At 64.5% G+C, this 49,138-nt stretch carries 53 protein-coding genes (1 of these 53 only partly in view); 30 read left to right on the forward strand and 23 right to left on the reverse strand.

Annotation, left to right across the window (positions count from 1 at the left end; genetic code table 11):
- Together fdhF and FQ664_RS11070 are read left to right on the forward strand one after the other, a co-directional pair.
- Positions 1 to 864: the end of a formate dehydrogenase subunit alpha gene (fdhF, locus tag FQ664_RS11065; protein ID WP_144171949.1), read on the forward strand. The gene continues 2,019 nt to the left of window position 1, outside the view; 864 of the gene's 2,883 nt are visible here — the last part of the coding sequence; the start codon falls outside the window, past its left edge; its stop codon occupies positions 862 to 864.
- The gene (locus FQ664_RS11070) at positions 861 to 1,064 is read left to right on the forward strand and encodes a formate dehydrogenase subunit delta (RefSeq protein ID WP_144171950.1); all 204 of its coding nucleotides are present in this window, start codon (positions 861 to 863) and stop codon (positions 1,062 to 1,064) included. Before fdhF ends, FQ664_RS11070 begins: the two co-directional genes overlap by 4 nt.
- Positions 1,065 to 1,197: 133 nt before the next feature.
- Here FQ664_RS11070 and FQ664_RS11075 read toward each other — a convergent pair whose 3' ends face one another.
- The gene (locus FQ664_RS11075; protein WP_144171951.1) at positions 1,198 to 2,061 is read right to left on the reverse strand and encodes a universal stress protein; all 864 of its coding nucleotides are present in this window, start codon (positions 2,059 to 2,061) and stop codon (positions 1,198 to 1,200) included.
- A 154-nt stretch (positions 2,062 to 2,215) separates the two neighbouring features.
- Here FQ664_RS11075 and FQ664_RS11080 point away from each other — a divergent pair, with 154 nt between their 5' ends.
- On the forward strand, positions 2,216 to 2,833 hold the full coding sequence (locus tag FQ664_RS11080; RefSeq protein WP_144171952.1) for a MiaE family protein: 618 nt from the start codon (positions 2,216 to 2,218) through the stop codon (positions 2,831 to 2,833).
- Positions 2,834 to 2,855: 22 nt separating this feature from the next.
- Here the strand turns inward: FQ664_RS11080 and FQ664_RS11085 are convergent, their stop codons facing one another.
- Entirely contained in the window at positions 2,856 to 3,176 is a 321-nt protein-coding gene (locus FQ664_RS11085; RefSeq protein ID WP_144171953.1) for an ElaB/YgaM/YqjD family protein, read from the reverse strand.
- Positions 3,177 to 3,305: 129 nt separating this feature from the next.
- On the opposite strand from FQ664_RS11085, the gene FQ664_RS11090 reads away from it, so the two are divergent.
- Positions 3,306 to 3,569, forward strand: coding sequence for a hypothetical protein (locus FQ664_RS11090; protein WP_144171954.1), 264 nt, complete (start codon positions 3,306 to 3,308; stop codon positions 3,567 to 3,569).
- Between the two features lie 18 nt (positions 3,570 to 3,587).
- Here the strand turns inward: FQ664_RS11090 and FQ664_RS11095 are convergent, their stop codons facing one another.
- Positions 3,588 to 4,070: an LEA/WHy family protein gene (locus FQ664_RS11095; protein ID WP_144171955.1), complete on the reverse strand. Its 483-nt coding sequence runs from the start codon at positions 4,068 to 4,070 to the stop codon at positions 3,588 to 3,590.
- Between the two features lie 135 nt (positions 4,071 to 4,205).
- Here FQ664_RS11095 and FQ664_RS11100 point away from each other — a divergent pair, with 135 nt between their 5' ends.
- Both FQ664_RS11100 and FQ664_RS11105 read left to right on the forward strand, forming a co-directional pair.
- Positions 4,206 to 5,327, forward strand: coding sequence for a sigma-70 family RNA polymerase sigma factor (locus FQ664_RS11100; protein ID WP_144171956.1), 1,122 nt, complete (start codon positions 4,206 to 4,208; stop codon positions 5,325 to 5,327).
- 226 nt (positions 5,328 to 5,553) lie between these two features.
- Positions 5,554 to 7,980: a TonB-dependent receptor gene (locus FQ664_RS11105; RefSeq protein ID WP_144172000.1), complete on the forward strand. Its 2,427-nt coding sequence runs from the start codon at positions 5,554 to 5,556 to the stop codon at positions 7,978 to 7,980.
- 79 nt (positions 7,981 to 8,059) lie between these two features.
- On the opposite strand, the gene FQ664_RS11110 is transcribed toward FQ664_RS11105, so the two are convergent.
- Positions 8,060 to 8,950, reverse strand: coding sequence for a LysR family transcriptional regulator (locus tag FQ664_RS11110; RefSeq protein ID WP_144171957.1), 891 nt, complete (start codon positions 8,948 to 8,950; stop codon positions 8,060 to 8,062).
- Between the two features lie 102 nt (positions 8,951 to 9,052).
- Between FQ664_RS11110 and FQ664_RS11115 the strand changes: the two genes are divergently transcribed.
- The 6 genes from FQ664_RS11115 (at position 9,053) to FQ664_RS11140 (ending at position 14,665) form a co-directional block, all read left to right on the forward strand.
- The gene (locus tag FQ664_RS11115; RefSeq protein ID WP_144171958.1) at positions 9,053 to 10,132 is read left to right on the forward strand and encodes an extracellular solute-binding protein; all 1,080 of its coding nucleotides are present in this window, start codon (positions 9,053 to 9,055) and stop codon (positions 10,130 to 10,132) included.
- A gap of 25 nt (positions 10,133 to 10,157) precedes the next feature.
- Positions 10,158 to 11,135, forward strand: coding sequence for an agmatinase (gene speB / locus FQ664_RS11120; RefSeq protein WP_144171959.1), 978 nt, complete (start codon positions 10,158 to 10,160; stop codon positions 11,133 to 11,135).
- A gap of 184 nt (positions 11,136 to 11,319) precedes the next feature.
- Positions 11,320 to 11,637, forward strand: a complete 318-nt coding sequence (locus FQ664_RS11125) for a hypothetical protein (protein WP_144171960.1) — start codon at positions 11,320 to 11,322, stop codon at positions 11,635 to 11,637.
- Positions 11,638 to 11,659: 22 nt separating this feature from the next.
- A complete protein-coding gene (locus FQ664_RS11130; RefSeq protein ID WP_144171961.1) occupies positions 11,660 to 12,811 on the forward strand; it encodes a PQQ-dependent sugar dehydrogenase in 1,152 nt (383 codons plus the stop codon).
- A gap of 151 nt (positions 12,812 to 12,962) precedes the next feature.
- On the forward strand, positions 12,963 to 14,069 hold the full coding sequence (gene zapE, locus FQ664_RS11135; RefSeq protein WP_144171962.1) for a cell division protein ZapE: 1,107 nt from the start codon (positions 12,963 to 12,965) through the stop codon (positions 14,067 to 14,069).
- 14 nt (positions 14,070 to 14,083) lie between these two features.
- A complete protein-coding gene (locus FQ664_RS11140; protein ID WP_144171963.1) occupies positions 14,084 to 14,665 on the forward strand; it encodes a DinB family protein in 582 nt (193 codons plus the stop codon).
- 152 nt (positions 14,666 to 14,817) lie between these two features.
- Here FQ664_RS11140 and FQ664_RS11145 read toward each other — a convergent pair whose 3' ends face one another.
- From FQ664_RS11145 to trhP, 3 genes are all read right to left on the reverse strand, one after another.
- A complete protein-coding gene (locus tag FQ664_RS11145; RefSeq protein WP_013971818.1) occupies positions 14,818 to 15,255 on the reverse strand; it encodes a YqaA family protein in 438 nt (145 codons plus the stop codon).
- Positions 15,255 to 15,683 carry a DUF411 domain-containing protein gene (locus FQ664_RS11150; RefSeq protein ID WP_144171964.1) on the reverse strand — a complete coding sequence of 143 codons (429 nt, stop codon included), beginning with the start codon at positions 15,681 to 15,683 and terminating at the stop codon, positions 15,255 to 15,257. The genes FQ664_RS11145 and FQ664_RS11150 overlap by 1 nt, the downstream gene beginning before the upstream one ends.
- 106 nt (positions 15,684 to 15,789) lie before the next feature.
- A complete protein-coding gene (trhP, locus tag FQ664_RS11155; protein WP_144171965.1) occupies positions 15,790 to 17,124 on the reverse strand; it encodes a prephenate-dependent tRNA uridine(34) hydroxylase TrhP in 1,335 nt (444 codons plus the stop codon).
- A 133-nt stretch (positions 17,125 to 17,257) separates the two neighbouring features.
- Here trhP and FQ664_RS11160 point away from each other — a divergent pair, with 133 nt between their 5' ends.
- Complete coding sequence (locus FQ664_RS11160) at positions 17,258 to 18,322, forward strand: AI-2E family transporter (protein ID WP_144171966.1); 1,065 nt, start codon at positions 17,258 to 17,260, stop codon at positions 18,320 to 18,322.
- Between the two features lie 81 nt (positions 18,323 to 18,403).
- Positions 18,404 to 19,810 carry an aminotransferase-like domain-containing protein gene (locus FQ664_RS11165; protein ID WP_144171967.1) on the forward strand — a complete coding sequence of 469 codons (1,407 nt, stop codon included), beginning with the start codon at positions 18,404 to 18,406 and terminating at the stop codon, positions 19,808 to 19,810.
- Here the strand turns inward: FQ664_RS11165 and panB are convergent.
- The 3 genes from panB to FQ664_RS11180 all read right to left on the reverse strand — a co-directional run bounded on the left by panB (position 19,798) and on the right by FQ664_RS11180 (position 22,706).
- Positions 19,798 to 20,613 carry a 3-methyl-2-oxobutanoate hydroxymethyltransferase gene (panB, locus tag FQ664_RS11170; protein ID WP_144171968.1) on the reverse strand — a complete coding sequence of 272 codons (816 nt, stop codon included), beginning with the start codon at positions 20,611 to 20,613 and terminating at the stop codon, positions 19,798 to 19,800. The two genes, FQ664_RS11165 and panB, sit on opposite strands and share 13 nt — an antisense overlap.
- 124 nt (positions 20,614 to 20,737) lie before the next feature.
- Positions 20,738 to 21,565 carry a phosphonoacetaldehyde hydrolase gene (gene phnX / locus FQ664_RS11175; RefSeq protein WP_144171969.1) on the reverse strand — a complete coding sequence of 276 codons (828 nt, stop codon included), beginning with the start codon at positions 21,563 to 21,565 and terminating at the stop codon, positions 20,738 to 20,740.
- Positions 21,566 to 21,599: 34 nt separating this feature from the next.
- The gene (locus FQ664_RS11180; protein ID WP_144171970.1) at positions 21,600 to 22,706 is read right to left on the reverse strand and encodes a 2-aminoethylphosphonate--pyruvate transaminase; all 1,107 of its coding nucleotides are present in this window, start codon (positions 22,704 to 22,706) and stop codon (positions 21,600 to 21,602) included.
- 112 nt (positions 22,707 to 22,818) lie between these two features.
- Here FQ664_RS11180 and FQ664_RS11185 point away from each other — a divergent pair, with 112 nt between their 5' ends.
- From FQ664_RS11185 to FQ664_RS11245, 12 genes are all read left to right on the forward strand, one after another.
- On the forward strand, positions 22,819 to 23,682 hold the full coding sequence (locus FQ664_RS11185; RefSeq protein ID WP_144171971.1) for a LysR substrate-binding domain-containing protein: 864 nt from the start codon (positions 22,819 to 22,821) through the stop codon (positions 23,680 to 23,682).
- A 57-nt stretch (positions 23,683 to 23,739) separates the two neighbouring features.
- The gene (locus tag FQ664_RS11190) at positions 23,740 to 24,762 is read left to right on the forward strand and encodes an AraC family transcriptional regulator (protein ID WP_144171972.1); all 1,023 of its coding nucleotides are present in this window, start codon (positions 23,740 to 23,742) and stop codon (positions 24,760 to 24,762) included.
- A gap of 149 nt (positions 24,763 to 24,911) precedes the next feature.
- Complete coding sequence (locus FQ664_RS11195; RefSeq protein ID WP_144171973.1) at positions 24,912 to 26,558, forward strand: acyl-CoA synthetase; 1,647 nt, start codon at positions 24,912 to 24,914, stop codon at positions 26,556 to 26,558.
- Positions 26,559 to 26,571: 13 nt separating this feature from the next.
- Positions 26,572 to 27,339, forward strand: coding sequence for an SDR family NAD(P)-dependent oxidoreductase (locus FQ664_RS11200; protein ID WP_144171974.1), 768 nt, complete (start codon positions 26,572 to 26,574; stop codon positions 27,337 to 27,339).
- Between the two features lie 11 nt (positions 27,340 to 27,350).
- Complete coding sequence (locus FQ664_RS11205; protein ID WP_144171975.1) at positions 27,351 to 28,544, forward strand: acetyl-CoA C-acyltransferase; 1,194 nt, start codon at positions 27,351 to 27,353, stop codon at positions 28,542 to 28,544.
- 8 nt (positions 28,545 to 28,552) lie between these two features.
- Complete coding sequence (locus FQ664_RS11210; protein WP_144171976.1) at positions 28,553 to 29,680, forward strand: acyl-CoA dehydrogenase; 1,128 nt, start codon at positions 28,553 to 28,555, stop codon at positions 29,678 to 29,680.
- Between the two features lie 13 nt (positions 29,681 to 29,693).
- On the forward strand, positions 29,694 to 30,467 hold the full coding sequence (locus FQ664_RS11215) for an enoyl-CoA hydratase (RefSeq protein WP_050704987.1): 774 nt from the start codon (positions 29,694 to 29,696) through the stop codon (positions 30,465 to 30,467).
- Between the two features lie 660 nt (positions 30,468 to 31,127).
- On the forward strand, positions 31,128 to 31,559 hold the full coding sequence (locus tag FQ664_RS27220; RefSeq protein WP_178090979.1) for a hypothetical protein: 432 nt from the start codon (positions 31,128 to 31,130) through the stop codon (positions 31,557 to 31,559).
- A gap of 8 nt (positions 31,560 to 31,567) precedes the next feature.
- Positions 31,568 to 31,972, forward strand: coding sequence for a TraR/DksA family transcriptional regulator (locus tag FQ664_RS11230; protein WP_003259022.1), 405 nt, complete (start codon positions 31,568 to 31,570; stop codon positions 31,970 to 31,972).
- A 178-nt stretch (positions 31,973 to 32,150) separates the two neighbouring features.
- Positions 32,151 to 32,342 (forward strand): hypothetical protein, encoded by a 192-nt coding sequence (locus FQ664_RS11235; protein WP_144171977.1) that lies wholly within the window; start codon positions 32,151 to 32,153, stop codon positions 32,340 to 32,342.
- A 409-nt stretch (positions 32,343 to 32,751) separates the two neighbouring features.
- Complete coding sequence (locus FQ664_RS11240) at positions 32,752 to 33,222, forward strand: hypothetical protein (RefSeq protein ID WP_063913966.1); 471 nt, start codon at positions 32,752 to 32,754, stop codon at positions 33,220 to 33,222.
- Complete coding sequence (locus tag FQ664_RS11245) at positions 33,219 to 33,431, forward strand: hypothetical protein (RefSeq protein WP_144171978.1); 213 nt, start codon at positions 33,219 to 33,221, stop codon at positions 33,429 to 33,431. Before FQ664_RS11240 ends, FQ664_RS11245 begins: the two co-directional genes overlap by 4 nt.
- Before the next feature lie 11 nt (positions 33,432 to 33,442).
- Here FQ664_RS11245 and FQ664_RS11250 read toward each other — a convergent pair whose 3' ends face one another.
- The 7 genes from FQ664_RS11250 to FQ664_RS11280 all read right to left on the reverse strand — a co-directional run bounded on the left by FQ664_RS11250 (position 33,443) and on the right by FQ664_RS11280 (position 40,601).
- The gene (locus FQ664_RS11250) at positions 33,443 to 33,808 is read right to left on the reverse strand and encodes a Na+/H+ antiporter subunit G (RefSeq protein ID WP_144171979.1); all 366 of its coding nucleotides are present in this window, start codon (positions 33,806 to 33,808) and stop codon (positions 33,443 to 33,445) included.
- Entirely contained in the window at positions 33,805 to 34,083 is a 279-nt protein-coding gene (locus tag FQ664_RS11255) for a K+/H+ antiporter subunit F (protein WP_144171980.1), read from the reverse strand. The genes FQ664_RS11250 and FQ664_RS11255 overlap by 4 nt, the downstream gene beginning before the upstream one ends.
- Positions 34,080 to 34,568: a Na+/H+ antiporter subunit E gene (locus tag FQ664_RS11260; RefSeq protein WP_144171981.1), complete on the reverse strand. Its 489-nt coding sequence runs from the start codon at positions 34,566 to 34,568 to the stop codon at positions 34,080 to 34,082. The genes FQ664_RS11255 and FQ664_RS11260 overlap by 4 nt, the downstream gene beginning before the upstream one ends.
- Entirely contained in the window at positions 34,565 to 36,244 is a 1,680-nt protein-coding gene (locus FQ664_RS11265; RefSeq protein ID WP_144171982.1) for a monovalent cation/H+ antiporter subunit D, read from the reverse strand. The genes FQ664_RS11260 and FQ664_RS11265 overlap by 4 nt, the downstream gene beginning before the upstream one ends.
- A complete protein-coding gene (locus FQ664_RS11270; protein WP_144171983.1) occupies positions 36,241 to 36,585 on the reverse strand; it encodes a Na+/H+ antiporter subunit C in 345 nt (114 codons plus the stop codon). Before FQ664_RS11270 ends, FQ664_RS11265 begins: the two co-directional genes overlap by 4 nt.
- Positions 36,585 to 39,500 (reverse strand): monovalent cation/H+ antiporter subunit A, encoded by a 2,916-nt coding sequence (locus tag FQ664_RS11275; RefSeq protein WP_144171984.1) that lies wholly within the window; start codon positions 39,498 to 39,500, stop codon positions 36,585 to 36,587. The genes FQ664_RS11270 and FQ664_RS11275 overlap by 1 nt, the downstream gene beginning before the upstream one ends.
- A 150-nt stretch (positions 39,501 to 39,650) precedes the next feature.
- A complete protein-coding gene (locus FQ664_RS11280; RefSeq protein WP_144171985.1) occupies positions 39,651 to 40,601 on the reverse strand; it encodes a DMT family transporter in 951 nt (316 codons plus the stop codon).
- Positions 40,602 to 40,684: 83 nt separating this feature from the next.
- Here FQ664_RS11280 and FQ664_RS11285 point away from each other — a divergent pair, with 83 nt between their 5' ends.
- The gene (locus tag FQ664_RS11285) at positions 40,685 to 41,248 is read left to right on the forward strand and encodes a helix-turn-helix domain-containing protein (RefSeq protein ID WP_144171986.1); all 564 of its coding nucleotides are present in this window, start codon (positions 40,685 to 40,687) and stop codon (positions 41,246 to 41,248) included.
- Positions 41,249 to 41,303: 55 nt separating this feature from the next.
- Here the strand turns inward: FQ664_RS11285 and FQ664_RS11290 are convergent, their stop codons facing one another.
- Positions 41,304 to 41,852 carry a cysteine hydrolase family protein gene (locus tag FQ664_RS11290; protein ID WP_144171987.1) on the reverse strand — a complete coding sequence of 183 codons (549 nt, stop codon included), beginning with the start codon at positions 41,850 to 41,852 and terminating at the stop codon, positions 41,304 to 41,306.
- Between the two features lie 82 nt (positions 41,853 to 41,934).
- Between FQ664_RS11290 and FQ664_RS11295 the strand changes: the two genes are divergently transcribed.
- Positions 41,935 to 42,918, forward strand: a complete 984-nt coding sequence (locus FQ664_RS11295; RefSeq protein ID WP_144171988.1) for a GlxA family transcriptional regulator — start codon at positions 41,935 to 41,937, stop codon at positions 42,916 to 42,918.
- 107 nt (positions 42,919 to 43,025) lie between these two features.
- Positions 43,026 to 43,406 carry an antibiotic biosynthesis monooxygenase gene (locus FQ664_RS11300; protein ID WP_144171989.1) on the forward strand — a complete coding sequence of 127 codons (381 nt, stop codon included), beginning with the start codon at positions 43,026 to 43,028 and terminating at the stop codon, positions 43,404 to 43,406.
- Here FQ664_RS11300 and FQ664_RS11305 read toward each other — a convergent pair.
- Together FQ664_RS11305 and FQ664_RS11310 are read right to left on the reverse strand one after the other, a co-directional pair.
- A complete protein-coding gene (locus FQ664_RS11305) occupies positions 43,385 to 44,155 on the reverse strand; it encodes an alpha/beta hydrolase family protein (RefSeq protein WP_144171990.1) in 771 nt (256 codons plus the stop codon). The two genes, FQ664_RS11300 and FQ664_RS11305, sit on opposite strands and share 22 nt — an antisense overlap.
- The gene (locus tag FQ664_RS11310) at positions 44,139 to 45,257 is read right to left on the reverse strand and encodes a DUF3182 family protein (protein ID WP_144171991.1); all 1,119 of its coding nucleotides are present in this window, start codon (positions 45,255 to 45,257) and stop codon (positions 44,139 to 44,141) included. Before FQ664_RS11310 ends, FQ664_RS11305 begins: the two co-directional genes overlap by 17 nt.
- Positions 45,258 to 45,477: 220 nt before the next feature.
- Here FQ664_RS11310 and FQ664_RS11315 point away from each other — a divergent pair, with 220 nt between their 5' ends.
- Positions 45,478 to 47,286 (forward strand): aminopeptidase P family protein, encoded by a 1,809-nt coding sequence (locus tag FQ664_RS11315; protein ID WP_144171992.1) that lies wholly within the window; start codon positions 45,478 to 45,480, stop codon positions 47,284 to 47,286.
- Between the two features lie 38 nt (positions 47,287 to 47,324).
- Here FQ664_RS11315 and FQ664_RS11320 read toward each other — a convergent pair whose 3' ends face one another.
- The 3 genes from FQ664_RS11320 to FQ664_RS27500 form a co-directional block, all read right to left on the reverse strand.
- The gene (locus FQ664_RS11320) at positions 47,325 to 47,606 is read right to left on the reverse strand and encodes a hypothetical protein (RefSeq protein ID WP_025338390.1); all 282 of its coding nucleotides are present in this window, start codon (positions 47,604 to 47,606) and stop codon (positions 47,325 to 47,327) included.
- Positions 47,607 to 47,796: 190 nt separating this feature from the next.
- Positions 47,797 to 48,684, reverse strand: coding sequence for a threonine/homoserine exporter RhtA (gene rhtA / locus FQ664_RS11325; protein WP_144171993.1), 888 nt, complete (start codon positions 48,682 to 48,684; stop codon positions 47,797 to 47,799).
- 253 nt (positions 48,685 to 48,937) lie between these two features.
- A partial coding sequence (locus tag FQ664_RS27500; RefSeq protein WP_218570404.1) for a hypothetical protein occupies positions 48,938 to 49,138 on the reverse strand: 201 nt, incomplete at its 5' end.

Raw genomic sequence — 49,138 nt, forward strand, 5'->3', positions numbered from 1 at the left:
GACATCTTCCTCAATGAAACGGCCAAGTTCGCCCATGTGTTCCTGCCGGGCAGCTCGTTCCTGGAGAAGGATGGCACCTTCACCAATGCCGAGCGGCGGATTTCGCGGGTGCGCAAAGTCATGGAGCCACTGGCCGGCAAGGCCGACTGGGAAGCGACCGTAGCCCTGGCCAATGCCTTGGGCTACCCGATGAACTACCGTCACCCGTCCGAGATCATGGACGAGATCGCCCGCCTGACGCCCACCTTCCACCGCGTCAGCTACGCCGAGATCGACCGCCACGGCAGCCTGCAGTGGCCGTGCAACGACGCCGCGCCGGATGGCACGCCGACCATGCACATCGACCAGTTCGTGCGTGGCAAGGGGCGCTTCATGCTCACCGGCTACGTGCCCACTGACGAGAAGGTCAACAACCGCTACCCGCTGCTGCTGACCACCGGGCGTATCCTCAGCCAGTACAACGTCGGTGCCCAGACCCGGCGCACCGGCAACGTCGCCTGGCATGACGCCGACCGCCTGGAAATTCACCCGACCGATGCCGAAAGCCGTGGCATCCAGGACGGTGACTGGGTCGGCATCGGCAGCCGAGCCGGGCAGACCGTGCTGCGTGCCAAGGTCGGTACGCGGGTGGCGCCGGGGGTGGTGTACACCACGTTCCACTTCCCCGAATCGGGGGCCAACGTGATTACCACCGACAACTCCGACTGGGCCACCAACTGCCCTGAGTACAAGGTGACGGCGGTGGAGGTGGTGAAGGTGTTCCAGCCTTCGCAGTGGCAGAAGCGCTACCAGGACTTCAGTGACGAGCAGCGACGCTTGCTGAAGGAGCGCCGTATCGCCGAGAAAACCGAGGTGCGCCGATGAGCACTGAGAACCTGGTCAAGATGGCCAACCAGATTGCCCATTACTTCGACAGCGAGCCAGACCGGGCGCTGGCGGTGCAAGGGGTACGGCAGCATCTGCAAAGCTACTGGACGCCGGCGATGCGCCGGCAGTTGGCGGAGTGGATCGAGGCCAATGCAGGGGAGGGGCTGGACCCGAAGGTGCGCGAGGCATTGGCCTAGCTTTTGTGTTGCATGGGGCTGCTGCGCAGCCCATCGCCGGCAAGCCAGCTGCCACAGTACTGCACATGACTTGAGGTCAATGCGGTCGATGTGGGAGCTGGCTTGCCGGCGATAGGGCCCTGACAGGTTGAACTCAGCCGCGGGCCAGCTCAGCCTGGTGGGCAATTGCTTCCTCGCTCTTTAGCACCAGCACATCCCCCTCCAGCGTATCCAGCACCACCTCCGAGGTATTACCAATCAACGCCCCGGAAATCCCCGTGCGGCACACCGTGCCAATCACTGTCACCACGGCATCAAGCATCTTCTCGGTATGCGGGATCAGCACATCCGCCGGCCCTTCGGCCACATGCAAGCGGTCTTCGCCGATGTCGTACTCGGCCTGGAATGCCTTGCACGCCTCGCGGTAACGCTTCTCGATAGTTTCGGTCAACTGGTACACCGGGTCCGAAGCCGACAGCATCGGCGACGGATGGGCGCTGATGACATGCAGTTCGCCCTTGGCCAGTTTGGCAATCTCGAAACCATGGTCGATGATGCTGGCATGCAGGCGGCGGTGGTCCTCGTCCTGGTTGCCCACATCCACCGCGGCCAGGATCTTGCCGCCGGTCCACGGCCGCTCGCTCTTCACCATCAGCACGGCACACGGGCACTGGCGCAGCAGCTTCCAGTCGGCGGGGGTGAGCAGGGCCTTTTTCAGCGGGTTGTCCGGGCGGTGCTCCTTGATCACCAGCTCGCAGCCTTCGGCCTGCTGCACGTAGATGATGGTGTCGTGCAGGTTGTCGCGCCAGGCTTCTTCATGGGTGACATTGTCGTACCCGTCATCATGCAACTGGCTACTCAGCAGGCTCAGCAGCGCGCTGTGGTCATGCCTTTTGTCGCACATCAGCAGGTGCAGGCGCGCGCCGGTGAGGCCGGCGATCAGCTTGGCCCGGGTCAGCGCCCGGCTGTGGGCATGTTCGGGGTCGAGAACGACAAGGATGCTGCGGACGGCTTGCATGGGCGTTAACTCCCTTCAAAGGTGGCGACCAATGCCTGACTATAGTCGGCGCTTCCCCCGCTGGCGCTTGATGTACATCAAGCATAGTCACTGGCGCCGCCCGCCGCCGCCGGTATAATCGCCGGCCCTGCCTGTTCTGTGTGGTTGTACGCTTATGTCGCTGATCCCCGAAATCGACGCCTTTCTTGGTTGCCCGACCCCAGACGCCTGGATCGAAGCGGCGCTCGCCGACCAGGAAACCCTGCTGATCGACCACAAGAATTGCGAGTTCAAGGCTGCCAGCACCGCCCTGAGCCTGATCGCCAAGTACAACACCCACCTCGACCTGATCAACATGATGTCGCGCCTGGCCCGCGAGGAGCTGGTGCACCACGAGCAGGTGCTACGCCTGATGAAGCGCCGCGGCGTGCCGCTGCGCCCGGTGTCGGCGGGGCGTTATGCGTCGGGGCTGCGGCGCCTGGTGCGTGCCCACGAGCCGGTCAAGCTGGTGGATACGCTGGTGGTGGGGGCGTTTATCGAGGCGCGCAGCTGCGAGCGCTTTGCTGCGTTGGTACCGCACCTGGATGAGGAACTGGGCCGCTTCTACCACGGCCTGCTGAAGAGCGAAGCGCGCCACTACCAGGGTTACCTGAAACTGGCGCACAACTACGGCGATGAGGCCGACATCGCCCGCCGCGTAGAACTGGTGCGCGCAGCGGAGGTCGAGCTGATCCAGTCACCGGACCAGGAGCTGCGCTTCCATAGCGGTATCCCGCTGGCGCAGGTCGCCTGATTCGCACCAGGCGGCCCGGATGTCAGTGACGGCGGCCCAGCAGCAGGCCGACCACCAGGCCGAGGCCCGCGGAAATGGCCACGGTCTGCCACGGGTGGCCGCCGATGTAGTCCTGGGTAGCCTCCACCACCGGCTGCGCCTTGCTGCGCACCTTGTTGGCGGCATGGCGCGCCTGGCGTAGCTTGAGGCTTACCTGCGCGCGCAGGGTTTCGGCCTCGTCGCCCACCAGGGCGGCGCTGTCGTTCAGCAGCTTTTCCGATTCTTCGATCAGCGCCTGCAGTTCGCTGAATACCTGGTCCTTGATCTGATCGCTGTCGGCCAGCGCGGTGTTTTTCCGGGCCATGAACTCGTCCTCGTCGATGCTGTGGTTCGAACAATGGATGCCGGCGCGTCGGGAAAGTTGCGGCGGCTTTGGGCTGTTGCAGTACCTGGGTGTAAGATAGCGGCCATTTTCAAACCTGCAGGTACCTTCATGAGTTTCAATCTGGCCAACATGAGCTTCGAGGAACGGGCGCAGATCGAGGCAGAGAAGGCCCGGCTGTTCGAGCTGTGGCAGAACAACCTGGGCAAGGCCAAGGGCGAAGCGGCGCGGCTGATCGCCGAAAAACCCCGGCGCAAAGGCAAATGGGCCGAGTGGGTGCGCACCGAACTGGATGGCATGTCGCCGCCCGAATACGCCAGCATGGTGCGCAGCGAAGTCAACAAGCTGATGGCCGCGGCCAGCGCCAACCGCTGATCACACCCCTCCAGGCGCTTACCAGTAGGCGCTTTTGGGCAGGTCCAGCTTGCCCTCGTCGGTAAAGCGCACGGTCCCCAGCAGCCCGCCGGCCAGCTTGCCGCGCAGTACATAGGGCAGGCCCTGCAGCGAACCCACCTGGCCCAGCCCATAGGCCTGGCGTAGGAAGGAAAACGCCGTGATGCTCACTGGCACCACGATCACCGCTTCGCCATAACGGCCAATGTGCCCCTGCTGGTCGCTGACCCCGGCCGCCAGCGGCTGGCCGTTCACTTCCAGGTTCAGGGCGATGCCGTTGTAGTCGATTGGCGCCTCGTTGGGGTTTTGCACCCGCATCTTCACCGCCATGCGCAGTTCCAGCTCCTGCCCGGGTAGCGGCTCGATACCGATCACGCTGATATTGACCGGGTCGCGTCCTTGGAACAGCGCACAGGCCCCCAGGCCGTAGGCCATCAGCAGGACCAGGAACAGGCGGGCGTAGCGGTGCAGACGGGTAGCCATGGAGTGCGACCTTGCCAGAGTGGGCGAATGGGCAGTGTGGCAAATGCGCGTCGGCGTTGAAAGTCTCCCGTCAGATGAAAGATACTGTTTCTCATTAACGCCCGATAAACTTTCCTACTGGCCATTCCCAAACCCATGCTGACCTCACCCGTGTCGGGCCTGCTGGCGAGTTTCCAGGAGCACTACGACGACCTGCTGCAGTTCCTGACCCGGCGCATGAGCGACCGCCAGCGCGCTGCCGACGTCGCGCAGGAAACCTACCTGAAGCTGGTGAACATCGACCAGCAGGCGGTGCCGGTGCTGCACGCGCGCAGTTTCATCTTCCGCGTGGCCGGCAACCTGGCGATCGATGCCTTGCGCCGCGAGCAGCGCATTGCCGCCAGCCACGACGACAGTGCGCTGGCAGGTGAAGTGGCCTGCCCGGCGCCGGCACCCGAGGCGGCGTTGCTGGCCCGGGAGCGCCTGCAGATCCTTGACCAGGCGCTGCTGCAGCTGTCCGACAATGCCCGCCAGGCGCTGTTGCTCAACCGTGTCGAAGGCCTGACCCAGGCACAGATCGCACGACGGTTGGGTGTTTCCGAAAGCATGGTGGCGAAATACATTGGCCAGGCCCTGCGCCATTGCCGCAACTGGCTCAAACAGGCGGGTGTGGCTGCTGCACTGGTGTTGACCGCTGGTGTGGCTGGTTGGCAGCAGGCGCCGGTGCTGTTGGCGGATTACCGCACCGGGATGGGTGAGCGGCAAGTGGTGACCCTGGCCGATGGCACGCGGGTGACGTTGAACAGCGCCAGTGCCCTGAGCGTGGTGTTCAGCGACCGTGAGCGGCGGGTGGTGCTGGAGTCTGGTGAGGCCTTGTTCGAGACCACGGATGATTCACGGCCGTTTGTGGTCGAGACGGACGGTGAGCGGGTGCAGGGGAGCGCGGCCACCTTCAGCGTGCGTCGCGATGGCCGCGTGGTGTTGGCACATGGCGAAGCCAAGGTTGGCGAGCATGCACTGGCAATAGCGGCCGATGCCGGCACGCAGATGGCCTGGCAGCGCGGCAAGCTGATCTTCAACGGCAAGCCGCTGGGGCAGGTGCTGGCGGAGCTTGAGCGTTACCGGCATGGGCGCATCGTGCTGTCGGACAGCAAGCTCGCGGCGATGGAGGTGAGCGGGGTGTTTGACCTCGATGAGCCGGAGGCCCTGTTGCGGACCCTCGAGCAGCGCTATGGGCTGAAGGTGACCTACCTGCCGTGGTTGGCCGTGGTGCATTGACTCGCCTGTGCCGGCCTCTTCGCGGCTAAAGCCGCTCCCACAGGTACTGCACAGGTCTGGAAGGCTGTGGAGATTCCTGTGGGAGCGGCTTTAGCCGCGAAGAGGCCGGCACAGGAAAAATTTTTCATCTTGCACTGCAAGTTCCTGGCAGCCAGATCGTCGTAGTGGGACTGATCAGCAACTCATTCTCATTTACGACTTGTCAGGAAGCTCATTCGTGCCTCTGATGCTCAAGCCCTTGCTTCGCCGCCGCGTTCCTCTTCACCATGCTCTGATGTCCTGCAGTGCCCTGGCCCTGCTGTTTGGCCCGCTGCAGGCGTCGGCCTCGACCGCCACCGAACAGGCCCAGACTCACGCTCGCCAGGTCCAGCTCGACCTGCCGGCCCAGCCTTTGGACCAGGCCCTGACCACGTTCGCCGACCAGGCAGGCCTGCACCTGCTGTACACCACCAGCGATGTCGCCGGCCAGCCCAGCCCGGCCTTGCAGGGCAGCTACAACATTGAGCAGGCCCTGCAGCAGTTGCTGGCCGGCAGCGGCATGAGCTGGCACTTCAGCGATGCCCGCACGGTGACCCTGCGCAAGGCCGAGGCCGCGCCGCAGGCGGTCAACCTCAAACCGATCGAAGTCAGCGTGGCCTCGCGCACCCGCACCGCGATCAGCGAAATCCCCGGCACCGTGTGGGTGGTCGACCAGCAGCAACTGCGCGAGCAGATCGACAGCGGCGTCAGCCTCAAGGAAGCCATCGGCAAGCTGGTGCCAGGCCTCGACCTGGCGCCGGAAGGGCGCACCAACTACGGCCAGAACATGCGTGGGCGCAACGTGCTGGTGATGATCGACGGGGTCAGCCAGAACAGCTCGCGCGGCCTGTCGCGCCAGTTCGACAGCATTTCGCCGTTCAACGTCGAGCGTGTCGAAGTGCTGTCCGGCGCCAGCGCCATCTACGGCGGCGGCGCCACCGGCGGCATCATCAACATCGTGACCAAGAAGGGCGAACCTGGCCCGGTGCGTTTCGAGACCCAGCTCGGTGCCAGCAGCGGCTTCAACAACAGCGACGACCTGGCCACCCGCTTCGCCCAGTCGATCAGTGGCGGCAACGAGCGGTTCAACGCCCGGCTGGGGGTTTCCGGCGAGCAGAACGAAGCCTTCTACGACGGCGCCGGCGACCAGATCTTCATCGACAACACCCAGACCGACCTGCAGTACAACCGCACCATCGACGTACTCGGCACCTTGGGGATGCAGCTGAACGACCAGCAGAGCCTCGACCTGCTGGCCCAGTACTATGATTCGGGCAACCACGGCAGTACCGGCATCTACTTCCCCAACCTGAACTACAACGCCCCATCCGACCTGGAAGATGCCGAACTGCGCGGTGGCTACTCGTCGGACCTGGAGCCACGCACCCGGCGCCTGCTGCTGAATGCCAACTACCACCACACCGATGTGTTGGGCCAGGACTTCTACCTGCAGGCCTCGTACCGCAAGGAAGACAACAACTTCTACCCGTTCCCCTACTACAATCGCGCCACGCCCACCGGCTCGCGCGGCGTGTACTTCGCCGCCTCGCAGCAGAACTTCGAGGTCACCAGCCTCAAGGCCTTGTTCGCCAAGCAGTGGGACACGCTGAAGCTGACCTACGGCGTCGACCTGGACCGCGAGCGCTTCAACGCCGAGCAGACCACGTTCAACGCCCGGACGTCGTCCGAGTCGGGTGGCCTGGAGCTGGAAAAGGACAGCAAGGCCGCACGCTACCCCAGCTACCGGGTCGATGGCGTGTCGGTGTACACCCAGCTGGACTGGCATGCCACCGATAACCTGACCTTGTCCGGCGGCGCCCGGCGCCAGCAGATGGACGTGGACGTCAGCGACTTCAAAGGTGTGCCGGGCGGCAGCAACGATTACCAGGTCAACCTGTTCAACGTCGGTGCCATCTACGACTTCAAGAATGGCCACCAGGTATGGAGCAACTACGGCGAAGGCTTCGACCTGCCCGACCCGGCCAAGTATTACGGCAAGCCCGGCCTGAGCGTGGCCGACAACCCGCTGGCGGGCATCAAGAGCCGCCAGGTGGAGCTGGGCTGGCGCTATGCCGACCTGGAGTGGGATGCCCAGGCGGCGCTGTACTACATCTGGTCGGACAAGATCATCAACGTCGATTCGCAGACGCTGACCATTGATGTGGAAGCGCAGAAAAGCCGTGACTTCGGTTTTGAAGGCGCGCTGACCCGGCACTTCCAGACTGGCTGGGAAGCCGGTGGCAGCGTGCACCTGACCCGCTCCGAGGAAGAAGATGCCGATGGCGGCTGGATCAAGCGTGATGCCCGCTATGCCTCGTTGTCCAAGGCGACCGCGTTCGTCGGCTGGAAGGGCGATGGCCGCAGTGCGCGGCTGCAGGCCAACCATGCCTTCAGCCTGAAGGACGATGCCGACCACGAGATCGACGGCTACACCACCTTCGACCTGCTGGGTAGCCAGGATACCGGCTTCGGCACCCTCAGCGCCGGCATCCAGAACCTGCTGGACAAGCAATACAGTACGGTCTGGGGGCAGCGTGCGACGCTGTTCTACTCGCCGACCTACGGGCCGGCGTACCTGTATGACTACCAGGGGCGTGGGCGCACCTACACCCTGAGCTGGAGCATGGCTTACTGACTGTCGTTGCCTGGACTGGCCTCTTCGCGGGTAAACCCGCTCCCACAGGAGGCGGCGCCTTACCCGCGAAGAGGCCAGTTCAGGCAAACGCTGCCAGCAAATCCTGCGCAAACGCCTGCTGGGCCTCGCCAACCGCCTGCGCCCGGTGCCTGGCCAGGGTAAACGGCACCACAAAGTCCAGCCCCGGGTCCAGCGCCCATAGCAGCCCCTCAGCCTCCCACGTTTGCGCGCAATGGCACGGCAGATAGCCAATATGCCGCCCCGACAGAATCAATGTCAGCACACTCTCGATCTGCTCCGCCACCGCCATGCTGCGCTGGCTCTGGAACGGCTCGCCGCCCTTGAGAAACCGGTACGGATGGCGTACCTGATCCATCGCCAGCAACCGCTCCCGCCCAACGCCAGCCTCCCCGAACAGCACATGCCCCTTGCCGCAATACAGCCGTTGCCGCTCCTCGAACAGCGGCTGGTAATCGAAGGCTGCCTGGTTGCCGGAAAAGTAGCTGATGGCGTAATCCAGCCGCTGCTCCAGCAACAACCGCTCCAGCTCTGCCGGCGGCGCACTGATCAGCTCCAGTTGCACCGCCTCCTCGCGCCTGCGAAACGCCGCAATGGCCGCCGCCAGCTTCAGGCTCACCGCCTTGTCCTGGTTCTCCGCCATGCCTATGCGCACGGTCCCCAGCAGTCGCCCGGCAACGCCATTGGCTTGCTGGCGAAACTGCTCGATGTTCAGCAGCAACCCACGGGCTGCGTCGAGCAATAACGCACCTTTTTCCGTCAGCTGAAAACCACCCTTGCCCCGGCTGCACAGGCGGTAGCCCAGCCGCGCTTCCAGCTGCGCCATGCGCTGGCTGATGGTGGGCTGGCTCAGGCCCAGCACGCCTTGCGCGGCGCTGAAGCCACCGGCCTCGACTACAGTGACGAACAGCCGCAGCAGGTGCAGGTCAGGGTCGTGCACTTGTCCGAGCATTACATTGCTCCTGCTCAATGTCAGCTTTGCAAACTTGCCATTCCTGCAATGTAACCCGGCTGGCATGCTCGCGGCATCCACCCATTTGCCGAGGTGTTCGTCATGCGTCGATCGTTGTGCCTGCTGTCCCTGGTCCTGGCCTTGCCGCTGCAGGCTGAAGAAAAGGTCGTCAACCTTTACAGCTGGGCCGACTACGTCGCCCCGCAAACCCTCCAGCGCTTCGAGCAGGAAACTGGCTACAAGGTGCGCTACGACACCTTCGACACCACCGAGGTACTGGAAACCAAGCTGCTGACCGGTGGTAGCGGCTATGACGTGGTGGTGCCGTCATCGGCGGTGCTGGCCCGGGCGCTCAAGGCCAACGCCCTGCAGCCGCTCGACCCCCAGGCCATGCCCGGCTATGCCAACCTCGACAAGGACCTGCTGGCCAAGCTCGCCGAGGCCGACCCCGGCAACCGCCATGCGGTGCCCTACACCTGGGGCACCCTGGGCCTGGGGGTGAATGTGGAGGCAGTGCGCCAGCGCCTGGGGGATGTGCCGCTGGACAGCCTCGACCTGCTATTCAAGCCCGAGTACGCCAGCCGGCTGAAGGACTGCGGCATCGCCATGCCCGACTCGCCGCAGGAGGTGATCGGCGTGGCCCTGAACTACCTGGGCAAGGACCCTTACAGCCAGAACAAGGACGACCTGGCCGCCGCGCAGAACCTGCTGAGCCAGCTGCAGCCATCTATCAGCTACGTCGCCAATGGCCGGCAGATCAGCGACCTGGCCAACGGTAGCGTGTGCCTGGCACTGACCTACAACGGTGATGCGGCGATGGCCGCCGACCAGGCGCGCCGCGCCGGCAAACCGTTCGAGCTGATCTACCGCATCCCCCGCGAAGGCACGCTGGTGTGGCAGGACAACCTGGTCATCCCCAAGGACGCCCCGCACCCCGAGGCCGCGCGGGCGTTCATCGCCTTCATGCTCAAGCCCGAGTCGGTGGCCGCGCTGACCAACACGCTGTTCTTCGCCAATGCCAACCAGGCGGCCACGCCGCTGGTGGACGAAGCGGTGCGCAACGACCCGGATATCTACCCACCGGCCGCGGTGCGCCAGCGCCTGTATGCCGACCGCAGCATGGCGCTGGCCGACCTGCGCCAGCGCAACCGCCTGTGGGCCGCGTTCCGCAGCCGCCAGTAACCCATAACGATAAAGGAGTCCGACCGTGGAGCAAGCCGCAAACAACGACCAGGCGATGACCCGCGACAGCCTGTATGGCACCGCCGCGGAAAGTACTTATGCCGGCATTGCCAGTTTCTCCCGCCGCCGCTACAGCCGTGACCTGCGTGGTGTCGATGTGGTGGTCAGCGGTGTGCCGTTCGATACTGCCACCAGTAACCGCCCCGGTGCACGCTTCGGCCCACGGGCGATCCGCGCCGCCTCGGTGCAGCAGGCCTGGGCCCGGCACTGGCCGTGGGCGTTCGACCCGTTCGACCATCTGGCGGTGATCGACTATGGCGATTGTGCCTTCGACAGCGGTACCCCACAGTCGGTACCGGACAGCATCGAGGCCCATGCCACGCATATTCTGGAAGCGGGCTGCGCCATGCTCACCCTGGGCGGCGACCACTTCATCAGCTACCCGCTGCTCAAGGCCCATGCCCGCCGCCATGGCCCGCTGGCGCTGATCCACTTCGATGCGCACAGCGACACCTGGCCGGACGAAGACTGTGGGTCAGTGTGCAAGCGCATCGATCACGGCACCATGTTCTGGCATGCCGCCCGCGAAGGCCTGGTGGACCCGGCCAGCTCGGTGCAAATCGGCCTGCGCACCACCAATGACGACAGCCAGGGCTTTGCCATCCTCGACGCCCGCCAGGTGCACCGGCAGGGCACCGAGGCGGTGATCGCGGCGATTCGCCAGCGGGTGGGCGAGCGGCCGGTGTACCTGACTTTCGATATCGACTGCCTCGATCCGGCCTATGCGCCCGGCACCGGTACACCGGTGTGCGGCGGGCTGAGCACGGTGCAGGCGCTGGAGATCCTCGGCGGGCTGCGCGGCATCAACCTGGTGGGCATGGACCTGGTGGAGGTGGCGCCAGCCTATGACCATGCCGACATCACCGCGCTGGCGGGGGCGACCCTGGCGATGGAGATGCTGTGCCTGTATGCGGCGCGGCACAAGGTGGACAAGGACCAGTAATTCGGCGTCCGCAGGATCTTGTGGGAGCGGCCTTGTGTCGCGAAAGGGCTGCCCAGCAGCCCCCAAGGCCCATACTGAAACATCAGGAATCATCTCCACCCGCATTCACACTTTTGCCGCGAACCCCTCGCGCCTTAGGCTATCAAACCCACCAGGCGCGGCATTTTCGTTCAGGAGGTGAAGCATGACCCCGACATTGCCCATGCTGACCCTCGGCCTGGTGCTGTGCCTGCCCGCGCAAGCGGCCTCCGAGGCGCCCTTGCAGCTCGCCGCCGGCAACAACAACCCCTACAACAGCCCGATCCAGCGCGCCAACCCCAACAGCCGCCAGGGCAGCATCCCGGCCACGCCGCCGGTGCGCGGCCCGTCCACTGACCCGTACCAGCGCCCGCCCACGCTGGACAACCGCGGCATCGGCAACGGCGACAACCTGCGCCGCCAGCAGCAAACCCCGAACCTGGAACCCACCCGGCCACCGCGCGGCAACCCGCGTGCGCCGTGACCCCTGACGAAAGGAATCCTGCATGCTTCGAGCACCCTGGCTTGTCACCCTGACCGCCGCCGCACTGCTGCCCTTGCTGGCGCAGGCGGCGGCCGAACAGCAGTTTCGCAGTGAAGAAGGCACCGTGACTGTCAGCACTGTGGCCGACGGCCTGCGCAACCCTTGGGCCCTGGCGTTCCTGCCGGGCGGCAAGGACATGCTGGTCACCGAACGTGCCGGTAACCTGCGGGTGGTTAACGCCGAAGGCAAGGTCGGCCCGCCGATCAGCGGCGTGCCCAAGGTCTGGGCCGAGGGCCAGGGCGGCCTGCTGGATGTGGTGCTGTCGCCAGAATTCGCCAAGGACCGCACGGTCTACCTGTCCTACGCCGAGGAGGGCAGTGATGGCAAGGCCGGCACGGCGGTCGGCCGTGGCCAGCTGTCCCAGGACCGCGCCCGGCTGGAAAACTTCAGCGTGATCTTTCGCCAGCAGCCCAAGCTGTCGGACGGCAACCACTTCGGCTCGCGCCTGGTGTTCGACCGCGACGGCTACCTGTTCATAGCCCTTGGCGAGAACAACCAGCGCCCGACTGCTCAGGACCTGGACAAGCTGCAAGGCAAGATCGTGCGGATTTTGCCGGACGGCGAGGTGCCCAAGGACAACCCCTTCGTCGGCAAGGACAACGTGCGGCCGGAAATCTGGTCGTTCGGCCATCGCAACCAGCAAGGTGCCGCGCTCAACCCCTGGACCGGCAAACTGTGGACCCACGAGCACGGCCCGCGCGGCGGCGACGAGATCAACATTCCCGAGCCCGGCAAGAACTATGGATGGCCGATTGCTACCCACGGCATCAACTACTCGCTTCTGCCCATCCCCGAGGCCAAGGGCAAGCATGTGCAGGGCATGGTCGACCCGCACCATGTATGGGAGAAGTCGCCGGGTATCAGCGGCATGGCGTTTTACGACAGCCCCACCTTCAAGGCCTGGGACCATAACCTGTTCATTGGCGCGCTGACCACCCAGGAGCTGATCCGCCTGCAGCTGGATGGCGACAAGGTGGTGCATGAAGAGCGTTTGCTGGGTGAGCTGAAGGCGCGTATCCGCGATGTACGGGTGGGGCCGGACGGGTACTTGTATGTGCTGACCGACGACAAGGACGGCGCACTGCTGAAAGTCGGATTGGGAGATGGCACCTGACGCAATACAGGACTTGTGGGAGCGGCCTTGTGTCGCGAAAGGGCCGCGCAGCGGCCCCAGCAATATTCGCCGTGACGCGAAAATCCTGGGGCCGCTCTGCGGCCCTTTCGCGACACAAGGCCGCTCCCACAAGGTATGTGTAGAATGCCGCATGGCTATCGATCCCCGTTCCCTCTACCAGCAGGCCCTGACCACCCAGGGCTATGTCGCCGACCCGGCACAGGCCCGCGCCGTCGAGGCCTTGCAGACCTGTTTCCAGGCCGTCGAACAAGGCCGCCCCACCCGGGGTATTTACCTCTGGGGCCCGGTCGGTCGTGGCAAGACCTGGCTGATGGACCAGTTCCACCGCTGCCTGCGGGTACCCAGCCGGCGTCAGCACTTCCACCACTTCATGGCCTGGGTCCACCAGCGCCTGTTCCAGCTCAACGGCACCGCCGACCCGCTGCTGGCGCTGGCTGGGGAACTGGCCGGGCAGATTCGCGTGCTGTGCTTCGACGAGCTGTTCGTCAGCGACATCGGTGACGCGATCATCCTCGGCCGCCTGTTCCAGGTACTGTTCGACCAAGGCGTGGTGATCGTCGCCACCTCCAACCAGCCGCCCGAGCAGCTCTACCGCGACGGCTTCAACCGCGAGCGTTTCCTGCCGGCCATCGCCGCCATCCAGCGGCACATGCAGGTACTGCCGGTCGTCGGCGAGCAGGATCACCGCCTGCACCCCGGCGCCGAGCGCCAGCGTTACTGGGTGGCGCAAGCGGGGCAGGCCAGCCAGCTGGGCGAGGTGTTCCGCCAGCTCAGCCCGAGCGATGCGGGCCACGATCAGCCCTTGGCCATCGGCCCCCGGCAGGTGCAGGTGGTGCGGCGCAGCGCGCAGGCCATCTGGTGCCGCTTCACCGACCTGTGCGAACAGCCGCTGGCGGCCATGGAGTTCATGGCCCTGTGCGACCGTTTCCCGGCCATCCTGGTATCGGGCATCCCGGCGTTGGGTGGTGAACAGCGAGCCGGGCGCATTGCTCGCGGCACCGAGGATGCTGCGGCGCGGGTGGTGGCGGGCGACCGCGAACTGCCGGCGCTGTCGCCCAAGGACGACGCGGTGCGCCGCTTCATTGCCCTGGTCGACGAATGCTATGACCGCCGCGTGGCGTTGTACCTGGAGGCACAGGTGCCGCTGGATGCCCTCTACACTCAAGGGTATCTGGCGTTCCCGTATCAACGGACCCTGAGCCGGTTACGGGAGATGCAACTGCAACGCTTCGCCTGAAAAGGAGCCTGACCATGGAGCCGTTGTCGCATCATCTGCTGACCCAGGCCTACAACAATGGCTGGGCCAATCACCGCCTGTACAAGGCCTGCCTGCAACTCACCCAGGATGAATTCGTCGCCCCGCGCTGCAGCTTTTTCCCGTCGATCAAGGCCACCCTCAACCACCTGCTGACGGTGGACTGGTTCTACCTGCACATGCTCGAGTGCGAGCAGCGCGGCGAGCTGCCCGACGCCGACGGCGAGCGCTTCTTCGAGCCGGAGCAGCCGTTTGCCACCTGCACCGACCTGCATGCCGAGCAGGCTCAGGCCGATCACCGGCTGATCGCCTATTGCCGTGGGCTGCGCGATGGTGAACTGGGGCGCTATGTGAGCATCGTGCGCCCCGAGCGGGTGCAGCGCGAGCAACGGCTGCGCCTGCTGGCGCACTTGTTCGAGCACCAGGTGCATCACCGCGGGCAGGTGCATGCGATGCTCAGTGATACGGCGGTGAGGCCACCGCAGCTGGATGAGTTTTTCTGCGAGGAGGAGGCGGGTCTACGGGCGGCGGACTTTGCCGAGCTGGGCTGGACCGAGGAGCTGCTCTGGAAAGTGTAGGAGCCCCCTGTGGGAGCGGGTTCACCCGCGAACACCGGCGCTTGGCCGGTGCCATACACCGCGTCGCATTCTTCGCGGGTAAACCCGCTCCCACAGGGGCCAATTACTGGATCACTTACCCAGCCAGTGGACCACGCGGAACGTGAAAGGTGTTACCAGGCGTGAAACCAGCCCAGGGTAATCATCGCCAGTACCCCATAGCGGCCGGCCTTGGCCAGGGTCACCAGCAGCAGGAAGCGCCAGAACGGCTCACGCATGATGCCGGCTATCAGCGTCAGCGGGTCGCCGATCACCGGCATCCAGCTGAGCAGCAGCGACCATTGCCCCCAGCGCTGGTAGCGCTGTTGCGCACGCTCCAGCTGGGCAGGGCTGAACGGGAACCAGCGCTTGTCACGCAGGTGTTCGATGGCCCGCCCCAGCACCCAGTTGACCACCGAGCCCAGCACATTGCCCAGGGTAGCCACCAGCAGCAGGGTGGCCCAGGCCTCGGGCTGGCGCAGCAAAAGGCCGACCAGAACGGCCTCCGATTGCAGCGGTAGCAGGGTGGCGGCGCCGAAGGCGCTGAGGAACAGCGCCCACAGGCTGAGCATCAGTAGTTGGCGACCACGGTGTCCTTGCCGTCCTGGGTCACGCCGATGACCTGGTAGGCATCCTTGTGGTCACCCATTTCCATGCCGGGCGAGCCCATCGGCATGCCCGGCACGGCCAGGCCTTTGAGGTCGTTGCGCTTGGCCAGCAGGCGCACCTGCTCGGCCGGCACGTGGCCTTCGACGAACTTGCCGTCGATCACCCCGGTATGGCATGACGCCAGGCGTGGTGCCACGCCCAGGCGTTGCTTGACCGCGCTCATGTTCGGTTCGACATGGTCGTTGACGGTGAAGCCGTTGTCGCGCAGGTGGCTGATCCAGGCCTTGCAGCAGCCGCAGTTGGGGTCGCGGTAGACGTCGATGGTCTCGGCGGCCTGGACCAGGCCGGTGACGGCCAGCAGGCCCAGGGTCAACAAGTGTTTGCGCAGCATGGTGAAGCACTCCTTACAGCGGTAGGTCAGCAGCATAGCGTAAGCGGCTTGCATGATGTTCGCCGCTGGCACCTGTCAGGTAGCTGAGGCGCACGTTACAGGATTGTCAGCTGGCCGCCTCGTCGGCGCTGAGGTCGCGCATCAGCAGGGCGTAGTCGAGCGCGACCTGTTCCGGGATCGGCAGGTACACCACGTGGCCGTCACCCGGCGCCACCTCGATGGCCTGCTGCTGGCGGTCGTGCAGGCGGTGCAGGTCGAAGTGGTAGTTGCCGCGCGGGGTCATCAGCTCCAGATGGTCACCCACGGCAAAGCGGTTTTTCACTTTGACTTCGGCCAGGCCGTCGATACGCACTCCGGTCAGTTCGCCGACGAACTGTTGGCGCTCGGAGACCGAGTTGCCACGCTGGTAGTTCTGGTATTCGTCGTGCACATGGCGGCGCAGGAAACCTTCGGTGTAGCCGCGTTGGGCCAGGGATTCGAGGTTGTCCATCAGCGTGCGGTCGAACGGCCGCCCGGCCACCGAGTCGTCGATCGCCTGTCGGTACGACTGCACTGCGCGGGCGCAGTAGAAGTGCGACTTGGTGCGCCCTTCGATCTTCAGCGAGTGCACGCCCATCCCGGCCAGGCGCCCGACGTGCTGGATGGCGCGCAGGTCCTTGGCGTTCATGATGTAGGTGCCGTGTTCGTCCTCGAACGCCGGCATTTCGGTGCCGGGGCGGTTGCTCTCCTGCAGCAGGAACACCTGCTCGGTCGGCGCACCCAGACCCAGGGTCGGCTGCACTTCGCGCACGATGTCGCCGCTGGCGTTCTCGGTGGCTGGGGTGGCGTCGTACTTCCAGCGGCAGGCGTTGGTGCAGGTGCCCTGGTTGGCATCGCGCTTGTTGAGGTAGCCCGACAGCAGGCAACGGCCGGAGTAGGCCATGCACAGGGCGCCGTGGACGAACACCTCCAGTTCCATGTCCGGCACCTGCTGGCGGATTTCCTCGATTTCTTCGAGCGACAGCTCGCGCGACAGGATCACCCGGCTCAGGCCCAGTTGCTGCCAGAACTGCACACTGGCCCAGTTGACCGTGTTGGCCTGCACCGACAGGTGCACCGGCATCTGCGGGAAGTGCTGGCGTACCAGCATGATCAGGCCGGGGTCGGACATGATCAGCGCATCCGGTGCCATCTCTATCACCGGCGCCAGGTCCTTGAGGAAGGTCTTGAGCTTGGCATTGTGCGGGGCAATGTTGACCACCACGTAGAAGCGCTTGCCCAGGGCATGCGCCTCCTGGATACCCAGGGCCAGGTTGGCATGGTCGAACTCGTTGTTGCGTACCCGCAAGCTGTAGCGCGGCTGGCCGGCGTAGACCGCGTCGGCGCCATAGGCAAAGGCGTAGCGCATGGTCTTGAGGGTGCCGGCGGGGGCCAGCAGTTCGGGCTTGGCGGTAGGGTTCATGTGCGCACCGGGGCAAAAGGCGCGGATGCTAGGGCTGACAGACACGGCGCGTATTGATTTGCATCAAGGGAATAGCGGCACTTTTGCCCAGGCGCGGCGCACTAATAACGCATAAGCCATGCGAGGACCCGCGATGAACCAGACCGCCCTGCAGAACAAAGCCCTGGCAGTACTGCTGGCGCTGGTGACCATCGCCTTCATCTGGATTCTGCTGCCGTACTACGGTGCGATCTTCTGGGCGGTGATACTTGGCATCCTGTTCGCCCCGCTGCAGCGCCACCTGTTGCTGCGTTTCGGCCGCCGGCGCAACCTGGCCGCGGCGACCACCTTGCTGGTGTGCCTGCTGGTGGCGATCCTGCCGGTGATCATCACCAGCGCGCTGCTGGTGCAGGAGGGCGCCGCCCTGTACCAGCGTATCGAGCACGGGGAGCTGGATATTGCCGGTTATGTCGAGCGCGGCAAGGACATGCTCCCGGCGTTCGCCCGGCAGGGCCTGGACAGCATGGGCATGGGCAACCTCGACGGGCTGCGCGACAAGATCAGCAAGTGGGCCACCCAGGGGAGCCAGGTACTGGCCAGCCAGGCATTCAACTTTGGGCAGGACACATTCCAGTTCATGCTCAGCTTCTTCATCATGCTGTACCTGTTGTTTTTCTTCCTGCGCGAAGGCGCGGAGGTCGCCCGGCAGGTGCGTCTGGCGGTGCCGCTGCCCGAGCAGCAGAAGCGCCGCTTGCAGCTGAAGTTCAACCGTGTGGTGCGGGCGACGGTGAAAGGCAATGTGCTGGTGGCCATTACCCAAGGGGCGCTGGGCGGTTTCATCTTCTGGGTGCTGGATATCCCGAGTGCGCTGGTGTGGGCGGTGCTGATGGCGTTTCTGTCGCTGTTGCCGGCGGTAGGGGCGGGGATCGTGTGGGCACCGGTGGCGGCGTATTTCCTGCTGACCGGGGCGATATTGCCGGGGGTGATCCTGACCGCGTTCGGCGTGCTGGTGATCGGCCTGGTGGACAACCTGCTGCGGCCGATCCTGGTGGGTAAGGACACGCGCATGCCGGACTACCTGATCCTGGTGTCGACCTTGGGTGGGTTGGCGGTGTTCGGGCTCAACGGCTTCGTCATCGGGCCGTTGATCGCGGCGTTGTTCGTGTCGAGCTGGGCGATCTTTGCGGCGACCAAGCCGCAGGTGCAGTTGCCACAATAGGGCTTTACCGGCGAACTTGTCGGGTTCAGTGTAGGCGCGACACAAGGACGCTCCTACAAAAAGCCGTGCATGGATCAGGTTATGGAAAACAGGCCGAACAACAACCCCGAATACACCTACCAAGCGGTTTACCGCTACCTGCTCGAGCGGATCGAGGCAGCCCCATGCGACGTGGAACAACGCCTACCGTCGCTGCGCGAGCTGGCCCAGCGCCTGAGCGTTTCGGTGTCCAGCACCAAGTACGCCTATGCGCTGCTCGAAGATGAAGGGCGGGTGTATGCACGACCCAAGCTGGGCTACTTCACCCGCACTCGCCCATCTGCGTTGCGCGGACATTCCCCGGGCCTGCTTGACACGGTATTCGCCAGCGCCCGTCAGCCGGGTATGCTCGCCTTGGGCAGTGATGCGCCAGCCATGCTGCTGTCGCTGGAGCAGCCACTGCTGATGATCGAGCGCGAACTGGCGCGCCAGTACCCCCGTGCACAGACCCCCCTGTACCAACCGTTCGGTGAGCCGGAGCTGCGCAGCGTGCTGGCCGACCGCTACACCCATTCGGCGCAGCACTACTGGCAGGCCAACCAGGTGTTCATCGGTGCAGACCTGCGCAGCGTCCTTGAGTTGGCATTGCGCGCCCTCGGCCTCGAGGGCCAGGTGGCGCTGGTGGAGTCGCCTTGCAACTGGGCGGTATTGCGGCAGTTGCAGGCGGCAGGCATGACCATCATTGAAGTGCCATTGGGTGAAGACGGGCGTTTCGACCTGCAGCACTTCCACCAACTGCTGTGCGATCAACCGGTTCGCCTGGCCGTGCTGTCGTCGGCGGCCAACGTGCCACAAGGTGGGCTGATGCCGGCAGCAGACAAGCAGCAGATCTGCCACTGGCTGGCCGAGTGCAATGTGTGGCTTTTCGAAAACGATGCTTACGGCGAGTTGTGTTTCCATCCGGCAGCGCCACGCTACCGCGACTTCGCCGACCCCGACCGGCTGCTTGTGTTTTCTACCTTCGACAAGCTGATTGGTGCGGAGGCGCCCTTTGGCTATCTGCTATGCCGGCATCATGTCGAACGCTTGCAGCAGCTCTTTCTCGAGCGCGCCTTCCGCCTTTCACCCATTCGCCAGCGAGCGATCGCCAGGCTGTTCACCTCGCGCCGGCTTGAGCAGCATCTACAGCGGCTGCGGCCCATGTTGCAGGAGCGCCTGCAACAGATGGCGGCGCTATTGCAGAACCACGGCCAGGGTCGCCTGTATATCGCCGAGCCGCAGGGCGGGGCCAGCCTGTGGTTGCAGGCGACCTGCCCGGTGGACATGCGCCGGGTCTTCGCCCGGTTGCTGGCACAGCGCATCGTCATTGCCCCAGGCGAAATCTTCAGCCAGTGCGGCCTTTGGCGCAGCCACCTGCGGCTGTGTTGCAGCGTGGACTGGAGCAAGGATATTGCCCTGGCCCTGCAATGCCTGGTCAAGGCCATCGAGGATGAAGCTCATACGCCGTAGCAGTGTTGCAAGGTTGGAAACATGCCGTTGCGTACTTCCTGCGCATAGCGGCCACAGGCTTCGCGGATTACCTGGCTTACGTCGGCGTACTGCTTGACGAAGCGCGGTACATGAGCGCTGCCCAGACCTAGCAGGTCTTCGGTCACCAGCACCTGGCCATCGCAGGTGGGTGAGGCGCCAATACCAATGGTCGGTTTGGTGCTGGCTTCGGTGATGGCGCGGGCCACCGGCTCGGCCACGCCTTCGAGCAACAGGCTGAAAGCGCCGGCGCGCAGGTTGGCCTGCGCGTCGGCCCGTAGCGTAGCAGCACTGTCCTCGCTCAGCCCCTGGGCCTTGTAACCACCCATGGCATTGACGAACTGCGGCATCAGGCCGATGTGCGCCATTACCGGGATGCCACGGGCGACAAGGAACTCGATGGTGCTCGCCAACGCCTGGTTGGCCTCCAGCTTGACGGCATCGCAGCCGCTGCTGGCCAGTACCTTGGCGCAGTTGCGAAACGCCTGTTCATGGGACTCCTGGTAGCTGCCGAACGGCATGTCGGCGATCACGCAGGCCAGGCGGGTGCTGTCGACCACGGCGCGGGTATGGGCGATGGTCTCGTCCAGGCGCATGCCGAGGGTGGACGGTCGACCGTAGCCGACCATGGCCGTGGAGTCGCCAACCAGGATGAAGTCGACCAGCGGGTCGATCACTTGAGCGATGGTGCTGGAGTAGGCGGTCAGCGAGACGATCTTCTGCTGACCTTTCATGGCCACCAGTTGCGGGATTGTCAGGCGGCGGGTGCGGGTGTGTGTGCTCATTGGGGCTGGGCATCTCAGGACAGGGAGGGCCCATGTTTTGGCAATTTCAGCGGCAACTCAATGTACAGATTCGGGCCAGATCGCAACCCAGAACAAGGGGCCGCAAAGCGACCCCAATGCCGGCTCAGGAGGCTTGCGGCATCTCGCCCTTGGCCAGGCGCCGGTTGATGTCGGCGATCACTTCGGGCAGTTCGTTGATGGTGTCGATCAGGTAGTGCGGGCGGGAACCGGCGAACAGGGCGTGGATGCGCTGGCGCTCGCTTTCCAGCTTCTCGGTGCTCAGCGCACGGTAGCCTTCCCAGGTCAGCCCCAAGGCATTGCCCGAGCACACCAGGGCCACGGTCCACATGCCGGCGCGGCGGCCTTCGAGAATGCCCGGCACGGTGTCGTCGACCTTCACGCACGCCGCCACATCGTCGATACCCAGCGCAATCACGTTGGCCAGGGCCTGGGCCGGCCATGGGCGGCCGTTCGGGGTTTCGTCGGTGGCCACCACATGGTCGGCCACGTAGCCATTCTGCGCGGCCAGCTCCACCACCTTGTCCATCACCACCTTCGGGTAGCCCGAGCACGAGCCGATCTTCAGGCCGTCCTGGCGCAGCCCGGTGAGGGTGTCCAGGGCGCCGGGGATCAGCGCCGAGTGCACGGCGATCTTCTCGATCTGCAGCGGCATGAAGCGGTTGTAGATGGCGGTGACATCATCGTCGGTCGGGGTGCGGCCGAATACCTTGCGGTAGCGCTCGGCAATTTCCGGCACGTCGCACAGGGTGCGGATGTGGTCCCACTTGCCCATGCCCATCGGGCCGCGGGCTTCTTCGATGGACACCTGTACATCGAATTCGGCAAAGGCTTCGACAAAAATCTGGGTCGGGGCGAAAGAGCCGAAGTCGACCACGGTGCCGGCCCAGTCGAGGATGGCGGCTTGCAGCTGGGTGGGGTTGCTGTAGTTCATGTGCGCTTGTTCCTGAAGTCGGGTAGGCAAAGGGTCAGATGTCCAGCACTTCCATTTCCCGCAGCACCTCGGCCACGGCATTCACGGCGGCCTGCATGCCGTCCGCTCCGACCACGCCGATGCAGCCGACGCGGAAGGTTTCGACCTGGGTCAGCTTGCCCGGGTAGAGGATGAAGCCCTTGGCCTTGACCCGCTCGTAGAAGTCCTGGAACTGGTAGCGGGTGTCCTTCGGCGCGTGGAAGGTGACGATGATCGGCGCCTGAATCTCGGCGGGCAGGAAGCTGCGCAGGCCGAGGGCGGCCATGCCGTCGAGCAGGGTCTTGCAGTTGTCGGCGTAGCGTTGGTGGCGCGCCGGCAGGCCGCCTTCCTCGTTGTACTGCAGCAGCGCTTCGTGCAGGGCGGCGACCACGTGGGTCGGCGGGGTGAAGCGCCATTGGCCGGTCTTGGCCATGTAGGTGTGCTGGTCGTGCAGGTCCATGGCCAGCGAGTGGGCATTGCCCTCGGCGGCGCCCAGGGCGGTTTTCTCGGCGAACACGAAGCCCATGCCCGGCACGCCTTCCAGGCATTTGCCGGAAGCCGCTATCAGTGCTTCGAAGGGGATTGCGCGGGCATCGATCAGCAGGGCGCCGAACGAGCTCATGGCATCGATGATCAGGCGTTTGCCGTGGCGTTTGATGACCTGGGCGATTTCTGGCAGCGGGTTGAGGATGCCGGTACTGGTTTCGCAGTGGATCAGCGCCACGTGGGTCACGGCCGGGTCGGCGGCCAGCAGACGGTCGACGTCGGCGGCCGTGGTCGGCTGGTCTTCGGCGGTTTCGAAGGTGCTGTAGGCGCGGCCCAGCACCTTGCAGATCTTTGCCAGGCGCTGGCCGTAGGCGCCATTGATCAGCACCAGGACCTTGCCGTCACGTGGCACCAGGGTGCCGATTGCCGCTTCCACGGCGAAGGTGCCGCTGCCTTGCAGGGGCACGCAGTGGTGGCTGGCACTGCCGTCGATGATCGCCAGCAGTTGCTCGCAGACGCTGGCGGTCAGTTGATTGAAGTCGCGGTCCCAGGAGCCCCAGTCCACCAGCATGGCTTGGCGGGTGCGGGACGAGGTGGTCAGTGGACCGGGGGTCAGCAGGATCGGGGCGTTGCTCATTCCGGTATTCCTCACATGCGGTGGCGTGAAACTACGGGGCCTAGGTTGCAATTCGCGTTGCTATCAATCAAATTGTTTGTTGTTATCTCAGCTATAAGTAGGGCCGATAGGTATGAACTTGTTCCAGTTGCGCGCCTTCGATGCCGTGGCCCGCGAAGGCAGCTTCACCCGTGCCGCCGAGCGGCTGTTCATCAGCCAGCCGGCGGTGACCGGGCATGTCAAGGCGCTGGAGGAGCACTATCAGATCACCTTGCTGCGACGTACCGCGCGGCGGGTGGAATTGACCGAAGAGGGCACCCGTCTGGCGGCCATCACCCGCGCCATGTTCGGCCTGGCCGAAGAGGCGCAGGCCATGCTCGAGGCCAACCGCCAATTGCTGACCGGGCGCCTGGAGGTGGCGGCCGACGGCCCGCACCGGGTCATGCCGATGCTGGCCCAGTTGCGCGAGCGCTACCCGGGCATTACCGTCAACTTGCGTCTGGGCAACGCCCAGGAAACCCTGGCCGCGTTGCTCAGCGAGCATGCCGACGTGGCCGTGCTGACCGAGATCGAGCCGCGCAAAGGCCTGCATTTGCAGAACCTGTGCGAGTCGCGGCTGTGCGCCTTGCTGCCGGCGGGGCATGCCTGGGCCAGCGGCGCGGGCGACTTGCCGCTGGCTGAACTGCACCAGCAGATCATGGTGTTGCGCGAACCCGGTTCCACCACCCGGCGCACCTTCGACAAGGCCTGCAACAAGGCCGCCGTGCAACCTCGGGTGCTGCTGGAGCTGGATAGCCGCGAGGCGGTGACGGAAGCCGTGGCTTCGGAACTGGGGATTGGCGTGGTGTCGTCCACCGAAGTAGCCAATGACCCGCGGGTAGTGGCACGGCCGCTGGCCGGTGACGGTCTGGTCAACCAGCACCTGATCGGCTGCCTGGAGCGGCGCCGCGAACTGCGCCTGATCCAGGCGTTTCTCGGCCTGGCGGCGGGGCTGTGATGGCTGTTTTCAACGGGGCGGCCTAAGATGGCCGGCATTGAGCCGACAGGACCGTCGATGAGCGAGAAAGACACCATTTCCATGCAGCTGGTGCGCGAGGCGCTGTTGCAGACCTGCCCTGCGGGCGAGCCTGATACCGGCTTGCTGGCCCGGGCGGGTATCGCAGTCGAACAGTTGCACCTGCCCGCAGCGCGGGTCAGTGCCGAGTCTTATGCCCGGCTCTGGCGTCTGCTGGCGCGGCGCTGCAATGACGAGTTTTTCGCCATGGACCCGCGCGGTCTGCGCAGCGGCAGTCTGGCGTTCATGTGCCGAGCCAGCATGGGCCAGCCGACCCTGGGCGCTGGCCTGGAAACCGCGCTGGCGTTCCTGTCGCTGATGCTCGAAGACCTGCAGCCGAGCCTGGTGCGCCAGGAAGGTCTGGCCGAGATCGTCATCAACGAACCGCGTGACGCGCCGCGCCGGGCTTTCACCTACTTCACCTTCTGGATGATCGTGCACGGTGTGGCCTGCTGGTTAGCCGGGCGGCGCATATCGATCCTGGCCATCGACCTGCGTTGTGCCGAGCCTCCGTTCTGCGATGACTACCGGGTGATGTTCTCCGAGAACCTGCAGTTCGGCCGCCCACGCACCCGCATGATCATTGCCGCTGACTGCCTCGACCTGCCGCTGCGGCGCACGGCGGATGACCTGCAACGCTTCCTGGCCGAGGCGCCCGGCAACATCCTGGTCAAGTACCGCGACCCGGCCAGCCTGGGCCGGCGTATTCGTACCGACCTGCTGCACCTGGACCCTGGCCTGTGGCCCGATGCCGACGCTCTGGCGCGACAGTTGAGCCTGTCGCCTTCCACCCTGCGTCGGCGCCTGGCGGAGGAGGGGCAGACCTACCAGGGCCTGAAGGACAGTGTACGCCGCGAGTTGGCGATTGCCTGGCTGAGCCAGGCCGAGCCGCCGATGGCCGAGCTCGCCGAGCGCCTGGGCTTTGCCGATACCAGCTCGTTCTACAAGGCGTTCCGCAAATGGTTCGGCTGCAACCCCGGGCACTACCGTGCGCTGATCCAGGCGCGTGACGCCGGGCGCTAAGGGGCGCTTCGGCTTCGGCCTGCTGCTGTTGCAGCAGCCAAACCGGTCATCCAGATTGACAGCTTTGGCCATTGTCGCCACGCCTGGGCGGCGCGAACATCATCGGACCGATGGTTCAACTCCAAAAACAAGAAACCAGGAGTCCGACGATGCGCGATTACACCGAGGCCGCTCGTGCGTTCGACCATGACCAGGCTGCTGCGGCGGCGCTGCATGGCAACCTCGAAACCCTCAATGCCTGTGTCGAATGCTGCGACCGCCATGCCGGTGAGGGCAAGACCGCACTGGTCTGGGAAGACCGCGAGGGCAACAGTGCGCGGTTGAGCTTCGATCAGTTGCAGGTGCTGGCTGCCCGTTTTGCCAATGTGCTCAAGGCACAGGGCGTGGGGCCCGGCGACCGGGTCGCTGGCCTGATGCCACGTACCCCGGAATTACTGGTTACCATCCTCGCCACCTGGCGCCTCGGGGCGGTGTACCAGCCACTGTTCACCGCGTTCGGCCCCAAGGCCATCGAGCACCGTGTGGAACAGTCCCGCGCCCGCGTGGTGGTCACCGACAGCCACAACCGCGCCAAGCTGGACGATGTGCACGCCTGCCCGACCATCATCACCGTCAACGCCCGCAGTGGAGAGCTGGACTTCCAGCAGTGTCTGGAGAGTGCCGCAGACGGGTGCGAACCGGTGATGCGCTCGGGCAACGACCCGTTCCTGCTGATGTTCACCTCCGGTACCACCGGCCCGGCCAAACCGCTGGAGGTGCCGCTGCGGGCCATCGTCGCATTCCAGGGCTATATGCGCGATGCCATCGACCTGCGCCCCGAGGACAACTTCTGGAACCTGGCCGACCCGGGCTGGGCCTATGGCCTGTATTACGCGGTCACTGGCCCGCTGTCGCTGGGCCATGCCACCACCTTCTACGATGGCCCGTTCAGTGTTGAAAGTTGCGCGCGGGTGATCGAAAAACTGGGCATCACCAACCTGGCCGGCTCGCCCACCGCATACCGCCTGCTGATTGCCGCCGGGGATGACTTTGCCGCGCCGATCAAGGGCCGCCTGCGAGTGGTCAGCAGCGCCGGAGAGCCGCTCAACCCTGAAGTGATCCGCTGGTTCGCCGTCCAACTGGGTGTGACCATCCACGACCATTACGGGCAGACCGAACTGGGCATGGTGCTGTGCAACCACCATGGCCTGCAGCACCCGGTACACCTCGGCTCGGCCGGTTTCGCCATCCCCGGCCACCGCATCGTGGTACTGGACGAGCAGGGCAACGAACTGCCCCCCGGCCAGCCGGGCATCCTCGCGGTCGACCGCGAGCAGTCGCCGCTGTGCTGGTTCGCGGGCTACCACGGCCTGCCGACCAAAGCCTTCGTCGGCAAGTACTACCTCAGCGGCGACACCGTCGAGCTGAACCAGGACGGCAGCATCAGCTTCGTCGGTCGCAGTGACGACGTGATCACCACTTCCGGCTACCGGGTCGGCCCGTTCGACGTGGAGAGCGCACTGATCGAGCACCCGGCGGTGATCGAAGCGGCGGTGATTGGCAAACCGGACCCCGAGCGCACCGAGTTGATCAAGGCCTTCGTGGTATTGGCCAGCGGTTACCAGGGCAGCGCCGAGCTTGAAGAGGCTTTGCGCCAGCACGTGCGCCAGCGCCTCTACGCCCATGCCTACCCAAGGGAAATCGAATTCGTCAGCGAGCTGCCCAAGACCCCGAGCGGCAAGCTGCAACGCTTCATCCTGCGCAACCAGGAAGTCGCCAAACAACAAGCGCAACAGGCCACCCCTGCCAGCGCCTGAAAGGAAACCGATCATGCAAATAGCCAACAAACACTTCATCGTCAGCGGCGCCGCCTCCGGGTTGGGTGCTGCTACCGCACAGATGCTGGTCGAGGCCGGCGCCAAGGTCATGCTGGTGGACCTCAATGCCCAGGCCGTAGAAGCCAAGGCCCGTGAACTCGGCGACAACGCCCGTTTCGCGGTGGCCGACATCAGCGACGAGCAGGCCGCCCAGGCGGCGGTCGATGCGGCTGTCAGCGCCTTTGGCAGCCTGCACGGGCTGGTCAACTGCGCCGGCATCGTCGGTGCCGAAAAGGTCTTGGGCAAACAGGGCCCGCATGGCCTGGCCAGCTTCGCTAAGGTCATCAACGTCAACCTGATCGGCAGCTTCAACCTGCTGCGCCTGGCTGCTGCGGCCATGGCCGAAGGGGCTGCCGATGAGGGTGGCGAGCGCGGGGTGATCATCAACACCGCCTCCATCGCCGCTTATGACGGCCAGATCGGTCAGGCCGCCTACGCAGCTTCCAAGGGGGCCATCGCCAGCCTGACCTTGCCGACCGCCCGTGAACTGGCGCGCTTCGGCATCCGTGTAATGACCATTGCCCCTGGCATCTTCGAAACGCCGATGATGGCCGGCATGACCGAGGAAGTGCGTGCCTCGCTGGCTGCCGGCGTGCCGTTCCCGCCGCGCCTGGGCCGCCCGCAGGAATACGCCGCGCTGGCCCGTCACATCATCGAGAACAGCATGCTCAACGGCGAGGTGATTCGCCTCGACGGTGCACTGCGCATGGCTGCCAAGTAAGGAGAACGAACATGACCCTCGCCAATGACCCGATCGTTATCGTCAGCGCCGTGCGTACGCCCATGGGCGGCCTGCAGGGCGACCTCAAGAGCCTGACCGCACCGCAACTGGGCAGCGCGGCCATCCGTGGCGCCGTGGAGCGCGCCGGCATCGATGCCGCCAGTGTCGAACAGGTGCTGTTCGGCTGCGTGCTGCCGGCAGGGCAGGGGCAGGCGCCGGCGCGCCAGGCCGCGCTGGGTGCCGGGCTGGACAAGCACACTACCTGCACCACACTGAACAAGATGTGCGGTTCTGGCATGCAGGCGGCGATCATGGCCCATGACCTGCTGCTGGCCGGCACCGCCGATGTGGTGGTGGCCGGTGGCATGGAAAGCATGACCAACGCCCCGTACCTGCTGGACAAGGCCCGTGGTGGCTACCGCATGGGCCATGGCAAGATCATCGACCACATGTTCATGGACGGCCTTGAGGACGCCTACGACAAAGGCCGCCTGATGGGCACCTTTGCCGAAGACTGCGCCCAGGCCAACGCCTTCAGCCGCGAAGCCCAGGACCAGTTCGCCATTGCCTCGCTGACCCGCGCCCAGGCCGCGATCAACAGCGGCCGGTTCGCCGCCGAGATCGTACCGGTGGAAGTCACCGAGGGTAAGGAAAAACGCGTCATCAAGGACGACGAACAGCCGCCCAAGGCGCGCCTGGACAAGATCTCGCAGCTCAAGCCGGCCTTCCGCGAAGGCGGCACGGTGACCGCCGCCAACTCCAGCTCGATTTCCGACGGCGCTGCGGCGCTGGTGCTGATGCGCCACTCCGAAGCCGACAAGCGCGGCCTCAAGCCGCTGGCGGTGATCCACGGCCACGCCGCCTTCGCCGACACCCCGGCACTGTTCCCGACCGCACCGATCGGTGCCATCGACAAGCTGATGAAACGCACCGGCTGGAACCTGGCCGAGGTCGACCTGTTCGAGATCAACGAGGCGTTCGCCGTGGTCACCCTGGCGGCCATGAAGCACCTCGACCTGCCGCACGACAAGGTCAATATCCATGGCGGCGCCTGTGCCCTCGGCCACCCGATCGGCGCTTCCGGCGCGCGCATCCTGGTGACCCTGCTGTCGGCCCTGCGCCAGAACAACCTGCGCCGTGGCGTGGCAGCCATCTGCATCGGCGGTGGCGAGGCCACGGCCATGGCTGTCGAATGCCTGTACTGAGGTGAACCATGCTGGTAACTGACGAGCAACAACAGATCGCCGACGCGGTGCGTGCCTTTGCCCAGGAACGCCTGAAGCCGTTTGCCGAGCAATGGGACAAGGCGCACCGCTTTCCCACGGAGGCCATCGAGGAGATGGCCGAGCTGGGCCTGTTCGGCATGCTGGTGCCGGAGCAGTGGGGCGGCAGCGACACCGGCTACGTGGCCTATGCCATGGCCCTGGAGGAAATCGCCGCCGGTGACGGCGCCTGCTCGACCATCATGAGCGTGCACAACTCGGTGGGCTGCGTGCCGATCCTGCGTTTTGGCAGCGAACAGCAGAAAGAGCAGTTCCTCACCCCGCTGGCCAGCGGTGCGATGCTCGGTGCCTTCGCCCTGACCGAACCGCAGGCCGGTTCCGACGCCAGCAGCCTGAAGACCCGTGCACGTCTGGATGGCGACCACTACGTGCTCAATGGCAGCAAGCAGTTCATCACCTCCGGGCAGAACGCCGGGGTAGTGATCGTGTTCGCCGTGACCGACCCGGACGCCGGCAAGCGCGGCATCAGCGCCTTCATTGTGCCCACCGATGCGCCCGGCTACCAGGTGGCCAGGGTCGAGGACAAGCTCGGCCAGCACGCCTCCGACACCTGCCAGATCGTCTTCGACAATGTGCGCGTGCCGGTGGCCAACCGCCTGGGCGCCGAAGGCGAGGGCTACAAGATTGCCCTGGCCAACCTCGAAGGCGGCCGCATCGGTATCGCCTCGCAGGCGGTGGGCATGGCCCGTGCGGCGTTCGAAGTGGCGCGCGACTACGCCAACGAGCGGCAGAGCTTTGGCAAAGCGCTGATCGAGCACCAGGCCGTGGCCTTCCGCCTGGCCGACATGGCAACGAAAATTGCCGTGGCCCGGCAGATGGTGCTGCACGCCGCCGCGCTGCGTGATGCCGGGCGCCCGGCATTGGTGGAGGCGTCGATGGCCAAGCTGTTTGCCTCGGAAATGGCTGAAAAGGTCTGTTCCGATGCCTTGCAGACCCTGGGCGGTTATGGCTATCTGAGTGACTTCCCGCTGGAGCGGATTTACCGCGACGTTCGGGTTTGCCAGATCTACGAAGGCACCAGCGACATTCAGCGCATGGTCATTGCGCGCAATCTTTGAAGGAGCAGACTGCATGGCATTCGAAACCATCCTGTTGGACATCCACGGCAAGGTCGGCCTGATCACCCTCAACCGCCCGCAGGCGCTGAATGCGCTGAACGCGCAGATCGTCGGTGAGATCAATCAGGCCCTGGACCAGCTCGAGCGCGACCCGAACATTGGCTGCGTCGTGCTGACAGGCTCGGCCAAGGCCTTTGCCGCTGGCGCCGACATCAAGGAAATGGCCGAGCTGCAATACCCGCAAATCTACGTTGACGACCTGTTCAGCGATGCCGACCGCATTGCCAACCGGCGCAAGCCGATCATCGCTGCGGTGTCCGGCTTCGCCTTGGGCGGCGGCTGCGAGCTGGCGATGATGTGTGACTTCATCCTGGCGGCGGATAACGCCAAGTTCGGTCAGCCGGAGATCAACCTCGGCGTGCTGCCGGGCATGGGCGGCACCCAGCGCCTGACCCGCGCGGTGGGCAAGGCCAAGGCCATGGAGCTGTGCCTGACGGGTCGCCTGATGGGGGCCGAGGAAGCTGAGCGTGCTGGCCTGGTGGCGCGTATCGTGCCGCAGGCGGAGCTGGTGGAAGAAGCGCTGAAGGTGGCGGCGACCATTGCCAGCAAGTCGATTCCGGTGAGCATGATGGTCAAGGAGAGCGTGAACCGTGCGTTCGAAGTCACCCTTAGCGAGGGGGTGCGCTTTGAGCGGCGGGTGTTCCATGCGGCTTTTGCTACCGAAGACCAGAAAGAGGGCATGGCTGCGTTCATTGCCAAGCGTGAGGCGCAGTTCAAGGATCGCTGATTGGAATCGGCATTGCCGTTGCTTTTGCTTCTAAGCGCGCGATAGTTCAGGCGCCGCTGATTGCGACTTCAGGAGGCTGAGCGAAGGGCTTGCGGAGGGAGGTGACGGGCATGGATGCCCGTCAAGCGCTGAGGCCCCATGGATGGGGCCTGCAGCGCGTCCTCCCGGGAGCAAGCCCGTAGCGAGGGGACCCCGGAGCGCAGCGTAGGGGCCGGATGATGGGAGCGGACGGTTTTTGGTTCCTTTTTGCCACGACAAAAAGGGACCCGCCGTAAGGGCGGAAAGGTGACTTGGCGCCCCCCGCTTGAATGAATGTCTACTCGATGTGAATGCCCACATCATCCAGAAAAGCCAAAAAGCTTAAGTGTCGGTCTCGATATAGCGAACAGTTCGTTTGCGATGGCGACGCTTACTCACCTTTTCGCCCTTACGGCGAGTCACTTTTTGTCAAACGCGACAAAAAGTAACCAAAAAACGCTGCGCTCCCANCCCTTACGGCGAGTCACTTTTTGTCAAACGCGACAAAAAGTAACCAAAAAACGCTGCGCTCCCATCATCCGGCCCCTCCGCTGCGCTCCGGGGTTCCCTCGCGCCGGTCTTGCTCCCGGGAGTACGCGCTGCAGGCCCCATCCATGGGGCCTCAGCGCTTGACGGGCATCCATGCCCGTCACCTCCCTCCGCAAGACCTCTGCTCGGCCTCCTGAAGTCGCGAAGATCAAGATCAAGATCAAGATCAAGATCAAGATCAAGATCAAGATCAAGATCAAGATCAAGATCAAGATCAAGATCAAGATCAAGATCAAGATCAAGATCAAGATCAAGATCAAGATCAAGATCAAGATCAAGATCAAGAGCCAGAGCCAGAGCCAGAGCCAGAGCCAGAGCCAGAGCCAGAGCCAGAGCAGAGGGCGCCGACTGGCGGAATGTGGGCAGCGGAAGCAAATTCGCACCCAATTGCAGTTGCTCCACGCGACGTGGCGCCTTAGACTGCCGCCCCCTGTAAAAGAGTGCCAGTTGGCGCTTGAAGAATTCCGCTGCCGATGCCAAGGCGCCGGCGGCACCCGAATCGCCCAAATGCACATTTTTTCATAGAGAAATCGATGACCAAGGAACAGTTGCTGGCCATGTCGGCCGATGACTACATGAACGCTGACCAGCTGGCTTTCTTCGCTGGCCTGCTGCAGGCGATGAAAGTCGAAACCCATGAACGCATCGAGCTGAGCCGTGCCACCATCGAAGGCCTGGACACCCCGTCGGATCCTGCCGACGTGGCTTCGGTCGAAGAAGAGCGTAGCTGGCTGGTGAATGCCATCGACCGCGACCAGCGCCTGCTGCCGCAGCTGGAAATGGCCCTGGACCGTATTGCCGACGAAAGCTTCGGCTGGTGCGATGACAGCGGTGAGCCGATTGGCCTGAAGCGTCTGCTGATCAGCCCGACCACCAAGTACTGCATCGAAGCCCAGGAGCGCCACGAGCAGCTCGACCGCCACCAGCGCCAGGTGTAACCCCGCGCGCTGTGCCAAGCCCCACGGAGCGATCCCTGGGGCTTTTTGCGTTTCTTGCCGGCAGCGGTTTTATTGCCCTGCATGTAACACTGCTGTACCGGGATGCACTGTTTCCATGCCGCGAGCAGGGGTATCATGGCTTTATCGTTAGGGTGCTAATTAAATTCCGGAGGGAATTATGAATAGCCGGGTCGATGTAGCCGTGATGATTGGTTCGGGTGTGCCGGCCACACTGCGGGCGCTGGGTAAACGCATCTGCTGGGTGGTGCTGGTCAATGGCGAACGCCGTGGTACCGCATTCGCCACGCGTGAAGAGGCGCTGGAGTGCCAGGCAGCTTGGCAGCAGTTGAAGAAGGGCCTGGCCGCCTGAACCTATTGAATGCTACCAGCGAGCGAACGGAGTGTTGTTCGGGCCGTTCCCCTGCAAGAAATGCACTTTGCCTCTCGACGGATTTCGGTGTTTTCGTGCATATTCTTCCCCCAGTAATGCGCTGATGAGTTGCAGGGCCCGCTCTCACGTGCGCTCTGGCATGGCCTGCCGCATCTTTTCTGGCGGTCTTGCTGTCAGACATTACGCTTCCCGAATCGGGAATATGCCGAAAGCCTGTACTTGAGGCCAGATCTGGCAAGCCAGAGTAAAGATTCCTGCACGCTGCATCGCCAGCGGGTGCAGACATTTCGCATATCGCTCTATTACTCTTTTCGCCTATCGATAAGAAATGGCCGTGCCTCACCGAGCTTGGGTGAGGGCGGGTTGTAACCGGTTGAGGATTACTCCATTGGCAGTCAGCACTCTTGATACCCATGCGTTGTTCGCCCTGGGCGACTTGCGCGGTAAATTGGCCCAGCTGTTTCAGGGCCGCTTTGTCTATGTCACCGAACAGAATCCCGAAGGCCTGTACATGGCCGAAATCGACACCGAAAGCGCATTGGTGGTCGATGACAAGCAGCGTTTGGAACTGAAGGTCGGCGACCACTTTCGCGCCGCCGTACTGCCCAGCCGCGAAGGCGGCAAACTGGAAATGCGCTTTCGCGAAATCAAGCTGAACGTATATGGCGTGGGCGACTACGCCTTCGTGTCGGTGCCCGAAGGCGAGGGCATTGTATTTCGCGAAGGCCACGGTGTGATGCTGGTGTTCGCCGCGCAGCAACAAGTGCAGGAAGGCTTGGGCAAGTTGCTCAAGGCGGTGACCGGCAAGGTTGCCAAATGGCGCAAAGGTGAGCTGACCACCTTCAAGGCCAGTGAATGACCCACAGTGACGACGCGCCTGCAACGCGTGCCGAGTTCCATCGCCAGCACCAGGCGGATGCCGTGGCCGAGGCCGAGCGTTTGCTGGCCAGGCGCGAAGAACTGCAAGGCGCCTGGTTGAACTGGGTGGCAGGCGAATTATACCGCCTCGGCCCGCCGCCTTATGTGGCCATGGTCCGGCGCGAGTTGCAGCGCCTTGGCCAAGGGTGAGGTGGCGACCCTCAGTTACCGTGATCGCTGCCGCTGCTGACCTCTTCAGGTACCGGCTCATTCGCCATACGCTTGCGGAACAGCGCCGCCCGCGCCAGCAACAGCGTGGTCACCGGTACCGTGATCGACAGCAGGATCGGAATCAGCCAGGCGTGCAGCACCAGCGCTTCCTTGAGCCAGGAAAAGTAGACGATCGAGGCCAGTGCCACGCACCATGCACCAATGGTCGAGGCCAGTGCCGGCGGGTGCATGCGCTGGAAGTAGTCCTTCAGGCGCAACAGGCCCACGGCACCGATCAGGGCGAACAGGCTGCCGGTCAGCAGCAGCGCGGCAGTGACCAGTTCCAGCCAGAAGGGGAGTTGCAGGGTTTCAGTCATTCGATCACCTCACCGCGCAGCAGGAACTTGGCCAGGGCAAACGAGCCAACGAAACCGAACAGCGCAATCAGCAGCGCACCTTCGAAGTAGGTGTCACTGGCATAACGGATTCCCAGCACCAGCATGGTCAGCATGGCCAGGATGTACAGGTAGTCCAGCGCCAGCACCCGGTCCTGGGCGGACGGGCCGCGGAACAGCCGGACCAGCGTCAGGCTCATAGCCAGGGCGAGGATGAACAGGCTGGCGAGGACAGCATGGGCGAGCAGGCCGGTCATTGGAAAATCTCCATCAGCGGGCGTTCGTAGGTGGCCTTGAAGTGCTGGATGAATGCCGCCTCATCGTCCAGGTCGAACACATGCAGCAGCAATACGCTGCGGTCGAGCGCCAGTTCGGACCAGATCGTGCCGGGTACCACCGTGGTAATCATCGACAACGCCGCCAGGCCGTGGGGGTCGCGCAGGGCCAGCGGGATGTGCACGAACGCCGAGCGTGGCGGCTGCTTGCCGGCACGCAGCACGCCACGGGCAACCAGCAGGTTGGACACGATTACGTCGATCCCGACCCGGCCAATCAGCCGGGCGATGGCCAACGGCCGCCGCACATGGGCATGCTGCGGGCGCAGCGGTGCCATCAGCAGCGGCGCCAGCACGCTGAGCGCGGCAGCCAGTAGCAGGTTGCCGGGGCTGAGCGAAAGGTTCAGCGACAGCCACAGGCCGAACAGAGAAACCGATAACAGCGGTGCGGGGAACAGTCGATTCATGGCTGCACTTGTCTGTCGAGCATGGTGGGGCCAGGAATCGGCCGGGCGGCCATCACGGCTTCGATATAGGTGTCAGGGGCCTGCAGGCTGGCGGCGGTGTCCTGGGTGTAGCGCAGCAGCGGTTCGGCCTTGAGGCTGAGGATGATGCACAGGCCGAGCAGGATGACGATGGGCAGGCATTCATAGCGGCGCAGCACTGGCGACGGGCGCTCCTCGGGCTTCCAGAAACGCTGGATGCCGACGCGACCGAAGGCGATCAGCGAGGCCATGCCAGAGAGGATCAGCAATGCCACCAGGCCCCAGCCCGCCGTGCCCAGCGGTTGCTCGGGTGGCACGCCCAGCCCCTGCGGGTTGAACAACGCGCTGATCAGGTTGAGCTTGCCGACAAAGCCGGACAGCGGCGGCATGCCGATGATCAGCAGGGCGCAGGCGATGAAGCTGAGGCCGAGGAAGGCCATGGTCCACGGGATGATCTGGCCGATCACCACCTTTTGCTCATCGTCGAGGTTGATGCCCTTGGGCGGGTGCAGTGACTCCAGCGGTGGCGGCATGGCGCCTTCTTCGTCCTCAAGTGGCGCTTCGTTGGCCGAACGCGAACGTTCGACCAGCTCGGCGAGCAGGAACAGCGCGCACAGCGCCAGGGTCGAGTTGATCAGGTAGAACAACGCCGCACCGGTCAGCGCCGATTGAGCAAAACCGACGGCACCGAGCAGGGTGCCGGCCGAGACCAGGATGCTGAGCGCGGCCATGCGCTCCAGGCGCTGCGCGGCCAGGATCGACACCGCCGCCACCGCCAGGGTGACCAGGCCACCGTACACCAGCCATTCACCACCGAAGTGCGCCGAGGCCCCGGCCTGCCCGGAGAACAGCAGCGTCCACAGGCGCAGCACGGCATACAGGCCGACCTTGGTCATGATGGCAAACAGCGCCGCCACCGGCGCGCTGGCCGAGGCATAGGCCGGCACCAGCCAGAAGTTCAGCGGCCAGATGCCGGCCTTGACCAGGAAGGCCATGGCCAGGATCGCCGCGCCAGCGTGCAGCAAGCCACGGTCGGCCTCCGGCACCAGTGGAATCTTCAGGGCCAGGTCGGCCATGTTCAGGGTGCCTGTCACGCCATACAGCATCGCTGCGCCGATCAGGAACAGCGACGAAGCGAACAGGTTGACGGCTATGTAGTGCAGGCCGGCACGCACCCGGGCGCGGCCCGAACCATGCAGCAGCAGGCCATAGGAGGCGGCCAGCAGCACTTCGAAGAACACGAACAGGTTGAACAGGTCGGCGGTGAGGAAGGCGCCGTACAGGCCCATCAGCTGGATCTGGAACAGCGCGTGGAAACTGGCCCCGGCACCGTCCCAGCGGGCGCGGGCAAACAGCAGGGCGCTGAAGCCGATGATGCCGGTGAGGGTCAGCAGCAGGGCCGACAGGTGGTCGACTACCAGCACGATGCCGAACGGCGCCGGCCAGTTGCCCGGCAGGTAGACACCGATCGATTCCGCCTGGCCCTGGGTGCGCACCCACAGTAGCAGGCTGACGGCGATGGCCAGGCCGGCGAAGGTCGACAACAGGTTCAGACGGGCCTTTGCCTGCCGGTGTTTTTCGCCCAGCAGCAACATCACTGCCGCGGTCACCAGCGGAAGCAGGATAGGCGCGATGATCAATTGGCTCATGCCACTCATTCGTCACGCTCCCGGCCATCCACGTGGTCGGTACCGGTCAGGCCGCGCGAGGCCAGCAACACCACCAGGAACAGCGCGGTCATGGCGAAGCTGATGACGATGGCGGTGAGCACCAGGGCCTGCGGCAGTGGGTCGGTGTAGTGCAGCAGGTCCTGGGGCACGCCGTCCTTGATGATCGGTTCCTTGCCGATGAACAGGCTGCCCATGCTGAAGATGAACAGGTTGACCCCGTACGACAGCAGGCACAGGCCCATGATCACCTGGTAGGTTCGCGGGCGCAGGATCAGCCAAACCCCCGAGGCGGCCAGGACGCCGATGGCGGTTGCAATCACTTCTTCCATCAGGCGGCTCCTGCTTGGCTGGTTTTCGCCGGGTTGCCCGGGCGGTAGGCGCGCACCGACTGGTGCGCCAGGGCAGTGAGGATCAGCAGGGTCGAGCCGACCACTACGGTGAACACGCCGACATCGAAGAACAGCGCGCTGGCCACGTGTACATCGCCGAGCAACGGCAGGTGCAGGTGGGCGGTATGGGTGGTGAGGAACGGGTAGCCCAGCAGCATGGCGCCCACCCCGGTCAGGGTTGCGCACAGCAGGCCGGTGCCCATCCAGCGCAGCGGGCGCAGGCTCATCTGCGCCTCGACCCATTGGGTGCCGGCCACCATGTACTGCAGGATGAAGGCCACCGACATCACCAGGCCGGCAACAAAGCCGCCACCGGGCTGGTTGTGGCCACGCATGAACAGGTACATCGACACCACCAGGGCGATCGGCAGCAGCAGGCGCACCAGCACCGCGGGCACCATCATGAAGCCCAGGGCGGTGTCGGTGGCATGCCGCGGGTTGATCAGGTCGGTGACCACGTCGGGTGCCAGCTGGCGCTGCTGCGCCGGCAGTTGCATGCTTTCCTTTGGCGGGCGGAAGCGCCGCAGCAGGGCGAACACGGTCAGCGCCACGGCCACCAGCACGGTGATTTCACCGAGGGTATCGAAACCACGGAAGTCGACCAGCATGACATTGACCACGTTGGTGCCACCGCCCTGGGGCAGCGCCCGGCTCAGGTAGAACGAGGAAATGTCGTTGGGCGTCGGCCGGGTCAGCATGGCGTAGGACAGCACGGCCATGCCGCCACCTACCAGCACCGCCAGCAGCAGGTCGCGCAGGCGACGCATGCGCGCGCGCTCCAGGCTACCCGGCAGTGGCGATACGCCTTCGATCCGCCGTGGCAGCCAGCGCAGACCGAGCAGGATCAGCACGGTGGTGACCACTTCCACGACCAGCTGGGTCAGGGCCAGGTCAGGTGCGGAGAACCAGACGAAGGTGATGCAGGTCATCAGGCCGCAGACGCTGACCATGATCAACGCCGCCAAGCGGTGGTACTTGGCCTGGTAGGCGGCGCCGATGGCGCAGGCAATGGCGATCAGCCACAGGGCGACGAACACGCCCGAGCCTGGAATCTTCGGCCGGTCGCCCCAGCTCAGGCCGCTGTAGAGCATGGGGGTGAGGCCGGCGAGAAAGGCGGCGAGCACCAGCATGAATAGCTGCGACTGCAGGCGGTGGCTGGTGAGCAGGCGCTCGATGCGCCGCGCCAGCAGCATCAACTGCACCTGGCCACGCTCGAACAGGCGCTTGCCGTTGAAGCGCTCGATCAGCGGCGGGTGGGGGAAGCGGCCCAGGCGCAGTTGCTTGCGCAGCAACAGGTACAGCACGATCCCGCCGCTCATGGCCACCAGGCTCATGATCAGCGGCGCGTTCCAGCCATGCCAGATGGCCAGGCTGTATTCCGGCAGGGTGCCGCCCACCACCGGCAGGGCGGCGGCGGCCAGCAGCGGGCCGACCGACTGGGCAGGGAAGATACCCACCACCAGGCAGGTGAGCACCAGCAGTTCGACTGGTGCACGCATCCAGCGTGGCGGCTCGTGCGGGGTATGCGGGAGGTCCTGTGCAGTGGGGCCGAAAAACACATCGACGGTGAAGCGCAGGGCATAGGCCACGCTGAAGGTGCCGGCCAGGGTGGCGATCACCGGCAGCGTGGCCTCGACCCAGGCGGTGGAGCTGATGAACACCGTTTCGGCGAAGAACATTTCCTTGGACAGAAAGCCGTTCATCAACGGTACGCCGGCCATCGAGGCGCTGGCCACCATGGCCAGGGTGGCGGTGTATGGCACCAGGCGGATCAGCCCACTGAGGCGGCGGATGTCACGGGTGCCGCTTTCGTGGTCGATGATGCCGGCGGCCATGAACAACGAGGCCTTGAAGGTGGCGTGGTTGAGAATGTGGAACACCGCTGCCACGGCGGCCAGCGGGCTGTTCAGGCCCAGTAGCAGGGTAATCAGGCCCAGGTGGCTGATGGTCGAATACGCCAGCAGGCCCTTGAGGTCGTTCTGGAACATGGCGGCGAAGGCGCCGAGCAGCAGGGTGAGGGCACCGGCACCGCCGACGATCCAGAACCACTCCTCGCTGCCCGACAGCACCGGCCATAGGCGCGCCAGCAGGAACACCCCGGCCTTGACCATGGTCGCCGAGTGCAGGTAAGCCGATACCGGGGTGGGCGCTGCCATGGCGTGGGGCAGCCAGAACTGGAAGGGGAATTGTGCGCTCTTGCTCAGGGCGCCGATGAGGATCAGTGGCAGCAGCACCGGGTACAGCGCATGCTGGCGGATGGTGTTGCCGGCAGCCAGGACCTTGTCCAGGTCGTAGCTGCCGACCACATGGCCGAGCAGCAGGGCACCCACCAGCAGGCACAAACCGCCTGCACCCGTGACCATCAGCGCCATGTAGGCGCCGCGGCGGGCGTCGGCACGGTGGTGCCAGTAGCCGATCAGCAGGAAGGAGAACAGGCTGGTGAGTTCCCAGAAGAACACCAGCTGGATCAGGTTGCCGGAGATCACCAGGCCGAGCATGGCGCCCATGAAGGCGAGAAAGAAGGCGAAGAAGCGCGGTACCGGGTCTTGTGGCGACATGTAGTAGCGGGCATACAGCGACACCAGCGCACCAATGCCCAGCACCAGCAGCGAGAACAGCCAGGCGAAGCCGTCCATGCGCAACACCAGGTTCAGCCCCAGGCTGGGCAGCCAGAGGAACTCTTCGCGAATCACGCCACCGTGGGCAACCTGAGGGTACAGCAGTGCTACCTGGACAGTGCCGACCAGGGCCACGAGCCCGGCGAGAATGGACTCCGCGTTACGTGCGTTGTGCGGCAGCAGGGCTGCCAGGCAACTGCCCACGAACGGCAGAAGCAATAGCACTATCAATGACATAGCGGCCTATTCTGGAGAAGTTTGCAAAGAATCATACGTGCCGAGGGGGGGATCACCAACACGCAAGCTGTCGCAGAATCCTACAAACAGGCTGTGACAAGCGGTTTTTTTATAACAGTTTTTTACAAAGCATAGCCGTAGTTTGCGGCTTTACAGCCCGGCTTGGCGTTCGCCTTCATCCGGCACTGCGCGGGCCTCGGTTGCTTCGCGAGGGCGGCGTACCTTGAGTTCGCTGACCACCACGGCGATCACGATCAGCAAGCCGCCGAGCAATGCCACGCCTGGCAGGCGCTCACCGGCGATGCGCCCGACGATCCCGGCCCACACCGGTTCGCCGGCATAGATGAGGGTGGCGCGGGTGGGCGAGACCGACTTTTGCGCCCAGTTCATTGCCACCTGGATCACCGCGCTCATGGCGCCCAGGCCCACGGCGCTGAGCAGCAGCAGCCAGGAGAAGTCGGGTATGCGTTCCTGGGTCGGCACGATCATCAGGAACGCCAGCAGCGAGGCGGTTGCCAGTTGCACCACGGTGACCCGGCGCACATCGACCTGGCCGGCGTAGCGGCTGATCAGGATGATTTCGCCGGCAATGGCCACGGCGCTGACCAGAGTCACCAGTTCGCCCTCGCTGAAGTGCAGGCTGCCGCCCTGCGGCCCGGCCAGCAGCGTCAGGCCGGTGAACGCCAGGCAGATACCGATGCTGGGCATCAGGCCGGGGCGCCGGCCCAGTACCAGCCACTGCAGCAGCGGCACGAACGGCACGTACAGCGCGGTGATGAATGCCGACTGGCTGCTGCTGATGGTTTGCAGGCCCATGGTCTGCAGGCCGTAGCCGAGCATGATTGACACGCCTATCAGCATGCCGGCCTTCAGTTCGGTGAAGGTCAGCCCCGGTAGCGCCCGCGCCGCAACCACTCCAACGAACAGGGCGGCTGCAGCGAAGCGCAGGCCGACGAAGAACATCGGGCCGCTGACGGTCATCACGTTATGCACCACCAGGAAGGTGCCGCCCCACAGCATGGTGATGAAAACCAGTACCAGTTCGGCCTTGCTCAGGCGAAAGGTAATGGCCGGGGTCGGCTTGCTGCTGGGCTGGTTCATGGTCTTGCGCACTCGGAGGGGGCGGCGCACAATCGCCGCAAAGTGGGCAGTATACTGCGCAATCTCGATCAGTGAGCAATATAGTGCACAATGATTCCTTGCACCGGGCATCGGTGCTGCAACATGTCAGCTTCAATGTACGCAGCCTGCGCAACGCTGCGGGTATGAGCCAGACGGCGCTGGCCGAGCGCTCCGGGGTCAGCCGGCGCATGCTGGTGGCGATCGAGGCGGGCGAAAGGAATGTCAGCCTGACCACCCTTGACCTGATTGCCGAAGCCTTGGGCGTGGCTTTCAGTACCCTGATCCAGGCACCTGACCAGCGTGACCCCGGGCGCATCGAAGAGTTGGCCTGGGCCGGTGAGCACCCGCAGAGCAAGGCGGTGCTGCTGGGCAGCAGCGTGGCGCGGCGCGAGGTGGAGCTGTGGGAATGGACCCTGGCACCGGGCGAATGCTATTCCAGCGAGGCTGATGCCGAGGGTTGGAGCGAGCAGATCTATGTGGCTGAAGGGCAACTGACGCTGATTATCGAAGGGGCCGAGCATCGTCTGCAGGTCGGGCAGTTCCATGTGTTTCCCAGCAATTGCCGGTATGCCTATCGCAACGATGGGGCGGTGGCAGTGCGGTTTGTGCGCAATGTGGTGATTTGATCGAGAAGTGTGTGCTGCCTCCAGGGCCTCATCGCCGGCAAGCCAGGGTTCGCGGTCAGTCTCCTATCAACTCATCAGTCTTGACTACCTTTGCATAGGCAAACGCCAACGCCGCCATCGCCGAATCATGTACCTGCGCCGCCGGCACCCGATTGCCATCGAACTCCAGTGGCAGCGTGGCACAGGCATCGTGCGCCACGGTCACGTCATAACCCAGGTCGGCCGCCGCACGGGTGGCGGCGTCGACGCACATGTGGCTCATGCTGCCGACGATGGTCAGGGCTTCGACGCCATGCCGGTCCAGCGTGTGCTCAAGGTCAGTGCCGAGGAAGGCGTTGACCTTGTGCTTCAGCACCACCGGCTCGCCCGCCTCCGGCTCGACCTTGGTGTGGATGGCCGCACCCTGCGAGTCTGGCGCGAAGAATGGCGCATCGGCGCTGTCGAACTCATGCCGCACATGCACCACCAGGTCGCCCCGCCGACGCGCCGCCGCCAGCAGGCGGGCGGCATTGTCGGCCGCCTGGTCGGCGCCATCGAGGGCCCATTTGCCGCCCGGGAAGTAGTCGTTCTGGATGTCGATGATGATCAGCGCCTGCTTGCTCATGCTGCCTCCTGTGGCAGTAGTCGTTGGATGACGTTAGTTATAGGCTGTGTGCACTGACCTGAGGATTGGCGCGAACGACACTATGCGGGCAAAAACTGACAACCCCGGCAGCCTGGACATCGGCCTGCTGCTGTACCCCGGTGCGCAGCGTGCTGCCGTGCATGGGCTGGCCGACCTGTTCCTGGTGGCCAACCGGGTGGCTGCCGAACTGGGGGCCGTCGAGTTGCCGCCGGTACGTATCAGCTTCTGGCAGGCAGACGAGGCCGGGCAGTTGCAGCCTGCCCCTGAGAGCCCACCTGCCGTCGCGTGCGATCTGCGGGTGCTGATCATTCCGCCGAGCCTGGAGTCGGCACCGCAGGGTGAGCTGCTTGAACGCCATCGTGCGTCGTTGTGCCAGTTGCACGGGCACGGCACGGTGCTGGCGTCGGTGTGCATCGGGGTGTTTTTCATCGCCGCCAGTGGCCTGCTCGACGGGCGCCCGGCCTGTACCCACTGGAACTACGTCCATTCGCTTGCCCAACGGTTTCCCAAGGTGCGGGTCGAGGCCCAGCAACCGTTGCTGGACGATGGAGACATCGTCACCTCGGCCGGGTTGATGGCCTGGACCGAGTTGGGCTTGCGCTTGCTGGAGCGCTTCATGGGCGCGACGGTGGCGCGGGAAACTGCCCGCTACCTGGCGGTTGATCCGGTCGCGGCGCCGCTGCCCGGTGCAGTGTTCAATCCGCGCCTGGATCATGGCGATGAGGCGGTGCTGAAAGTGCAGCACTGGTTGCAGGGCAACGGAGGGCAGGATGCCGACCTGGCCGGCATGGCCGCATGCGCGGGGCTGGAGGAACGCACCTTCCTGCGGCGTTTTCGTGCTGCCACGGGGCTACGGCCGACCGAATACTGCCAGCAGGTGAGGGTGGGGCGGGCGTGCCGCTTGCTGGAGTTCACCCGGCGCAATGTCGAGCAGATCGCCTGGGGTGTCGGTTACCAGGACCCGGGTGCGTTTCGCAAGGTGTTTCAGCGCATCACCGGTCTGACCCCGAGTGATTACCGGCGGCGCTTCGCAGTATCGGGTTAGGGCGCGCGGGGTGTTCCCGGGGTGGAAAACGGCTTGACCTTGACATAACTTGAGGTTTTACCCTGCTCGGCATCGCGCTGCATGCGTCCGTTGCAAGGAGACCGTTCATGACGGCAACACCTCATCCGCTGTGGTTTACCCAGATGATCGAATATGAAGTGCCCGGCGGCTGCCAGCAGGCGTTGGCCCAGGCGCTGGTGGCACGCAGCGAAGAACTGGCCGCGCGCTGCGAAGGGCTGCAGGGTGTCAGCATCCAGGCCAGTGACGATGGCAGCCGGGTGCTGCAGTACCTGCAATGGCGGTCTCGCCAGGCGTGGGCGGCGGCGGCCGTGCTTTTCGTCGAGGAATCGTTCCTTGAACTGCTTGGTCAGCATCAGGCGCGTAGCGTCAATTTTGCCGCCTACCAGACCCTGCGCAGCCTGGTACGCGGCGCCGATGGCGGCCTGCATTGCCAGGTGGGTGAGCTTCAGGCATACCAGGGCGCGTAGTGCGGGTAACGATCCAGGCGCGCGCCGATGACCATTTCGCTGACCCATGCCGTCAGAATCGAGCTGTAGGCCTTCTGGCTCTCTTCGCTGGACAACGCGTGGTCGGCACCGTCGACGATACGGTGGGTGAGCGAATGGGCGCTGACGAATGCCGAGCGGTAGCTCATCAGCGTGCTGTGCGGCACGTAGTCGTCTTGCTCGGACTCTACCAGCAGTACATCGCCACCGAACTCGGCACAGGCTGCCAGTGCACGGTTGTCCGTCGGGCCGAGCGGGCGCTGGCGGTAGGCGTTCAGCCGTTGCCGGTCGAGGGTTTGCTTGGGAAGGTTCCATTCGTCGTCCCAGTACATGGCGGGTACCCGCAAGGCCAGCCATTTGACTGGCCGCTCGCGGGTCAGCAGGGTGGCCAGGTAGCCGCCATAGCTGCTGCCGATGATGGCGATGGCACTGCTATCGACGACCGGGTGGCTTACCAGCCGGTCGTAGGCTACCAGCAGGTCGGTCAGGTTTTGTTCGCGGGTGACCGTCAGCCGTTGGCTTTCGGTCTTTTCGTGGCCGCGCAGGTCGAAGGTCATGCACACGCAGCCCAGCCCGGTGATATGCCGGGCACGGGCCAGGTCGCGTTGCTGGCTACCACCCCAGCCGTGGACGAAGAGGATGCCCGGCATCTTGCTGCCGGGGCTGACCAGGGTGCCGACGATGCTGTCATCCTCGACCTGCAGTTCAACGGTTTCACTCTGAATGGTCATGTTCGCGAATCCGCGCAAATTTGCTGAGTTGTCCGAGTTCACTGTCGTTTCCTTGGTAATAGAGGGTGGCGTCAGTGGGCAGTTCGGGGGTGCCGAATACTTCATGGGTGGAGGCACGCACCCGTTGCAATGCCGGGTCGTCGGCAAACGCCTGCAAGGCCAGTAGCTCGGCACTGCTGGCGCCGCCCAGGCGCCAGGATTGTTCGAGTACGCCGCTGCGCAGGTGACCCTGGGGGGTCACGCCGCGGGCAATGTCGTAGTTGCGACGCGAGGCGATGAAGCCGGGGAAGTTCCGCTCGGCGGCCTGTTCGTAGGCCATCGCCTGGTTGATGGCCAGGCGCAGCGGGTCGTCCAGCGGCAGTTGCAGCAGTGCCTGGTAGTCACCGCGCACCACCACGAGGTCGGAGCCGCCGTACACTTCCGTGCCCTGATGGTCACGGGTCAGTTGCTGGGTGCCGTGATAGCTGCAGGTCAGGCCGGCGACGCGTACCTGGCCGACGCTGAAGGTTTGCACCTCGCTCAGGTCTTCTTCGAGCACCAGCCCCCATAGCGCAAGACCTTGGTCATCCATGCCGGCCAGCAGTGGTTCCAGTTCTTCCATCGTAGTGATGACCTGTTGCCCACGGCCTGCACAGGCCAGTACCGGCTTGACCCGCAACGGGCCGTCCACCAGCAACAGCTGTGCGGCGGTGCGTGCATCGGCCTTGCTGAACACGGTGTAGCCACGCAGCAGGGCGTCGCTGGCTTGCCGGGCGAAGGCATCGGTCCAGCCTGGCGGGAAACTGGCTCCGGCCGGTAGCGGGTGGGAGATTGCCTTGGTCGCCATGTAGGGGTATGCGACCAGCCCGCCGAACAGGTCCTGCTCGCTGCAGATGCCCAGGGCTGCATGGCGCTTGGGGTCGATCAGGGTTTCGGTGGGCAGGTAGTAGTAGCCATCGGCAGCGCTTGGTGGCTGGCTCGGTTGCACGTGCGGGCAGCCCAGCAGGCGGGCCAGGGCGGCGGCAAGCTTCAGATGCACGGCATGCTCGTGGTCAGGGGTGTGCGCGCGGGTGTCGAGCAGCACCACGCCGCTTTTCGGGGCGCAGGCATTGGGCATGGTCATTTGCCTGTGTGTAATGAATGTACTGCGTGTGAAGCCGGTGCTTTGTGGAAGTTCAGCCGAACTTGATCGGTGGTCCTGGCCATGCTGTAGGAAATGTCCGGTTTGCGCAGGGCTTGGCGGGCAATGCATGCCGTGTGTCAGTCGCCACGATTGCAGGGCTACGGCGGCTGTTCCATTATCGGCACACTGGATCAACCGTGATGTAGCCGCAGGAGAGCGCATGAACGTTCAGACCACCCTTGGGCAAAGCGTGCCGCAGCGCCTGGCGCAGGTGCGCCAGGTCATGGCTGCAGAGGGCATTGAGGCTTTGCTGGTACCCTCGGCCGACCCCCATCTTTCCGAATACCTGCCTGGTTACTGGCAGGGGCGCCAGTGGCTGTCGGGTTTTCACGGCTCGGTTGGCACACTGGTGGTCACGGCTGGCTTTGCCGGGTTGTGGGTCGATAGCCGCTACTGGGAACAGGCGGAGCACGAGTTGGCAGGCAGTGGCATCGAGTTGATGAGGCTGCTGCCGGGCAAGCCTGGCGCGTTGGAATGGCTGGGCGATCACGTCGAGCCCAACGGCAGCGTGGCGGTGGATGGTGCGGTCATGGCCCTGGCTTCGGTACGCCAGCTGGGCGACCGGCTGAAAGCGCGGGGGGCGCGCCTGGTGACTGACAAGGACCTGCTGGGCCAGGTCTGGGAAGGCCGCCCGACGCTGCCGGGCAACCCGGTTTACCAGCATTTGCCACCGCACGCCACGGTGAGCCGGGCGGAAAAACTGGCGCAGTTGCGTCAGAGTGTGCAGGCCAAGGGGGCTGACTGGCACTTCATCGCCACCTTGGATGACATCGCCTGGCTGTTCAACCTGCGCGGCAGTGATGTGTCCTACAACCCGGTTTTCGTGGCATTTGCCCTGATCAGCCAGCAGCAGGCCACCCTGTTCGTTGGCCAGGACAAGCTCGATGAGCATCTACGCCAGGTTCTGGCGGTCGACGGCATCGAGGTGCGCGACTACGCCGAAGCCGGCAAGGCCCTTGGGGCCTTGCCGGCCGGCAGCCGATTGCTGGTCGACCCGACCCGGGTAACCTGGGGCCTGCTGGACAACCTGGCGGCCGGGGTGGAACTGGTCGAGGGGCTCAACCCCACCACCCTGAGCAAATCGTGCAAAGGTGACGACGATCTGGTGCACATCCGTCAGGTCATGGAACAGGACGGCGCGGCCTTGTGTGAGTTCTTCGCCTGGCTCGAGGCCAACCTCGGTCGGGAGCTGATTACCGAGCTGACGGTCGACGAACAACTGAGTGCCGCGCGAGCCCGCCGCCCGGGCTTCGTGTCGTTGAGCTTCTCGACCATTGCCGCCTTCAATGGCAATGGCGCGATGCCGCATTACCGTGCCACCGAGCAGTCGCATGCGGTGATCGAGGGCGATGGTTTGCTGCTGATCGATTCGGGCGGGCAGTACCTGGGCGGCACCACCGACATCACCCGCATGGTGCCGGTGGGCAACCCCAGCCTTGCGCAGAAGCAGGATTGCACGCGCGTGCTCAAAGGCATGATCGCCCTGTCGCGCGCCACCTTCCCGCGAGGCGTGCTGTCGCCGTTGCTCGACGCCATTGCCCGGGCACCGATCTGGGCTGACCAGGTGGATTACGGCCACGGTACCGGGCATGGGGTGGGTTACTTCATGAACGTGCACGAGGGGCCGCAAGTAATTGCCTACCAGGCGTCACCCACACCGCAGACCGCGATGCAGGCGGGCATGATCAGCTCGATCGAGCCGGGCACGTACCGCCCGGGGCAGTGGGGGGTGCGCATCGAGAACCTGGTGGTCAACCGCGAGGCTGGCAAGAGCGCCTTCGGTGATTTCCTGAACTTCGAAACCCTGACGCTGTGCCCGATCGACACCCGCTGTCTGGTGCCCGAGCTGCTGGCCAAGGAAGAGCTGGACTGGTTGAACGGCTATCACGCCAGGGTGCGCGAGCGCCTGGCGCCCTTGCTAAAGGGTGACGCGCTGGCCTGGCTGGAGGCGCGTACCGTGCCGTTGTAAGGCAAATGAAAAGGGCAGCTTGCGAACTGCCCTTTTTTCTACTTGCAGATGACGATCATGCTACGGCTGGTGTAACCCGCCGGGTTGATGCCGAACAAGTAGTCACCGGGTTCTTCATCGCTATCGCCCGAGCGTGCAATGACCCGGTAGCCGCGCGTGCTGCAGGAGCTCGCTGCCTTGCTGTAGCAGTTGTCCCATGAGGAAGAAAGGCCGGAGCAATTGATATGCAGGCCCTTCTTGCCCCTTTTGACCTCGGTCTTGGCCGTGGCGGCGCATCCAGCAATAGCCAAGATGGCCAGGATGAGCAAAATACGTTTCATTCCTGTCCTTAAATGCAGGGCGGATCAACTGTCTGGCCCCGTCGTTATCGCTTTGGTTCTTCCTGAAATTTCCCCAGCGTCCGTGTTCGGTCCAGTAGATAGCGTAAAGATGATGATTCTGTGACAGCTTAATCAGCGAGGCGGGTCGCTACAATCACTATTCCTGTCTCAAATGAAAATATTTCTCATATCAGTCTGCCGCCATCGCCGGGCTGGGCTCCTTGCGCATGGACAAAGTGGTGCCGATCGACGCAGTAATGATCGCCAGAATCGCCAGCCATTGGGTGAGCGTCAGCACCTCACCGAGGAACAGCAGGCCGGACAGCGCGCCGAACGCCGGCTCGATGCTCATGAGGGTGCCGAAAGTGCGCGCCGGGATGCGCGTGAGGGCGACCATTTCCAGGCTGTAGGGCAGGGCGGTGGACAGCACTGCGACGCCCAGGGCCATGGGGATCACGGCGGGCGTGAGCAGTGTGCTGCCAGCATGGACGATGCCGATCGGGGCGACGAACAGGGCGGCGACCACGACGCCCAGTGCTGCGCTCTGGATGCCGTGCTCGGCCCCGGCACGTTGTCCGAACAGGATGTACAGGGCCCAGCACACTCCGGCGCCCAGGGCATAGGCGGCGCCGACCGGGTCGAGTGCCTGCCCGCCATGGCCGGCCGGCAGCAACAACAGCAGGCCGACGATGGCCAGGGCAATCCACAGGAAGTCGATTGGCCGGCGCGAGGAGAAGATCGCCACGGCCAGTGGTCCGGTGAACTCCAGTGCCACGGCGATGCCGATAGGCACAGTTTGCAGGGCCATATAAAAGAGGAAGTTCATGCCGCCCAGCGCCATGCCATAGATGATGACGTTGCGCAGGGTGTTGGTGGTCATGCGTACACGCCACGGGCGCAGTATCAGCAGCATGATGATGCTGGCGAAGATCAGGCGCAGGGTGGTGGTGCCCTGTGCGCCAATGATGGGGAACATGCTTTTGGCCAGGGAGGCACCGGATTGTATCGATGCCATGGCGATGAGCAGCAGGCCGATCGGGAAGAGGGTAGCGGCCAGGCTGCGGGGTTGGGTGTTCATTTCTGTGCGGCAATCCTTGGGTGGGTTTTGGGTGAGCAATATAGTGCGCAATTGCCGGGGTATGGAGCAAGGTGCCTGCCGCTGTTATTTCGGCGGTTGTGAGATCAGGCAAGGCGGTCGTGCGCGCCAGGCACAGGAGGGACTGGCCCGAAACAAACGGTAGGAGCAACCTTGTACTGCGAAGCGCCGCACGGGCAGCGCTCGATATTGCAGGCGCTGCAAGGCTTGTGGCGAGCACCTGGCGCGGTCTTTTTCAAAAAGATTCTAAATTGTTGAAATTAAAGGTTGACCTCCCGAAAAGCCGCCCTATAATGCGCACCACTCCAACGCGGTAGCGAAGCAAAGCCAGCCACCCTGTTGAGTCAAGTGTTTGAAGCCAAACGAGTTTCTCGCAAAAAACTTCAAAATAAACGCTTGACAGCAAATGAGGAAAGCGTAGAATGCGCGCCTCGGT

Origin of the sequence: Pseudomonas persica, from assembly GCF_900291015.1 — a bacterium.
In the GTDB taxonomy this organism is placed as follows: Bacteria; Pseudomonadota; Gammaproteobacteria; order Pseudomonadales; family Pseudomonadaceae; genus Aquipseudomonas.

Coding starts and splice junctions, on each gene's coding strand:
- FQ664_RS11190 (WP_144171972.1), top strand. CDS start 23,740: ATGAGCGAGAAAGACACCATTTCCATGCAGCTGGTGCGCGAGGCGCTG.
- FQ664_RS11230 (WP_003259022.1), top strand. CDS start 31,568: ATGACCAAGGAACAGTTGCTGGCCATGTCGGCCGATGACTACATGAAC.
- FQ664_RS11260 (WP_144171981.1), bottom strand. CDS start 34,568: ATGAATCGACTGTTCCCCGCACCGCTGTTATCGGTTTCTCTGTTCGGC.
- FQ664_RS11080 (WP_144171952.1), top strand. CDS start 2,216: ATGTCGCTGATCCCCGAAATCGACGCCTTTCTTGGTTGCCCGACCCCA.
- trhP (WP_144171965.1), bottom strand. CDS start 17,124: ATGAACCCTACCGCCAAGCCCGAACTGCTGGCCCCCGCCGGCACCCTC.
- FQ664_RS11210 (WP_144171976.1), top strand. CDS start 28,553: ATGCTGGTAACTGACGAGCAACAACAGATCGCCGACGCGGTGCGTGCC.
- zapE (WP_144171962.1), top strand. CDS start 12,963: ATGGCTATCGATCCCCGTTCCCTCTACCAGCAGGCCCTGACCACCCAG.
- FQ664_RS11145 (WP_013971818.1), bottom strand. CDS start 15,255: ATGCTCAGCCTGTGGGCGCTGTTCCTCAGCGCCTTCGGCGCCGCCACC.
- FQ664_RS11115 (WP_144171958.1), top strand. CDS start 9,053: ATGCGTCGATCGTTGTGCCTGCTGTCCCTGGTCCTGGCCTTGCCGCTG.
- FQ664_RS11090 (WP_144171954.1), top strand. CDS start 3,306: ATGAGTTTCAATCTGGCCAACATGAGCTTCGAGGAACGGGCGCAGATC.
- FQ664_RS11270 (WP_144171983.1), bottom strand. CDS start 36,585: ATGGAAGAAGTGATTGCAACCGCCATCGGCGTCCTGGCCGCCTCGGGG.
- phnX (WP_144171969.1), bottom strand. CDS start 21,565: ATGAACTACAGCAACCCCACCCAGCTGCAAGCCGCCATCCTCGACTGG.
- FQ664_RS11185 (WP_144171971.1), top strand. CDS start 22,819: ATGAACTTGTTCCAGTTGCGCGCCTTCGATGCCGTGGCCCGCGAAGGC.
- FQ664_RS11310 (WP_144171991.1), bottom strand. CDS start 45,257: ATGACCATGCCCAATGCCTGCGCCCCGAAAAGCGGCGTGGTGCTGCTC.
- FQ664_RS11305 (WP_144171990.1), bottom strand. CDS start 44,155: ATGACCATTCAGAGTGAAACCGTTGAACTGCAGGTCGAGGATGACAGC.
- FQ664_RS11130 (WP_144171961.1), top strand. CDS start 11,660: ATGCTTCGAGCACCCTGGCTTGTCACCCTGACCGCCGCCGCACTGCTG.
- FQ664_RS11110 (WP_144171957.1), bottom strand. CDS start 8,950: ATGCTCGGACAAGTGCACGACCCTGACCTGCACCTGCTGCGGCTGTTC.
- FQ664_RS11245 (WP_144171978.1), top strand. CDS start 33,219: ATGACCCACAGTGACGACGCGCCTGCAACGCGTGCCGAGTTCCATCGC.
- FQ664_RS11095 (WP_144171955.1), bottom strand. CDS start 4,070: ATGGCTACCCGTCTGCACCGCTACGCCCGCCTGTTCCTGGTCCTGCTG.
- rhtA (WP_144171993.1), bottom strand. CDS start 48,684: ATGAACACCCAACCCCGCAGCCTGGCCGCTACCCTCTTCCCGATCGGC.
- FQ664_RS11100 (WP_144171956.1), top strand. CDS start 4,206: ATGCTGACCTCACCCGTGTCGGGCCTGCTGGCGAGTTTCCAGGAGCAC.
- FQ664_RS11215 (WP_050704987.1), top strand. CDS start 29,694: ATGGCATTCGAAACCATCCTGTTGGACATCCACGGCAAGGTCGGCCTG.
- FQ664_RS11235 (WP_144171977.1), top strand. CDS start 32,151: ATGAATAGCCGGGTCGATGTAGCCGTGATGATTGGTTCGGGTGTGCCG.
- FQ664_RS11200 (WP_144171974.1), top strand. CDS start 26,572: ATGCAAATAGCCAACAAACACTTCATCGTCAGCGGCGCCGCCTCCGGG.
- FQ664_RS11290 (WP_144171987.1), bottom strand. CDS start 41,852: ATGAGCAAGCAGGCGCTGATCATCATCGACATCCAGAACGACTACTTC.
- FQ664_RS11140 (WP_144171963.1), top strand. CDS start 14,084: ATGGAGCCGTTGTCGCATCATCTGCTGACCCAGGCCTACAACAATGGC.
- FQ664_RS11070 (WP_144171950.1), top strand. CDS start 861: ATGAGCACTGAGAACCTGGTCAAGATGGCCAACCAGATTGCCCATTAC.
- FQ664_RS11255 (WP_144171980.1), bottom strand. CDS start 34,083: ATGACCGGCCTGCTCGCCCATGCTGTCCTCGCCAGCCTGTTCATCCTC.
- FQ664_RS11300 (WP_144171989.1), top strand. CDS start 43,026: ATGACGGCAACACCTCATCCGCTGTGGTTTACCCAGATGATCGAATAT.
- FQ664_RS11160 (WP_144171966.1), top strand. CDS start 17,258: ATGAACCAGACCGCCCTGCAGAACAAAGCCCTGGCAGTACTGCTGGCG.
- FQ664_RS11125 (WP_144171960.1), top strand. CDS start 11,320: ATGACCCCGACATTGCCCATGCTGACCCTCGGCCTGGTGCTGTGCCTG.
- FQ664_RS11315 (WP_144171992.1), top strand. CDS start 45,478: ATGAACGTTCAGACCACCCTTGGGCAAAGCGTGCCGCAGCGCCTGGCG.
- FQ664_RS11180 (WP_144171970.1), bottom strand. CDS start 22,706: ATGAGCAACGCCCCGATCCTGCTGACCCCCGGTCCACTGACCACCTCG.
- FQ664_RS11275 (WP_144171984.1), bottom strand. CDS start 39,500: ATGTCATTGATAGTGCTATTGCTTCTGCCGTTCGTGGGCAGTTGCCTG.
- FQ664_RS11165 (WP_144171967.1), top strand. CDS start 18,404: ATGGAAAACAGGCCGAACAACAACCCCGAATACACCTACCAAGCGGTT.
- FQ664_RS11280 (WP_144171985.1), bottom strand. CDS start 40,601: ATGAACCAGCCCAGCAGCAAGCCGACCCCGGCCATTACCTTTCGCCTG.
- FQ664_RS27220 (WP_178090979.1), top strand. CDS start 31,128: ATGCCCGTCACCTCCCTCCGCAAGACCTCTGCTCGGCCTCCTGAAGTC.
- panB (WP_144171968.1), bottom strand. CDS start 20,613: ATGAGCACACACACCCGCACCCGCCGCCTGACAATCCCGCAACTGGTG.
- FQ664_RS11105 (WP_144172000.1), top strand. CDS start 5,554: ATGCTCAAGCCCTTGCTTCGCCGCCGCGTTCCTCTTCACCATGCTCTG.
- FQ664_RS11265 (WP_144171982.1), bottom strand. CDS start 36,244: ATGAGTGGCATGAGCCAATTGATCATCGCGCCTATCCTGCTTCCGCTG.
- FQ664_RS11075 (WP_144171951.1), bottom strand. CDS start 2,061: ATGCAAGCCGTCCGCAGCATCCTTGTCGTTCTCGACCCCGAACATGCC.
- FQ664_RS11150 (WP_144171964.1), bottom strand. CDS start 15,683: ATGCTGCGCAAACACTTGTTGACCCTGGGCCTGCTGGCCGTCACCGGC.
- FQ664_RS11250 (WP_144171979.1), bottom strand. CDS start 33,808: ATGACTGAAACCCTGCAACTCCCCTTCTGGCTGGAACTGGTCACTGCC.
- FQ664_RS11295 (WP_144171988.1), top strand. CDS start 41,935: ATGCGGGCAAAAACTGACAACCCCGGCAGCCTGGACATCGGCCTGCTG.
- FQ664_RS11205 (WP_144171975.1), top strand. CDS start 27,351: ATGACCCTCGCCAATGACCCGATCGTTATCGTCAGCGCCGTGCGTACG.
- FQ664_RS11320 (WP_025338390.1), bottom strand. CDS start 47,606: ATGAAACGTATTTTGCTCATCCTGGCCATCTTGGCTATTGCTGGATGC.
- FQ664_RS11085 (WP_144171953.1), bottom strand. CDS start 3,176: ATGGCCCGGAAAAACACCGCGCTGGCCGACAGCGATCAGATCAAGGAC.
- FQ664_RS11195 (WP_144171973.1), top strand. CDS start 24,912: ATGCGCGATTACACCGAGGCCGCTCGTGCGTTCGACCATGACCAGGCT.